This is a genomic window from Paenibacillus ferrarius, from assembly GCF_002027705.1.
Taxonomy (GTDB): Bacteria; Bacillota; Bacilli; order Paenibacillales; family NBRC-103111; genus Paenibacillus_E; species Paenibacillus_E ferrarius.
In genome coordinates, this window is sequence record NZ_MBTG01000023.1 from 1 (window position 1) to 57,671 (window position 57,671).

Below are 57,671 nucleotides of genomic sequence, written 5' to 3' on the forward strand. Positions count from 1 at the left end.
TCGAACAACTATTATTGTGCGAAGCCTATGTTTGGGAAGTAAAAGAAGGGGGAATTGTCGGGCTTGTTCATCGATGATCTCCTTCTGTTATGTCCTTAGAAATTAGCTAAAAGTAATCATCCCACTGTTAATTGTATAGTTCAAAAGCATTCCTATTCAAGCTGTATAGGATCAAAAGAGGTGCTTACCGTAGATAACCTATTGTTTTTGGGGAAAATGCGTCTGTTAGCAGAGAAGGATTTGCCCACATACCAGCATAGCTTAAGGGTTGGAGCACTCTGCAAACGAATGGCCGCTTATTTGCATTTGGATGAGCAGCAAACCAGTCAATTGGTGCAAGGGGGGTGCCTGCATGATATTGGAAAAGTAGGTATTCCCGACGGCATCCTAAATAAAACCTCACCTCTAACCCCCGGGGACTGGGCTTTCATTCGGCAACATCCCGAAGTGGGTACCACCATCATGCTGGAGCACGGAGATGTGGATAAGGAAATTATTGAAATCATTCAATATCATCATGAACGTTGGAATGGTGAGGGCTATCCCCACGGCTTAAAAGGATATGAAATTCCGGTATTCGCGCGAATTTGTGCGATTATCGATACCTACGATTCAATGGTTTCAGATCGTCCGTATCGCAGAGGTTTATCCTTCGAAGAGGCGGAGCAGGAGCTTTTACGCCATAGCGGCACGCAATTTGACTCTTATTATGTAGACTTATTTCTAAACTTGTTCCATACGGTAGGTGTGAATCCTATCTCGCAGGAGCTTCACGAATAAGATGGCGTTATAATGAAATAGCATCGAATTTAGTTTGCAGAATTATTTGTAACATTATGAATTTGTGAGGCTAACTATCATGTCTATGTCAGAAACCTTCGATCACATTGAAACACTTATTGTTATATTAATTCTTACATCGCTGGCTATGTACGTATTTTTTGCTTTTTATGAAATCAAGTATGAACAACACAAAGAACAAAGGAACTTCATTGATAATATTATTGCTTTTTCCATGCTTTGGATTATTGAATGTATCGTGATCGTGCTTTCCTTCCTATACTACAATCAAGCAGAGCGCAGCAATGCTTTGTTGGAAATCATGACGATAGCAGCAACCGTTGCCTTCGTTGTGGTGTGGGGTGCCCTCGATTTATTCCACAAGAAAAGGATTCAGTTTCGTCCGCTTTTTACTGCGAGCACGATTCTGACCTTAGCCGTTATCCTCTGTTATTGGTTTCAATTATCGTTTCATACGTTGCTTAATCTATCCTCGGGATTATTATCGATCATGTCCCTTCTGTTTGGTATCGCAGCTTTTCAAAAGAATAAGTATGTCGCTCGCATAGGACTCCTGTACTTATTCAGTGGGAGCATCATCATTATCGTCATAAATAACGCTCATGTCAGACTGACCTTTCATCTCATGCTCACGTTGGATCTCGCCTTTTCTATGTTGTTAATGGTCGGTTTCTTCATTCATTACTGCGAACTCTATTCCATTAGTATTCTGGATCATATACGAAACATCCAACAAAAAAACGAACGATTATCGGAAGCAGAACAACGCATCAAACAATTAGCATACTCGGATCCCGTCACGAAGCTCAAAAATGTGTATCAACTGCAAGAGGATCTCCCTTTATTTAATTCCAGGCGGCTTGCAAGCCCCTCTCAGCAAATCCAATTTATTTTAATCAATGTACACAACTTTAAAAATTTCAGCAACTGGGTCGGGTATAACAAGGGGAATACGACCTTATTTGAAATTGCCTTTCGACTTCAGAACTTATGCAAAGACCAAGATGAGATTTTCAGATTCAACTATGATCAATTCATCCTTGTGCACTTTGGCGATCGGGAGACGTGCCAGCAATTAATCTCTAACATTCAGGATATGTTTAGAGACAGCCTTTTTTACGGGCGAAACTTCGAGACCTATCTCGGAGCAACAGAAGGCTCCGCCTCTCCAAAAACGTTAGATATGCTCATTAAAGAAATGGAATTGGCTTCCCAAACAGCCTTTATTGAGAAGAAGTTCTTTTGTTATTACAGTGATGAAATGTTCCAAGTGCTTGTGCAGCAGCTGTCGATGGAACAAGATTTGCGCACGGCTTCCGAAGAGAACGCTTGGGAGGTTGTTTATCAGCCAAAACTTTCTTTAGACAACAATGCGATCGTGGGAGCTGAAGCCCTGTTGCGTTGGAACCGCCACGGCACTTATATTTCACCGGATGTCTTCATACCAATAGCGGAACAGATGGGGCTTATCCAAGAGATTGGCTATCATGTCATTAGAACGGCTTGTTCTTTCCTTAAGCAGATTCAGTTAACAGAGAGCAGATCCATGGTCATCTCGATTAACTTGTCCCCTTCTCAGTTGATGGAGCCTGATTTTGTAGATAACGTTCTGAAGATTACTAAGCACTATGATATCCACCCTTCTTCTATCACATTTGAGATTACCGAATCGACATTCATCAGCCATATCGAACGCGTTAATGAAACGATTCAACTCCTGAAAGATCAAGGATTCTCTTTCTCACTGGATGATTTCGGCGTAGGTTATTCATCTATTCACTACTTTTCGCGGTTAAATGTGGATGAAGTGAAGCTCGATAAAACCTTCACGGAGAGTCTTACCTATGACATGAAAAATCGCATTATTCTGCATTCTATCGTCACCATGGCGAAAACATTGGGCATTGCTATCGTCATTGAAGGTGTGGAACAAAAAGAGCAACTCGAAATCATTAAGGAATTAAAATGCGACTTTTATCAGGGCTATTATTTTAGCAAACCTGTCCCTCCAGGCGAAATGCTGCAATTGCTTTCCTTGCAATACCAAACTTCGCTATCTCAGTCTTAAGTCGGAGTCATCCCCCATCAAAGGTCGGTTTAAGAGCAATCTTTGTAGTGTTAAGCTTGATATTACAAAGATTTGCCATTTGAGGGAGGATCGATCATGAAGGACAGAAGCACGGCGCAAAAGTGGTCTTTTGGTATTTTAGCTTTCTTGGCAGTCGCCATCGGGATTTATGCCTTAGCGTTATACGGACTTCCTGAGGGGCTTCGAAAGCAAATGTTCGTAACGAGTAAAGGCACACTTCCCGAACTATGGTACAGCGTATTATGGGCGCATGCCGTATCCGCCGGAATCGCGCTCGCGATCGGATGGATCCAGTTCATCCAGAGGCTTCGCCGAAGCATGCCCAATGTTCACCGCACCATCGGCTATTTATATGCCGTTATGATTGCAATTGCAGGCGTCACAGGCTTGTATCTCGCTTTCTATGCCTCTGGGGGATGGTTCGGCCGAATCGGCTTTGGCACACTCTCGCTAATGTGGCTGTTCACTCTCTATCGCAGTCTCAGGAGCATCATCGTCGACCGTAATCCCACCGAGCATGGGCAATGGATGCTGCGCAACTACGCCCTCACCTGCGCGGCTATTACTCTCCGCATCTATACCCCGCTGGCAGCCGTACTCTTCGGACTGGGTACGAACGATTCCTTCATCGTGATTGCTTGGCTGGCCTGGATCCCCAACCTCCTGTTTGCTCAGCGGCTCATCAATCTTAAGAAATCGCGCAGCCTTTATAAATCAACAGTTCGCAGACAGTTATAGACAGCCGTTTGGCATAAGGGACAAGATCTTGCTTTAGCGGAAACAACTGGCGGGGACGGATGGAAATATGGCGGTTTCCGTCCCCGCTTCCAAGAGAATCTGCTGCTCTGCGGATACATTCATATTCTCATACTTGACATCGTACTAAAAGCCTTATATATTCTACTTACCGAACGGTAAGTAGAATATATGGAAAAGGATGTGAAGTTATGAATACAATTTCCACCTATACGACAATACTGGAAACCAGTTATCGCTTATTTGCTGAGCACGGCTTTGACAAAACAAGCATGACCATGATTGCCAAAGAAGTGGGACTGTCCAAGCCCGCGTTGTACTATCACTTTTTGTCCAAGGAAGCCATTATCCAGATGCTCTTTGAGGAGCTATGCAAAAGCATCGGGTTTAGCAGCTTTTTTCGTATTGAGGAATATACCCAAAATAATTTCGAAGAAAAATTCATTGCTGATGGACTCCAAATCATTCATAAGCAGCAGACAGACATGTATTATTCACGTATTTTAAATCAGTATCAAGCACTAGGTTATCGAAATCCAGCGTATTCCCAAAAGCTAGTTCAAATCTTAGAAGGATTTACAGCAGGCTTTGCTGAGTTGTTGGTTCACGGCGTCTCCATCGGGGCTATTGCGACTCTTGATGTGCTTACAAAGGCACAAATGTTAACCATGATTATTGACAGCATGGATAATTTCATGAGCTACGGCTTAGCGTATGGTTATGAAAACATATGGACTACAGCTGTTAAGTCGCTCATCAAGGGAGAGTCCGCCTAATGAATCCGTCCACTGAGCGAATAACTGCTCTCGATTACGCCAGAGCCTGGGCGATCTTCGGGATGATTATCGTTAACTATAAACTTGCGATGCAGGCAGAGAACGATGGGGCAGCTTGGTTGAGAGCAATCGCAGGCCTGTTTGAAGGTCGGGCTTCTGCCCTATTTGTCATACTGGCAGGTATCGGCGTGTCCCTTATGTGCGCCAAAGCAAGAATTTCGATGGACAAGGAACTTATTCGTCACAAACGCAACAGCCTGCTTCGCCGTTCGGCTTTCCTGCTGGCAACCGGCCTGCTTCTGCTGCTGCTGGGATGGACTGCTGATATTTTACACTATTACGCGGTGTTCATGCTGATTGCCTCGGCGCTGATTACCGTATCCGATAACAAAATACTTGGTCTATTCGCAGGCACTCTGCTCCTATCACAAATATTTCTGCTTGTCTTTGATTACAGCAAAGGCTGGGATTCGAGTTTTCATACGTACCTGGACTTTTGGACGATCAATGGGTTTATTCGAAATCTTACTTTAAATGGATTCCATCCTATCTTTCCTTGGGCATGCTTCTTCCTCTTTGGGATGTGGATGGGTCGGAAGCGTTGGATGGACAGGGAAAACCAACCGAAGCTGCTGCTCTATGCCCTATCAGGAACGGTGATCTTGGAGGTGCTGTCCTACTTATTGATCAATTTAACCTCATCTGTGCTCGACAAAGACTCCGCCAGCTTTCTATTTTCGACGAAGCCCATGCCTCCCACCTTATTCTACGTCCTCTCCAGCACTTGCTCATCGTTAGCCATCATTGCCATCAGTCTATTGGTGGTCAATAGATTCAGGGATTCCCTGCTAACCAAGGCGATTATCCGAACCGGACAGCTGTCTTTATCACATTATATCGGGCATGTTATCATCGGCTTGGGCTTTCTTGAAGCACTGGACTATTTGGAAAACGGCAACCTCGCATTTGCAGTCACCTATGCCTGTGCCTATTTCGCTGCTGCCATCCTCTTTTCTTATGCTTGGAGAACACGGATGCAACGGGGACCGGTCGAGCTGCTCATGAGAAAGATCACTTGATGAGCAACCTTTCATCAAACGCAAACAACCGTCTAAACCCGCTTTATCTGGGCTTAGACGGTTGGCATATAGGCGATATGCAGCTACTGTTTAACCGCTGCAAGCAGCAAGAACATCGGACGGCGCGTTTCTTCTTCCCAGGCAGGATTGCTTGCCAGCATATCCGCTGTCGGTTGAAGTTCGGACATTTTCGTTAGGCTAAAACCGGATTCAATCAATGCATTCACATAGCTCGAAACATTCCGATGGTATTTGGTGACATCATTGTCCAGAAATCTTGCCTGACGCGGACCTTCAAGATGGTAGTTGTCAACAGGCCAATGCAGCTTGGCACCTTGCGAATCGTAATGCCAGTCTTGTGCCTCAATCGCGGTAAAGATCGGATGTTCAACGGAGAGCACGAAGGTGCCGCCAGGCGCAAGATAGCGATAGATTTGACGGCAGATGCTATCGAAATTCTCAACATAGTGGAGTGCAAGAGAGCTTATCACCACGTCGAATTCCCCTTCGGTGAAGTCGATATCTTCAATCGCCAGACGTCGATATTCAATCTGTGGATCGTTGGTCATTGCTCTGGCCCGATCCAGCATATTCTCCGACAAGTCTACCCCCACCACAGAGCGCGCCTGCTCCTCACGCGCATAACGGCAATGCCAGCCAAAACCGCAGCCAAGATCAAGCACCCTTTTATCTTCCAGTTCAGGAAGCAAGGCACGAAAAGCCGTCCATTCCCCCGCCGCATCCAATCCGCCGATCGAACGAGGCATTTGGCTATAATTCGCGAAGAATCCTGATTCATCATATTTGTTCTGTTTCATATCCAAGAAGCCTCCTAGTTAAATCTTGTCGTTCACATTGTGCATAATGCCATTCGTGCCCATCTATACTTTACCTCTAAACCGTGATTAGTATCTAATGATAATTTGATTTTAATCAATTATGCGTTTCATTGATTTGTATCAGATTTCATTGTTTATACAAGTAGGCGGCACTTCCCCTTAACCGTTAAGATGGGAACATATCACCATCAACCAAATAGAAAGGGTGGTCGGTTTGAGAGAACCCCCAGCTATGGTCCGCACGAATCAACCATCGGCTCCCCTCCGCAAATCCATCTTTGCGGCCTGGCTTCGTCAATGGTCCTTGCAGATCATGGTGCTTCCTGCACTTGCACTCATTCTCGTCTTTAGCTATTTTCCTATGTACGGCGTCATTATCGCGTTTCAGAACTATTCTGTTTTCAAAGGATTTTGGGTCAGTCCTTGGGTTGGACTCAAGCATTTCTCGGACTTCTTCCATTCCCCTGAACTTTATGTCGTCATGCGCAACACCTTGGTCATCAGTTTCCTAAAGCTCTTCTTCGGATTTCCAGCACCGATTCTGCTGGCGATTCTGCTGAATGAAGTGAGGCACAAATTCTTCAAACAAATCGTGCAAACGGTAACGTACCTGCCGCACTTCATTTCCTGGGTCATTGTAGCCAACTTTGCCATAACCCTGCTGTCCACGGATAATGGAAGCTTGAATATGCTGCTTCAAGGCTTAGGAATCATCGACCAACCAATTCCGTATCTGTCCGTCCCTCATTATTTCTGGACAATTATCGTGACCACGAATGTATGGAAGGAAATCGGATTCGCTTCGATTGTTTATTTGGCCGCCATTGCCTCCATTGATCCTCATTTATATGAATCTGCTGCTATCGATGGAGCAAGCCGTTTCCGAATGATGATTTTGATAACGCTTCCATGTATACTGCCTGTCGTCGTCATCTTCTTCATCCTGGCCATTGGCAACTTGCTGAATGCAGGCTTCGACGATTTGCTGCTGCTCGGTGTGAACCCCGCGCTGCGTGATGTATCGGACGTTATCGATACGTATGTGTATCGTCTTGGCATTAGGCTGAATCGGTACTCCTTTGCAACTGCCGTCGGCCTCTTTAAGGCCGTAGTTAGTGTCGGACTGCTTACGCTCGCTAACTTCTGGGCGCGGCGATCCGGCAACAGTCTATGGTAACAGGAGGGCTCGAATGAAAACGGCCATTGATGATCGTATTTTTCAGCTTATCGTATATATCTCTCTTGCCTTGCTCGCTTTTGTCACGTTCTACCCATTCTGGAATGCGTTAGTCGTTTCCTTTAATGAAGGCATGGACACGACGCTTGGCGGCATCACCTTCTGGCCGCGAAAGTTTACCTTCGAGAATTATGGCTATGTCCTGAAAGACACGCGTATCTTGACAGGCTTCGGCATTTCTATTGCGCGAACCCTCTCCGGCACGTTTCTTACGATGGCTGGAACAGCCATCTTCGCCTACGGCATGTCCCGCAAAGAGTTGATTGGTCGCCGGTATTATATGATTTTCGCGATCATCACCTTATATTTTGGCGGCGGGCTGATTCCGACTTATCTCTTAATCCGCGGCTTAGGCATGTTCAATACCTTCTGGGTATATATCATCCCTTCCATCATCAGTGTGTGGAGCATGATTATATTTCGCACGTTCTTCCGGGAAATACCTTCCGGACTTGAGGATGCGGCTCGCATCGACGGCTGCGGCTATTGGGGGACGTTCCTGCGCGTCGTGCTTCCCCTATCGGGTCCTGTCTTAGCGACTCTGTCGCTTTTTACGGCTATAGCCCATTGGAATGACTGGTTTGTGGCCTCCATCTATATCAATAATGAGAATTTGATCCCCGTGCAGACGCTGCTGAAGCGGACGATTGATTCGAACATTTCAAGGGAATTAGTATCGGACAGCGCAGCTTCAAGCTTTATTGCCAAAACACAAACCTATACAACCAAATCGCTCATTATGGCGACCATGATGGTGACGACACTTCCGATCGTCATTGTCTATCCTTTTTTACAGCGATTTTTCGTTAAAGGCGTGCTTGTTGGTTCTTTAAAAGAGTAAGGGAGACTGGCTGCAGGGCAATCCGCTTTGAGCATAGAACATTAAAGAATGGGAAGGGGTTCATCGCACATGAAGATTTTGTTTAAAAAGAGTACAGGATCGCTGGCTTTGCTTGTCGCACTTGGAGCCATCATCGCTGGATGCACGAACACTGACAAACCGCAGCCGGGGGCAAGCACAACGCCTGGGCCGGCAGGGACTGCTGCGCCAACCTCCAAGGGAGCGTCCGGAGTCTGGCAGCTAGGTAGCGAACCCTTCAGCTTTTCCATATACGGGCATTATGACTGGTATACCATGCCGCAGTGGGGAAAAGATATGTTCTCCAAAAATGTGGCCGAAGCCAAGAAACTTACGATTACTTCGGTTAACTCCGGCGGGAATGCAGAGGCCAAGCTCAATACACTCATCGTCGGAGGGGACCTTCCTGATGTCATATGGGGAGACCGCGACAAGTTTGAGCGATTAAGAGAGAATGGTGCCTTGACTCCGCTCGACCCGTATCTCGACAAATACCCGAACCTGAAGAAATGGGCCGGAGACGACATTCTTAATATGCTGCGCGCCAAAGACGGGAAGCTGTATATGTTCCCGAACTGGTACACCAATAAGCCTACGGGCAACGCCGGATATGTCGTTAACAAGAAAATCTACAATGAACTGGGCAAGCCGAAGCTGGAAACAACCGATGACTTATACGCTTATTTAAAGCTGGTCAAAGAGAAATACCCGAACATCATTCCATTCGAGCCTGGGCAAGCCCAAGAAGGCAAAGGTGTCGACATTCTGTACTCGGCTTTCGCGGAAAACAATCCGGCCAGTTATGCAGGTACACTGCGCGCCGTGCCGAAGGACGGCAAATTCACCTCCCTTTTCGCTGACCCCGTGTATAAAGAAGCGATGGTCTACGTAAACAAGCTTCACCGCGAAGGGCTCATGACGCAGGATGCTCTCACACAAACCGTGGATCAAGTCCGTGAGAAAATCAATACAGGCCGCGTAGCCGTATACGCTGACGTGACCGCCATTGAATATGCTTCCAAAGGGCATGCACAATTGATCAAAAACGATCCAAACGCCGGATATTTCATGATCTGGCCGATTCATAAAGCCGGATTGGATAAAAATAAAATCATGGTTGCCCACTACGACCGTCTGGGTTGGAACGCTGCGGCGATTACCACGAAGGCCAAAAATCCTGAGAAGATTTTCGCCGCCTTGGATTGGATGACGGGTCCGGAAGGCACACGCGATATCATTTGGGGACCAGAGGGTACGTACTGGAAAGGCACAGATGCCGACGGTCTGCCTAACCTGACGGATAAATTCTTTAGTGAGCCGGAAGAACGCACGAAAAATATGAATGCGACGAACGATCTGCAATTTGTTGGCAATGCCACACTCAACGATAAAATCAAAGTAAAAGCCGAGCTCTCCTTACCGGAAGAAAAGCGTTCATGGGAAACGAAATATCAAGACGCAATCACCTGGAAAACACATATGGATTTAACAGCAATGCGTGGGATTGAACCTCCGCAGGATAGCGAAGAAGGCATTATTCGTGAACGTTGGATTGAATTGTACAAAAAAGTTCGCGGCCAAGCGATTTTAGCGAAAAGCGAGCAAGAAGTCGGGGAAATCATCGCCAAAGGTGAAAAAGATGCGCAAACACTGGGTGTTCAGAAATTACATGACTATTTAACTAAGAAATGGAAGGAAAACGAAGCTAAGATGAAGAAAAAATAAGGAATGGGACAGGGTGTGCCACTTGGCACACCCCCTTTCCATAAGAATGAAAGACTCTATCATTCGGGAGGGGGCACCTTATGTATAAAGTATTAATCGCAGACGATGAAACGCTGGATTTGGAAGGCATGCAAACCTTTATCCCGTGGGAGTCGCTTGGCATGGAAATCGTCGGTGCCGTGACGAACGGATTCTCTGCTTGTGAACTGATCGAGCGGCACAAAGTGGATGTGCTTGTGACCGATATCCATATGCCCAATATGTCCGGCCTGGAGCTGGCTAAACGTGTGCGGGAACGCTTTCCCGAAGTACGGGTCGTTTTTGTAAGCGGCTATCGCGATTTCCATTATGTAAAGGAAGCGCTCGCATTGAAAGCTTATAGTTACGTTCTGAAGCCAATGAACGAAGCTGAGCTTATCGACTCCCTAACGCTTATCCGCGCGGATTTGGATGAAGCAGCACGACGAGCGCAAGCCGAGCTCGACACACAGCGGCGGCCAACATCGGGCTTGCCAGGTGGGGAGACGGCTGTTGGCGGCAAAAACATGAAGCTGATCCAAGAAATGATCCTCTCCATGCGGGAGCGTTTGGATCAGGCATTGACGCTCAAAGAGGAAGCGGACCGATTCGACTTCTCCCCTAATTATTTGGGCCAGTTGTTCAAGGAGGCCACAGGCCAAACGTTTCATGAGTATTTGGCCGCTCTTCGCATGGAGAAGGCTGGGGAACTGCTGCGTAATCCGAAGCTGCGGATTTATGAGGTGGCCTATCAGGTCGGCTACAGATATATGCCCTATTTTAGCAAACAGTTTAAAGAAACCTACCTAATGACGCCCGTGGAATTCCGCAATGGCTTATAAATCGCCGACAGAAGAACACAAATTTATTCCGTTTGGTTATAAACTAATGTTCTCGTATCTTATCATTACGCTCATTCATGTCCTTGTTTTTGGCTATTTTGCCAATTGGATATTCGTTGATTCTGCCCGCAAAAAAACAAGCGATAACGTGCAGGCCGCTTTAAGTCAGATGAAAGACAATATACGTTTCAAAATGATGGATACGGTGCGGTTGTCCGACATGATGTACTACGACGATACCCTCGCAGCTCGCTTAAGACAATATCAAGAAGGTTGGTACAGCTACGAATCCACCACGCAGTATTTGATACCCAAGTTCAATAGCGTCCTGAAGTCAACCAACCGCCGCACTTCGCTTGTTGTCTATTTGCGCAACGAAACACTTCCAGAAATATACAATTATTACAACGACAGCGATCCGCTTACGTATGCAGGCAAAAGCTATGATTTGTACCATCTGCAGCGTATCGAGGATCGCTCTTGGTATCAGAATTTCCCCCCTGAGAAATATGGAGAAACGATGATGTGGCAGCAAGTAGAGCGGGACATTGAGTTCGGCAATATCTCGCTGCTGCGGCGTATGGTGGATACAGCCCGCCTCAAGCCCAACATGGATATTGGATTCATGCGGCTTACGGTTAAATTGTCAGATCTGTTCGAAACCGTATCTCCGGATTTTGGCGAGGGCACTTCGGTTCGAATTGAGAACGGCAGCGGTCAGGTTCTATATGAACGTGGTTCGCCATTGAACAGCTCTGGGAAACAAGCAAGTGATAAGGAATTTCTTACGATTAAAGAGCCTTTTGGCAATATGGATTGGCAGTTGATTACGAACATCCCTAAAGCCTGGGTCGAGAAGGATGCGCGCAAAGTTAAATTATTGACGGCCGGCATTGGATCCATTAGCTTTCTGCTATTCGTCTGCGTGGGCATCTTCCTCTCCGGTTATTTCTCCAGACGGGTTTCCCGTATCGTGATGGTGCTGGATTCCTTCCGCAACGGCGATTTCCGTAAACGTATCCGGTTCAAAGGGCGCGATGAATTCTCTACGATTTCAGAGTCGATCAACGATATGGTTCAGCATATCGATACCTTGATTCAACAAGTATATGTCACTGGTTTGAAAAAGAAAGAGGCTGAACTGGAGTCCCTGCAAGCCCAAATTAATCCGCACTTTCTTTACAATACCTTGTCATCTATCAGTCTGATGGCCAAGTTCGGTCAGGTTGAACAACTGCATCGAATGGTCAGCAATTTAGCTTTATTTTATCGATTATCCTTAAATGAAGGACGTACGATTATCCCTGTTGCCAATGAATTGGAACAAGCAAAAGCTTATTTGGATATTCAAAAGGCGAAATACACAGACCGCTTGGAAGCCTTGTTTGAGGTCGATCCCGCTATTTTGAAATATGAAATGGTCAAGCTGCTCATTCAGCCTTTTCTGGAAAATGTGCTTAAGCATGCGTGGTGCGGAGACCGTGTCCATATTCGGGTAACAGGCCAGAAAATCGGTGATGATCTTGAGTTTCGCATTATCGACGATGGGGTGGGCATGACGGCCGAAACGTTGCGTCGGTTGAATGCCGATGATGGGAATGAGCACGCTGTTGGTTACGGGATCCGCAACGTCAGGCAGCGAGTCCAGCTGCATTATGGCAAAGTATACGGCGTTCGGATACACAGTCGGCTGGGCATCGGTACCTCCGTGTCCATTCGGATTCCTTGCGTAACGAGGAAAACTCCTTACGTGGATAAAGACGAGACTGGGGTTTAACATGGACTAAAAGATTGCTTATCCGCGTTTTGGTGCAGGAACTTGGATTTTTTTCACTTTTATTCCGTTGGATAAATGGTATAATACGATCTAGACGAAGAACGTCCTTCAGCCGCTTCCGGCAATAAGGACGTTCTTTTTTTTCATTTATGGAGGAGGAATACGGCCCGTGGAATTCGAAAAAGTGCACAAGGAATTTCTGGAGCACCATTTGGCTCACAGATATGGAGAGAGAAAAGGACGATTGCTCAGAGGGCATCGGCATGCCGAAAAGCTGCTGCTTCAACATGTATGGCGGCCCTTGTTTGGGTCACTGGAGTATTTGCATCCCGAATATGAAATCTACGACTGGAATCGCAAATCCCAATTTCTCGACTTCGCTTTCCTTCCTCCGTATGGTCGTTTCGGGATTGAGTGCGATGGCTTCCAAAGCCATGTGAAAGATATGGATCGGGAGAAATCCAGCTACGCCTTGAATCGAGATACCTTTCTAACAGGAATGGGGTGGAAAATGATCCATTTCTCGTATGATGATGTGCAGAATCGTCCCGAGGTTTGTCGAATGCTTCTACAGCTGGTTATGAGTCCTTATCTGATTCGGAATCAAGCCATTCGCCCAGCTGTATTAGCGGAGAAAGAAGTGCTTCGTTTAGCTTGGAGCCTCGGAAGATGGATACGACCGAAGGATGTGTCCGATCATCTGGAGGTCGATTTCCGAACAGCCCGCAAATGGCTGCGTACCTTAGTCGAAAAGGGCTGGCTGGAGCCAATCGCAAGAGGCGATGACGTCCGCTATTACAAGTTGAAGGAAGGAACACTGGCGCACATCATGTAAGTGTGGCAGCCTGTGTGTGCCTAATGGATTTTGTACAGTGAAACATGAGGTATGAGTAAGGCGGAGCAGCTGCACTGGAATTTCTACAGTGTAATCTTCCTAAAATGGAATTGTTCCGCCCAAGTGGCTATTTGACTGGATGTTTTCCAATGTTAAGCAGCGATATTGGGTTAATGGGGGAATTCTGCTGCACATTTTCCAATGGAGCATCAACTTGTTGGCAAAGGAACGCAAATAGGGTTGGGGCAGGTCAGCAAACGTACCCTGACCAACCCCAACCCCAGCCCCACATTCTAACAACGTCTACAAAGCCTGCTCACTTATGCCCACAACAGGATCGAAGACCAGCATCTTGGTCCCAATTTTATCAATAAAGAACCGATCATGGCTCACTGTGATGACGGCGCCAGGAAAGTGGATCAACGCCTGCTCCATGACCTGAATGCTCGTTAAATCCAAATGGTTGGTTGGCTCATCCAAAATGATGACCGCTGCACCGGATAGCAGGCATTTTGCTAACGCAACCCGCGCCTTCTGTCCGCCTGATAAGTTGCCAATGAACTTGCTTAAATCCATCTCAGAGAATTGCAGCATGGCTAGAAATTTGTTCACCTTTTTCCTAGGAGCGTCCAGTCCCAATCCGTAGGTATTCACGGCGTGGCTAACGGTATCCTTCGGATTAAGCTCTTCCCACATTCGGTTAAAATAAGCATAACTGACGCCTTTCTCCCAGATCACCTCGCCGGACTCAGGCTTCTCCTGCCCCGTCAGTGCCTTAATGAGCGTAGACTTCCCGCTTCCATTAGGGCCTACGATGACTAATCGATCTTCCTTCTGAATATCGAAGCTTACGTCCTGAAAGATAGGCCGGCCGTCGTAGGTCTGACCGATTTTCTTAACCTCGCACAACTTGTCCGGGAATCGCAGTCTCTCGTAAATATCCGTGATTAGTACATTGACGGGGTGTGGTTCTATCCGCTTTTTGTTATCTGCCAATTGGCGGGATAAACGGTCCTTAGAGGATTTCCTGCTCGCACGGCTGTCAATGGCTTCCGATTCCATAAGAAGGAGCTCTTCCTCCCACTCGAATTGACGGTCCAGCTCCTTCTTGCGCATCTTCTTTTTGCGGATGTAGTCCGTGTAATTTCCATCGTATTCCTGAAAATGATAGTTCTCAATCTCAATCGTACGCGTAACCACTTTGTCGATAAATTGCCGGTCATGGGATACCAGGATCATAGCGCCATTGAACCGATGCAGCCACTGCTCCAACCACGCTATTCCTTCCATATCCAAATAATTGGTCGGTTCATCCAGCAGAACGACATCCGGCAGCTCAATAAGCATCTTGGCAAGTGCAGCACGGTTCCGCCAGCCTCCGGACAACTCATCCACAGGTTGATTGCGCATCACCTCGTTAAAACCCAGCTTCGTAAGAACCGTGTTGATCTCAACAGGTACATTCCAGCCATCCAAATGTTCCATTTGTTCGAATAGCTCCGCTTGCCGGGTCAGCAGGCGATCCATTTCACCATCATCCGCGACCAAACCCAGCTTCTCTCCAACCTCCTGCAGCTCCCGCTCAACAAGAGCAACCTGCTGGAAACACATTTCCAGCTCCTGTTGAACGGACAAGCTTCCGTGCAGCTCTGAGAATTGCGAGAAATATCCTATTTTCACCTGGGGATCAATTTCCACCTTCCCGGACGTTGGCTCTTCTTTTCCCATAATCAACTTAAAAACCGTCGATTTGCCAGCACCGTTCCGTCCGATGAGGCCAATCCGCTCGCCTTGCGTCACACGAAAATAAATATCGCGAAAGATCATGGAGTCTTCATATTTCTTAGTAACGTTCTCCAACCGAATTACACTCATAGTTACCTATCACCCTTCTAACTGCATCAGTCTACCCCTGATTATAACACTTGTACGAAGGAAGTTGCTTGCTCATCAAATGGTGATAGACTCTCCTACTTGCTCAGAGGTTCCAATTCGGTTAAATAAAGTTTTGGAACAGCATCAAGGAATGGATGTTTGCGTATTTTACATTACAAAATGTATTGGGCAATACGTTGATCGTTCCAGAGGACATCTTCAAGTCGTTCGGTTGGTGGAGTTTAGAAATCCGAGGATAAACGAACAACGGCTCCTTCGCAAACGATGCGAATAGAGCCGTTTTATTATCGGGTGGCACCTTCATAAAAGTATGTCTACCGTCTGATTGATGATTTCGTATTGATTATCAAAAATACAGAGCACCGGGGACCTACTCCACAATGCTCTGTACCTGCATTGAATTAGTGCCGTATAACCCTAAGACTTTGTCTCGTCCCCAACAGCAATCGGATTATCCTCATAAGAAATCCAATCGCTCCAGCTTCCACTATACAGCTTCACATTATCAAAGCCCGCTTCGCTAAGTCCCAACACATTCGGACAAGCCGTCACGCCCGACCCGCAGTAGACGATGATGTCTTCGGCATCGCGCAAAGCCGCAAAATGCTGCTCCTGCTCCGCGGCGGATAACCAAGCGCCGTTCTCACCGAGTACGCCTTTCCAGAAATAGTTGCGAGCTCCCGGGATGTGTCCAGCTACCGCATCAATCGGCTCTTCCAAGCCGAGGTAGCGGCGCTCTTCACGCGAGTCAACAAGCACGGTGCCAGGGCGGCCGAGCTTGTCTTTCACCTCATCCATACTGGCGAGCATAGAACGCTGCACCTTCGGTGAAAAGGTTCGCGGGAACACAGTTGGCTCTTCGTCCGTCACTGGATAACCAGCCGTTTTCCAAGCGGTGTACCCTTGATCCAGCACATAGACCTCGGAATGGCCGAGAAATTTCAGCATCCACCAGAGTCGTGAAGCCATGGCGCCGCCTTGATCGTCGTAAGCAACGACCGTCTTCGTGCCGTCGATACCAAGGTTGCCCACGAGGATCGAGAATGCACCCAGGTCCGGGAGCGGATGACGGCCTCCGTGCGCCATTTTGGCACCGGATAGATCCTTTTCCAAATCTACATACACAGCGCCTGCTATATGCTCTTTCTCATAAAGCTGTCTGCCTGAATCTGGTTGTCCTAGCGCAAAGCGGCAATCCGCGATTACGATATTTGCTTCGCCTAGCTGTCCAAGCAGCCAAGCCTGACTTACGATATTTTCCACTGGTACATGCCACCTTTCTTCGTCCCTCGATTAATCGCCTATCCCACTTGTCGGATTAACGGAATACGTGAGCCAGTCGCTCCGATCTCCACCTATTTTATCGTAAAAGCCTTGCGCACGGAAGTTATCCTTGGCTGTTGTCCATGTTAAATTCGCATAGCCATTCCTTGCCGCATACCCTTTGCAAGCTGCAAACAGCTTCGCCGCCGCGCCTTGTCCGCGCTCAGCCTCCACAACATAAAGATCATTCATCACGGCAATTTTGGAAGCACGCAGCGTACTGAATGTGAAATATAGCGTCGCAAAGCCGACCAAGGTGCCATCTTCGGTCTCGGCTACGAATTGAATGCCTTCCTTCTGCTCAAGCAGCGTATGGATTAAACCGTTCAGCTTGTCATCTTCGGGTTGGCGATACTGATAGAAATCTACAATATAAGCAAGCATTAACGCTTTTAACTGCGGAATGTCTTGCATAACTGCTTCACGAATTGTCACTTGGGTCATGACGTTGGCCTCCACTTCCTCATTGTGTATGTATTCATTGTACCCCAGATCAGGCTAACTAAATGTCCTCCATTTCCTTTCGATACAAAAGATAGAGGATCCAGCCCAGCAAAATACAGAAACAGGCTGCAAAATAAAAAATAGTTGTGAATTTTAATTTAATCGTATAGTAGGCCGTCGAGAATAAAATAAATGTAAACAGAACCACGTGGAAAAGCATAGGATTCTGAGGGCGCGTGAACTTCGAGAAATACTCCAAACGAACAGTGAATCCTAATCTTCTCTTTATCAACAGCCCGGCTGTTAGACAGGCTAATGTGGCAGCTGCTAGTTTAAAGTAACAATACGTTGTATCGATGCCTTCAAAATAAATATCAACAGGCACACGTGTGATGCTCCATGCGAATAATACAACAACGGCCAAATAAATCGTATATCCAAGCGATCCCAAAAATACGATTAGAAGCGAATGAAGCTTCCTTAAGCGAAATTGATAGTGAATCAAGCCCGCTTCCGTTAAAATAATAAGCAGCGTATTCCAGTGTTCTGTCTTGAATAGCAGGGTAATCATACTAAATAAACTAGAAACAAACAGTGAGATTAGCAGTACTTGTGCCCATTTCAATTTCATGGCAATTCGAAATAAAGACAATCCTAAGAACATCATGGAAAATAACGTATAGGTTCCAATAAGAACATTATAATGCCACGCCATTTAGACCTCCGACCAACGATAGAAAGGGTGATAGTAAAAATGGGGAATCTTACACCTGCAAGCATTATCAGCTTACCATGGCGCATCGTACCCTTAACAGATACCCACTGCAAAGAGCTATGTACTTGGCACTATCCCGCTCCCTACGAACTCTACAATTGGCCATCCTGGGATACTATGCAGAAGGAACAATCGGAGTTTGCTGATCTGCTGATTCGAGCCGAGCAATACCGAGGCATTGTTGATGATGAGGGGACATTAACAGGCTTTGCCCAGTTCTTCCCTATTGTTGGTGTCACAAGATTAGGTTTAGGCCTTCGCCCTGATCTTTGCGGCAAAGGAAGCGGCCTAGGCACCCAGTTTGTACAACTGCTGATTCAAGAAGCGCAGCGTCGTGCGCCGAAGCAAGAAATCGATCTGGAGGTGCTCGTCTGGAACGAACGCGCCATCCAGACCTATCAACGTGCCGGATTTACACTGACAGATACGTATGACAAGTGGACACCTACAGGGGTATCTGCCTTCCACTGCATGGTGTATAGGTCTGAAAATCGAGCTTATTCATAATCATAAGCAACAGCGCCGACATCGCTCTCTCCCGCATACGTGCGAAGGAGGTCTAGGAACGGCTTCCCGTAGTTTCGGTATTTCACTTCACCGACACCTTTAATGCGCAGCATAGCCGTCTCGGTTGTTGGGCAAATTTCACTCATCTCACGCAGTGTGCTGTCGGAGAAAATAATATAAGGCGGCACTTTCTCGCGTGCGGCCATTTCCCGGCGCAGAAGGCGAAGCTGTTCGAATAGCGTATTGTCGATAGCCGCAGCAGCGCGAACTGGCTGCCTGCGCACCTTTTGATTGACCTGCAGCTTCCCTTGCAGCACTTCGGCTGCTGGCTGCATCAGCTTGACGACCGGATACTGCCCGTCGGACAGCTGCATGAATCCTTCCGAGATGAGCACATTGATCAGATCGGAAATTTCCTTCTCAGCGAGATCGCGCATAATGCCATGGGTCGGCAATTGATCGAAGCGGTAATCGAGGATCTTTTTCGCTTTGGAGCCTTTGAGCACAGAAGCGACCATCGAGATCCCGAAACGCTCTCCCATGCGGCGAATGCAGGAGAAAATTTTCTGCGCTTCCACCGTAATATCCACCGTATCGCGATCATCTTTGCAAGAACTGCAATTGCCGCAGGTATCCTTAATATTCGTCTCATCAAAATAGTGCAGAATTACATTGCGCAAGCAGCGCGGCGAATAGCAATAGTCGATCATCGTCTGCAACTTCTTGTATTCGTTCGCTTTGCGCTCAGGCGAGAGTTGGTTCTGCTCGATCAGGAACTTCTGCGTCATAATATCCTGTGCACTGAACAGCAGAATGCATTCACTCGGTTCCCCGTCGCGACCGGCACGACCAGCTTCTTGGTAATAAGCTTCCATATTTTTCGGCATATTGTAATGAATGACATAGCGGACATTGGACTTGTCGATGCCCATTCCGAACGCGTTCGTCGCAATCATCACACGAATATCATCATAGAGGAACGCCTCCTGCATATAGGAGCGCTCATCATCGGTAAGACCGGCGTGATACTTGCCTGCGGCGTAGCCTTTTTTGCGCAACAGCTCATAAAGTTCTTCTACATCCTTACGGGTAGCGGCATAGATAATACCGGGCTGATGCGTATGTTCCTTCACATAGTTCTGAATGTAATCCCGCTTATTTTCCCCGCGAAGAATCGTCAACTCCAGATTATCCCGTGAAAAACCATTGATAAAAATCCCCGCTTCATTCAGATCAAGCAGCCTCGCAATATCAGCCGTAACCTCGGCTGTTGCCGTTGCCGTGAATGCCGCCACGATCGGACGATTCGGCAGTTCCCGAATAAACGGAGCAATGCTCACATAGCTCGGGCGGAAATCATGCCCCCACTGAGAGACACAGTGTGCCTCATCAATAGCAACAAGCGGCAAATTAAGCGCCGCCATCCGCGCCCGGAAACGCTCCGACTCGAGCCGCTCAGGCGCAATGTACAGCAGCTTGTATTTGCCCTGCATCGCACCCTGCATCCGTTGTTCAACTTCTCTGGCCTCCAGTGTGCTGTTGATGAAAGTCGCAGGAACGCCAAGCACATTCAGCGCATCAACCTGATCCTTCATCAAGGAAATGAGCGGCGAAATGACTAACGTCACGCCTTCCATCAGCATGGCAGGAACCTGGTAACAGATCGATTTACCGCCACCGGTCGGCATGATGCCTAATGTATCTTGGCCGCCCAGCAAGTTGGTGATAATATTTTTCTGACCTTCCCGAAATTCCGGATACCCATAGACCTGCTGTAATACCTTTCGTGCTCCATCCAGCATAGCTTCTTTACACCTTTCTATATCACACTTCTGCGTGTTTTAGACCAAATAAATAACGGAAACCAGCTTCTCACCGTCATGCACCTTGAGTACGTGATTGCTGGCATCATGGCGCACAGAGCCCGCCCCCACCTGTATAACCGGCGTGCTGCCCAAGGCATAGAAAATATCGTCAGCCAGCGTGCGCACACATTCTTCTTGTTCATCCTTATCAAGAGCTTGCCAATCGTCCGCATCCATTTCCAGAAATTCATAAAACCCGTTCACCATCTCAATCCCACGTACGAAATCTGTGACAATGTCCTTATACTCTCTGCCAAACTTAACACCCATGCGCACAGTCTCCCTTCAGCAACTTTCCTTATCCCTTTACTTTATCATATTATAGGTCCAAATGCAGGGTTAACCCCTTTTGCGCTGATTAAAAAATTACCCTTTGGCATAAACTATGGAAATGGGCAATTTCGGAAAAAATCTGTTACTATGGAAGAAGGAATGTACCGCTCGGAGGGTAGGAAAGCACACATGCTGAAACTGCAGATTCCCAAAAATCGAATGAACTACCTAATCAAGCAAATCCCGCTGCATTTCGACGCTGTCGTTCTGGAGCAGGGCTGGGAGTATTATCATAAAGGTCGTGTGACCGAAGTGGACCTGAAGGGCACTAGCATTCAGGCAACTGTAGCTGGCAAAAAGGTCAATACCGCGACATTGAATTTAGAAAACTTCTCTACTAGTGAATGCAGTTGTTCTTATGATGGCTTTTGCAAGCATATAGGAGCGACGTTTTTTAGTCTTTATGCTCCTTATGGCCGTCCGGAATTGGTGCTTCAACAGTTAAAACAACAAATAAACACGCGCAAGAAGCCAATTCGCGGAGCGGCGCTGGCTCAAGAACGGAAAGCTGCCGCACAGGCCAACGTGCCTATGGAAGAAGCTATGCCTATCGACTGGCATCGTTTCTTTGAAGGGAAGTTTCATGGATTCTCCATTTCCCATCAACATTCCATTGAGACGTTCTATGACTCTGCGCTGGAGTCTTTGCCTCCATTCGCTGCGAATTGGAAAAGCACCACCCGCGAGATTTACCTGTGTCATATCGTGCTATTCATGATGCGGAAGATTGAGCAGTTTTATCAAGAAACGAAAAGCTCCTACTTATCCTATTATCACGAAAATGGCTGCAAAATTGCCGCCAAAAATTGTGAGGATAAGCTGGTGGAGTTTGTTGAGCGTATACTGATCAATGCCTCTTTCAAAGCGGAACCCAAACTCTGGCTAGCCACGCTCAAAATGCTCGGAGAATTCGCCCTGCAAGGCAAGGATAGCCCGATTGACTGGCTGTTCGTATACCGTTTCATCTGGTGGAAGCTAGCTGACCAAACGCAAGCACAGAAAGAGGAAATCCAGCGACTCGAGGCCCTTCTTGCGAAGAAGGAGCTTCTTGCTCGGAAGAAGGATACCCTGATTGCCGCAAGGGCGCATTTCGATATTATCCGAGAGGATACCGACAGCGCCTTCGAACGTCTGGAACAGCTGGCTCAGCCAAATGCCAAAGATTATTTTCTTTATCTGAACCATTATTACAACGAAAAGCAGTGGAACCTCATGGTCATCTGGCTGCGTTGGCTGTTCAAATCCATTGCGAATGCTCATCATGATGACTTCCGCACCTTCTGCCAATTCTGGCTCGATACGACCAAGCATTTGGAGTCAGACAGCGAATGGGTTCAGGTGATGGAGTCCCTTCTGCCTCGCTCCTATTATTATTACACGGCTTATTTATTGCAAACGAAGCGGTATCGGCAATGGGTCGACTTGCAGCTGGCAAATCGTATTTCGCCGCTTAGTCTATATGGCATGGAGCTCAAAGCGATTGAAGAGCATGATTCCGCGCTGCTGCTCCCGCTTTATCATCAAGCGGCTGAACGGGCAGTTTTGGAGAAAAATAGAGCTTCCTATAAGACGGCTGTACGCCTTCTGAAGAAGCTTCACGGTATTTACAAACAATTAGGCCAGGATGATCGCTGGGAGCATTATGTGTATCGCTTAGCGGATAAATTCTCGCGCTTGCGTGCTTTCCAAGAAGAGCTCAAGAAAGGAAAATGGATTCGATGATCGAAACCAGCGCGCTAACTGTTCACGTTAGCTCCCTACCTAACGGTTCTTTATTTCTATGGGGTACCCGTGAGAACGGCGGCATTTGGGATGCTCTTGATTTGAAAAATATGCTGTTTGCCTGGCATCGCGCCTCCTTCTTCGGCACGTTCATGGAGCCAAGCGAGTGGCAGAATCGTGAAGGCATTGAGCTGGGTCCGCTGGAGGCGCTCGATTATTTCAGCGATCCGCAGCCTGTGCAGCATCTGCGGCTAAGCTGGCAGCAGGACTGTGCGGATTTGATTCGCTTGGCGCCGGCTGTTCGGGAGGCGCTCGCATCCGGCAGCTTCATGCCGGATTATGAGAAATGGAAAGCCGGTGAGATCGGCTGGAAGCTCCAACTGCCTGAGGAGCTTCAGGCCCTGGAATCGCAGGGGGTCACACGCTGGATTCATGCCCTGATCCCCGAGTGGGTGGACGCCGACGGCATTATGAAAGACAATCTGCGCAAGCTTGAAGCCGCGTATCCGTTGATGCGCCGCGGAGAGGTTGGCGCGGACCTGTGGCTCGACGAGGAGGATTGGCTCGTCGCCATTGGCTGGCGTCAGGATCGGACGCCAATGCGCACTTGCTTGCAGCTCATGGAGCCGGACCTGGTGCATGGTCCGGGCTGGCAGCTGCGCGTGCTGCTGCAGGACCGGCTTGCACCTGAGGTGCTGCGCACCGTGACGCCCGGCGGCGAGCCGGCCCTTGGCGAACAGCCGCTGCCGGAGGCGTGGCTGCCCGAACTCGGCCGCGTTGCACGTGACGCGGCCAAATGGGTTCGCATCCTGCCATGGCTGGATGCGGGCGAAGGCGAGCTCCGTCAAACGTTGACGGAGGAAGAGGCTTGGCGCTTCCTCGCAGAGGGAAGCGTGCGGCTTGTAGAGGCCGGGACGAGTGTATTCCTCCCGGCTTGGTGGGAACGCATCCGCAAGCTGAAGCCGAAGCTGCGCGCGAAGATCAAGTCTTCCGTCGGTTCCGGCCGGGAGACGATGTTCGGGCTCAGCCAGCTGATGCAGTTCGACTGGAAGCTGGCTGTCGGTGATCTGGAACTGACGGAGGAAGAATTCCGTCAGCTTCTCGAAGAGAAGCGCAAGCTGATCCAGATTCGCGGCAATTGGATACAGCTCGACCCGCTGTTTATGGCGCAAGTCGAGCAGATCATGAAGCAGGTGCAGAAGAAGCAGGGCCTTTCCTTCCGCGATGTGCTTGAACTGCACTTCGCCGGGGATGCCGCAGGACTGCTGCCGGCTGAGGACGATCCCGATGAGATGCGCTACATCGACATGGAGGTTGAGCTGAACGAACAGCTGCGCCACATGGTCGACCAGCTGACACAGGCGTCAGCTATTCCGACGATTCAACCGCCGCCGAGCTTTCAAGGCTCGCTGCGCCACTATCAGGTGGATGGCATCTCTTGGCTGTTGTTCCTTCGCCGTTTTGGCCTCGGCGGCTGTTTAGCCGATGACATGGGTCTTGGGAAAACGATCCAATGGATTACCTATTTGCTCACAGTGAAAGAAACGGAACAGCCCGATACGCCATCTTTGTTAATTTGCCCGACCTCGGTTCTCGGCAATTGGCAAATGGAGCTTAAACGCTTTGCTCCCTCGCTGAAGGTTCATTTGCATTATGGTCCCCAGCGGTTGAAGGGACCTGATTTTCAGGGGCAGATCGTGGGCAAAGTCGATTTGGTTCTAACCTCCTACACGCTTTCCCATCTCGATGAAAGTGAACTGGGCTCTGTTGCCTGGAACTCCATCTGTTTGGACGAAGCTCAAAATATCAAAAATGCGTATACGAAACAAGCCACGGCCATTCGCCGACTGGACGGTTTCCACCGAATTGCTTTGACGGGAACACCGATCGAGAACCGGCTTACCGAGCTGTGGTCGATCTTCGATTTCGCCAACCCCGGGTATCTCGGCACAGTGCGTGAATTCACGCATCGCTATGTGAACGCCATCGAGAAGACGCGCGATAGCGAGACGATCGGCAAGGTTCAGAAGCTGATCCGCCCGTTTCTGCTCCGCCGCGAGAAGAAAGATCCTGCCATTCAGCTGGATTTGCCTGAAAAGAACGAGTCCAAAACGTTCATCTCGCTAACCGCCGAGCAGGGCTCGCTGTACGAGAACTACATCCAAGACATGTTCGACCGGCTGGATAAGCTCTCGGCCATGGAGCGGCGTGGCCTTATTCTCGCCGCGCTCACGAAGCTCAAGCAGGTGTGCAACCACCCTGCTTTGCTGCTCAAGGAAGGGCTGGGCGCCCCTTGGAGCGGACGCTCCAACAAGCTCGAGCGCCTGCTCGAGATGGTGCAGGAGCTGCGCCAAGAAGGCGACAAATGCTTGATCTTCACGCAGTTTGTGGAGACAGGCAACCTGCTTCAGCATGTGCTGCAGCAGGAGCTTGGCGAGAACGTGCTGTTCCTCCATGGTGGAACACCCAAGGCGGGGCGCGATGCCATGATCGCACACTTCCAAGATGCCAGCCTGCCGGCTGAAGAGCAGCGCAATGTGTTCATTCTTTCACTGAAGGCCGGCGGCATCGGGCTCAACCTGACGGCGGCGAATCATGTGTTCCACTACGATCGCTGGTGGAACCCCGCCGTCGAGAACCAAGCGACGGACCGTGCCTTCCGGATCGGGCAGACACGGCATGTGCAGGTGCACAAGTTCGTCACGCTTGGCACCCTCGAAGAGCGCATCGACGAAATGATCGAGCGTAAGCTCGGCCTGAGCCAGCAGATCGTCGGCTCCGGCGAGAACTGGATCACCGAGCTGTCGACCGATGAGCTGCGCGATCTGTTCTCCCTGCGCCGCGAGTGGGTTGAAGCATAGCCAACCAAAACAACCTCCATTCCACCTTAACAGTGGGTTGGAGGTTTTTCTGTCGTCTTAGTGATTCTGGTGGTTTCGGTGGTTATGGTGGTCTTGGTGGTCTTGGTGGTCTTGGTGGTCTTGGTGGTCTTGGTGGTCTTGGTAGTCTTGGTAGTTTCGGTAGTTTCGGATGTCTTGGTGCTTTCGATGGTCTTGGTAGTTTCGGTAATTTCGATAGTTCCGATGCTCTCGGTGGTCTTGGTAGTTTCGGTAGTTCCGATGCTCTCGGTGGTCTTGGTAGTTTCGGTAGTTTCGGTGGTCTTGGTGGTCTTGGTTATCTTAGTGCTCTTGGTGCTCTTGGTGGTCTTGGTAGTTTCGGTAGTCTTGGTTATCTTGGTTATCTTGGTGGTCTTGGTTATCTTAGTGCTCTTGGTGCTCTTGGTGCTCTTGGTGCTCTTGGTGCTCTTGGTGCTCTTGGTGGTTTCGGAGACTTCGGTGGCCTATGCCTATTACTTACGACTCATTCATGCATCGAATCCCTCGTGCGACAGCCCCTCTTCATTTAAAATTGGAAATTCCTGCGATTATGCATCCTTTTCTGCCTGAGAATAAGCAAAATCGTAAAAAGCCTGCGATTATGCATCCTTTTGAAGCCTTTTTCAGATTATAGGGTGTAAAAGCCCAAAAAGCCTGCATAATCGCAGGCTTTCTCTATTTTCACTCGATTTGATCGACAAAGCCTGCACTTTCGCAGGCTTTTCGAAATTTGTAAGTCGTGGACCTGCGAAATCATACTATTACTATACCCCCACCTACTTCTCCGGCATCTTTATTCATTTATCGGCAAAATTTTTCAAAGTACTACGCGCATCTCAACTTAGCCTGTAACAAATCCCTTCCCTGCAGATGAACTTATATGGTAGATTAAGGATGCCCAATGGTCATCCAACGCTTAGAGAGTACACAAGTACTTCCGTGCCTTAATAAATAGGGCATTCTCTAGAAAACAACTTCTCTTTTTCGCCAAAAAGTTTAAGCACTTAAACTTTAGAGGGAAGAGTAAGCTGGCGACGAAATAATCATTGATTAGAAAAACAACAATTCTCTATTCACAAAGTAAAGAGCCTTCATAGGAATTGCTATACGATCTTACGAGTATGCTGCTATGATTTCTGTTTGAAGTCTACATCAACTATAACGTGCAGCAAGTGCAGCAAGCCCATCAACGTGGTTTCACTTCTGCATTGACGGTCGGCGCTTTCGTCGACATAACGTTGAATCAAGGTTCAACCAGTGACTTCATTAAGCTGGAGGGTCTTCTCTCCATATCTGCTGACAGCAATGATGAAGAATCTTTCTAGGCGAATTTCTTAGCGATTTTCTATGACGAGCGCACTGTGGTTGCAGATACGAACGATTATAACCAAACATCCAACGGTGCGAATCGTGTGCAGCAATGGAGGACGCTTTTGAATCAGGGAGAACCCGAGTTGAAAAACGTGGATGCCAAAATTATTCAAGTGGCGCACTGGACCATGCAGTAAGCCTTATTTATCACGCAAACGCCTGGCAAATAGACATTTGTCAGGCGTTCGGTTCCTTTCTTTTCCAAAGGTAAAAATAAACACTTCCCACGGGGAAACACTTATGGTAAATTAAGGGTGTACATAAGATTCTTCCAATGGTCAGAGGTTAAAAGTGATTACAGTGTCGCTTGCGGCACGGGTCATTTTTCACATAGATCATATTTCTTTTAACCTAAAAGTTAAAGCGTTTAAACATAATGCGGAAAGGAGTAACGCAGTTGATTGGATAACTTGGTTTTTCTTACGCAAGGAGGCATTTTATTTACTCAAAAAGAAAGCGCTTAAACTTTAACTATTTTATAATCTTAGGAGGATGTTACATGACAACAACTACAAAATCCAAAATTAAAAGAAAATCACTTTTTTCCATTCTGCTTAGCTCCGCAATTGCAGTGACTCTGCTCGTTGCCGCTCCCGCACAACAATCGCATGCTGCTGGCAATCCGGACGCTAATTTCTCACCAGCAACGCTGCAGTTTCTGAAGACCAATACGGGCCTCGATGGTGAGCAATGGGATAATATTATGAAGCTCGTCAACAAACCTGAGCAAGATTCGCTGGATTGGACCAAGTTTTATGGCTATTGTGAAAAGCTTCCCGATAAACGCGGATACACGATGGGCATTTTCGGCGCTACGACAGGCGGGGCCAATGACCCCAATCCTGATGGTCCCACTTTGTTCAAGAAATACGACGAGGTCAGCGGAGCCAGCAACCCTTCGATTCAAGGCGGTCTGGCACGAATTGGCGTCCATGGGACTATGAAAGGCTCCATTCTGGAAATTACGGATAGCGGGAGTGTTTTCTGCGGCAAAATCAACGCCTTGCAGAACAACAGCAAATGGAGAGATGCCATCTGGAGCACCTTCTACGATGTTTATATCAAATATAGTGTACAGCAAGCACGTCAGCGCGGTTTCAGCTCGGCTTTAACAATCGGCTCTTTTGTAGATACGGCACTGAATCAAGGCTCCACTGGCGACTCAGGCAGTCTTGAGGGGGTTCTCTCACGGTCTGGCACAAGCAACGATGAGAAGACATTCATGACTAATTTCTACGCAAAACGCACCTTAATCGTCGATACCAACGACTATAACCAGCCGCCCAATGGCAAGAACCGTGTGAAGCAGTGGAGCACGCTGCTGAAAAATGGAGAAACCGATCTGAAGAACGCCGATGCCGCCATTATTCAAGTGACGAACTGGGAAATGAAGTAAGCCTCATCATTGGTTAGCCGCAAGCCTGATCTGGGGAATCTCCTCTATCAGGCTTGCGTATCTTGGTTTGGTCCTTTTGAAATTTACTTTGATAATTCTTTATATTTCTCGTAGGCATTTGTTGAAAATCAACGTTTGCCAATCTTTCTCCTGTCTGGACAGCAATTTTTTCTCGAATAAGCCCTCGCTATGCCATTGATTCATTGTGTTCAAATACTCTTTGGTACGCGGATCAATTGGCGCGTGGAACATTTCACCATTTTCCTGCATCCAGCGACTGTCTGCCTTCAAATCAATGCCCACGCGTCAACATTGCGGCGCTCAATAACTTGGCGATTACTGAGAACGAAATGAAGCTCATTGATGAGATCTTCAAAGCTCATTAAAGGTATACCACAATGAGACTGCCCTGCGGCAGTGTCCGTGACTCCCCGATTTGAGCGAAAAAGCCTGCGAATGTGCAGGCTTTTTCGCTCAAATCGTGTGAAACAACAGAAAGCCTGCGATTATGCAGGCTTTCTTAGCTTTTCCCTCCTGAAATCGGAAAAAGGTCGCTAAAGGATGCATAATTGCAGGTTTTTCACCTTTTTGCACCTTTCTCTATGGAAAAAGATGCATAATCGCAGGAAATCGGCGAAGTAAATGAAATTCATCCAATTTCAGGATGAAGAGCTACCTTCCACAAGTGATTCCAAGTGTGATCGTGGCATTTTGGAATAGTAAAATTACGTCGGATATACAAATGAAGCAAGTTAACATAAAGCAGCTCCCATTGCCGCGCAAAACAAGCCATAGAAAGACTCAATGTACCCCATGTCAAATGATTAAATCCAAAAATAGATAATACCCATCCCCAAGCGCGCAGGAATAAGTCTGGATCTGATGGGACGTGTCCAAGTCTGTATAAGCCTGGGAGAGAATACCTTGGTCCTGCAGATTCATCATGAGAATATTCGAGATAAAATAGGGCCTCCATGTCCAGTTCGCTCCACGGTAGCTGTCATCTTTGCTCCAGGCTTCGTCTTTACGCGAGTAGTTGGATGAGATTTGATAGCCATCTCCAAGACAGATGTATATCCGCATGCAATTATCGGAAACGCTGTTTAGCATGTTCTCGATCATGGAATCCGCATCTTCGGGTGTAGATATTCGGACTGAACCGCGAAGCAGGGCGTCGAGGCTTTGATGTATCGTGAGGATTCGGCTGTAGCGCTGAAATTCGCTTTGACCGAAGATGTTCATCTCTTCTTTCAGCATCGCTTTGAAAGCGTCCTTCTTCTGGAGCTCAGGCTCCGCTTTTGAGAAGAGATAACCCTGAACATACCGGGCTCCAACTTGCAGCGCGCTGTGGAGTTCTTGCTTCGTTTCCACGCCTTCGACCAGCAGGGAAGCACCCATTTGAGCAGCTAAAATGGAGAACGACTGCATAAGCGCCTTGTAGCCCGCGTGGATGACGCTTTTTTTCAAAATATTCAGGTCGATTTTCAAAATCTTCGGTTGGAGACTGGCGATCCGGTCGAAATTGCTGAAGCCGCTGCCCACATCATCAATCGCAATGGTACAGCCGAACTCTCGATAGATTTCTACAATACGCGTCAGTTCCTGAAGCTTTCCCGCAAATTCCTCTTCGGTCACTTCAATGACGATGCGCGCCGGATTGATCCGGTATTTCCTCAACAACTCAATGGTAGGCAGCATGCCCGTCCGCTTATACGTTTGATATATCCAGGATGGCTTTAAGTTAATGAACAATGCACTCTCGTCTTCTACAGTTGTAATCCGTTCAATGGCCAGTTCTCTTAAATAACGATCAATCGACAAATGATCCTCTTCAGAAATGTCAGGATCCTTGAAAAAGGGTCCCAGACTCTCAACATGGCCTTGCCGCACCCTTCTGCCCAAGGTTTCGTAACCGATGATCTCTTGGCTTTGCAGAGACAGAATGGGTTGGAAAAATGGACGTACTTCCTGCTTCGGCGGAATCCTGCTGTCATTAACCTGCACGGTGTGCGCCCTCCTCAAGCTGTAATCAATGTTCTTAAACCTAACATTAGTTATCTAATGAATAGTATTGTAAACGACATCGACCTTTCTTGCAATGGATTGATGGAAGAAAACATGACATTATCATTTTTTAAAGGAATTTGTTGCTCTGTGTCGAATTTTTAGCTTATCATTCACATTCTAATTAGAAGTTAGGTGACAGTTCGCTATGAAGGCTTTTACGAGGTCTCGGATCTCAATGCTATATGTTATTTTAATCGTCGTCTTACTGGCTTTTGTAAGTGTATCCAACTACATCGCTTCAAGGAATATGGAAAGTGAAAGCAATGCGATTGTGAAGGATTCAATCCCCATTGCGACAACGACGAACAGCCTGCTAACGGATTTAATTAATCAAGAAACAGCCATTCGGGGCTTCGAGCTAACTACCATCGAGCAATATCTGGAGCCCTATACAGCTGGCCGAAAGCAGCTAGAAGAAGATTTGGACAAGATTCGCAAGTATGACAAAAAATATCCGACATTACAGCTCATTATGGATACACAAGCCATACCGGCAATTACCAATTTACAGAAATTCTATGATTCGCAATTAGAGCTGGTGAGGGCAGGAAAAACGGACGAAGCCAAAGCCCGCTTGGCGTCGGGCAAAACGATGATGGACCGTTACCGGATCATTCATACCAGTATTGAAAAAGCTATCGAACAAATTACAGCAGATGCTTATACCGCTTCTCTCAAAGCAGGTCAAACCTCCCGTATGATTACGATGGTTGGAGGCATTATCGCTTTAATCGCCGGCGGTCTATCTATTTTCATTTCTTTCCGGGCCAACCAAGCCGAGGAAGAGCTTCGCAAAAGCGAGGAAACCTATCGCTATATGGCTGAAAGCTTAGAGACACAGAACGAGGAAATTATTGCCCAGCAGGAAGAACAGCAGGTGACTTTGGCCAAGCTGTCCGAACGGGAACGGGACTTGGAACTCATTTCTTCCTATCAGGAGAAGCTGACAGGGTATGTGGAATTAAAGGATTTCCTAAAGCATACACTGCCTGCCTTATTGAACTCATTAGCCCAGGATGCTGCTTTAGTTGTCATAGAGCGACCTTCTTCCACAGAAGGCAGCAGCTTATCTTATGAAGTTATACATTCCATCGGATATCCCAAAAATCATATTAGTCAACATCAGCAGGAGCTGTTTGGCCCTGCCAAACGTGTTTTCGATGAGGGGACGCCTATCTACCATATGCGTGATGTGCTCGGACATGAACAAGGCATTCATGGCGGCATGCTTCAGGCTTGCGATCAGTATATCCCTCTATTCGATGATAAACAGAAGGTCATTGGTTTCTTGCTGCTAACCAGCTATCAAAGTTCTCTCCTTCATGAGAATAATCAGCGGTTAACCAAAGGATTAGTTCGTCAGTTCGGTTTAGCGTTCTACTCTCAGGTCATGAATGACGAGAGGCTCCGCCAAGCGGCTAATCTCGCTAAGCTTAATGATCAGCTCATCGCTGAAAAGCAGCTTATTGAAGGGCAGCGTGATTTGATCCAAAATATTTTGGAATCGGCGCACGAAGGAATGATGATGTGTGATTCGCACGGTACGATTCTCTTCTCCAATCATCGGATGAACCGCTACTTCAATCTGCATGAACGGATAGGGGAGAACTTAATCGCATGCTGTCAGGACATTTCTACGGAAACCGCCAGCTTTATCGGTGTCGCTACCTCCATTGAAGCGTTAATCGAAGGTTCGAATTCTCATCTCACGCAGCGCTTTAGCTTCGTATTCGAGGATCAGCCGCAATATGCAGAATTATATGCAACTGTCGTCAGTGCAGATACGGAACAGAAAGGCTATTTATTCGTATTCCGTGACCGAACTGAGGAAGAACGCGTTGACGAAATGAAAAATGAATTCATCAGCATCGTCTCCCATGAATTACGGACACCGCTTGCCAGCGTGCTGGGATTCATCGAGATCTTGCTGCATCGCGAGCTTTCGAAGGACAAGCAGAAGAAATACATGGAAACCATCTATAAAGAAGCGCATCGCTTATCGAATCTAATCAACGATTTCTTGGATTTACAGCGTATGGAGTCAGGACGCCAACTGTATCATTTCTCACCGATAAATGTAATAAGCACAGCGCAAGAGATTGCTGAACAGTGGCAGGATAAGCAAAATCATCGCATTATCATCCATCAGCAGGACGAAGAGCTGTGGGTACGCGCGGATGCAGATCGGATGCGTCAAGTGTTCCATAATCTCATCAGCAATGCGATCAAATATTCACCTGGTTCGGACCGCATTGATATCCATTTGAGTGCTGATCAAGGAAAAATCAACGTAACTATTCAAGATTATGGGCTGGGCATCCCTGAAGAGGCGCATGCTCAGATGTTCTCTAAATTCTTCCGCGTCGACAATTCAGACCGTCGCCAAATTGGCGGTACAGGCTTAGGTCTCGCCATTGTCAAAGAAATTGTAGAAGGACATCATGGACAGATCTCCTACACCTCAGAGATGGGGAAAGGCACCACATTCCGCGTTGTTTTGGATCAATATCAACTGTCTACGTTGGATAATAAAATTGTTATTTTCGAAGATGACGACGACTTAGCCAAGCTGATTCAAGTCGCTCTGAACAAGTTCAACCTCCCTTCCATCCAGATTCGTTCTGCGGAAGAGGGCATTATTGCGCTTAGCCGCTGCACCGGAGAGCCCGTCTTATTCATCGTTGACATTCATCTCGAAGGAGCCAAGACAGGCTGGGACTTCATCGCCGATCTCTCTCATCATCCTGTGTATTACCAAACCCCTGTCATCGTATCAACGGCGCTGGATCAGCCGCACGATTACCATGAGAAGGATATTCAGAAATATCTCAAAAAACCGTTTTCGATGGAGCGCCTGGTGCAGGTAGCCAAGCATTTGCTCGAAACCAAGCAAAGCAATGCTTATGTGTTCCATACGCAGGACAAGGATTCCCTCTCCACCACCCTGCAGCGCAAAGGGATTGATATCATCGAAATGAAATCGAATATGGATATGATCGAGGTCGAAATCAAAAAACCGCAATCAGACGCCTAGTCAGGCAATTGGGCTAGCCGCGTAGCGTTAGGCTCCCTCTTGCTGCTCGTCATTATTGGCTTGTTCGTTCACATGCGCGTTCCGCAGAAATTGCATTTTTCCTCTTGATTCAGGTACAATAGCTGTTAATCATAAGCGGAAGGAGTGAGGAGTATGAAGACTGCTGTCGAGCATAGATTTCTTCCTATTTCTCATTCCATGAAACACTAAAGCATTCGTTGCTTTAGTGTTTTTTTTCGCAGATTTAAGCCCCTCCGGGCGGAGCTGATTTCAGGCAGGAAACCATAGGATACACACTTTTTCACACTGGGAGGAGAGATGGATATGCGCTATAAACGAGTCCTTATCAAGCTTAGCGGCGGAGCTGTCGCGGGAGACAGCGAATTCGGCTTTGATCCGATGCAGCTGGACCACATTGCCAATGAGATTATGACGGTTGTGCAGTTAGGCGTAGAGGTATGTCTCGTGATCGGCGGGGGTAATATTTTCCGCGGCAATATGGGCGAGAGCTGGGGCATCGAGAAAGCCGAAGCCGACAATATCGGCACCTTGGCTACCGTCATCAACAGTCTCATGCTGCGCGGCGTTCTGAAAGCGAAGACCCAAGCGGAAGTCCGCGTTATGACGGCCATTCCAATTGCTTCCGTAGCGGAGCCCTTCATCCGGCTTAGAGCTATTCATCATCTGGAAAAAGGGTACATCGTTATTTTTGCAGGCGGCAATGGGCAGCCCTTCGTCACCACCGATTATCCATCGGTCCAACGAGCCATCGAAGTCAACTGCGAAGCGATTCTTGTCGCGAAGCAGGGTGTCGACGGCGTGTTCGATAAAGATCCCAAACACCATAAGGAAGCTGTTCAATACAAATCACTTCACTACAATGATGTCATCCAGAACAATCTGAAGGTCATGGATCAGTCAGCCTTCATCTTGGCCCGTGATTATCATGTTCCTATCCATGTTTTTAACTTCGATAAACCTGGCTCTATGAAAGAAATTTGTATGGGGCAAAATACAGGTACTATTATTAGCGGATCTTCCGAACTTATTTATCATTAAAGGGCAGATTCAATCCATTGAAAAAGGAGCTAAGCAGCTGTATCTGCTTGGCTCCTTTGTTTTGGCTTATGTCCGTCGCATATAGGCAATAACCGTGATAGGCGCAAAAATCGCGACGATTACAGCTGCTCCGATAAGAGAAATCACGAGATCCCAACCTGCAGTCCCTGTATTGGCAAGCTCTCGGACAGCAGATACAAGGTGGGATATCGGGTTGATTTTAACGAACCATTGAAGCCAATTAGGCATAGTATCGACTGGCACGAACGCGTTGGAAAGAAACGTTAGCGGAAAGAGGACAAGCATCGAGATGCCCTGAACACTTGAAGCCGTTCGAGCAATGACGCCAAAGAAAGCGAAAATCCAGCTAATGGCCCAGGAGCAGAAAATCACAAGTACGGCGGCGATAGCAACGTGTCCCAAACCTCCTTCGGGCCGATAGCCCATGATGAAGCCCATGGAAAATGTCAGTACCGTTGCTATCGTATATCGGATGGTATCTGCTAATAATGCACCTGCCAATGGCGCAATTCGTGCGATAGGCAAAGACTTGAATCGATCAAATACGCCTTTATCCATATCTTCACGCAATTGTACGCCAGTAACAATCGAGGTCGTAATGACCGTTTGCACAAGGATGCCTGGAATAATGACAGGCAAATAGCTCATCACGTCACCAGAGATCGCACCGCCAAAGATATAGGTAAACATCAAGGTGAAGATGATGGGCTGGAGCGTGACATCGAACAATTGTTCAGGTGTGCGACGAATCTTTAGAATTCCCCGATACGCCATGGTTAGTGAGTTGCGAACCGTTTGGCGAAAACTTGTGTGATTTCTCAGTTGCCTCTCGGCTCCTGGTTTAATGAAAGTACCACTCATCTTCGTGCCTCCTCTAATGTCATTGATGCATCGTGCGCCGCTGTTTCATCCTTAACGCCTTGACCTGTTATGGTTAGAAAGACCTCATCGAGGGTCGGTTTCTGCACACTCATCTCAGCCAGGTGAATACCTGCTTCACGCAGAGAAATTAAGAGGTCGGTTACACGATCAGCATCGGACATTGGAGCCGTAATCTTCCCACCCGTTATGACCGCTTTGGCTTGGAGCACACGTTCAACGGTTTGACTGGCTTTGTCGATGTCATCAGGATTCTGTACACTTAATTGCAGCGATGAAGTACCTACTGAAGCTTTCAGTTCATCTACCGTGCCTTCAGCGACTACACGTCCTCGATCAATAACAGCAACCCGGTCGGCCAATTGATCTGCTTCCTCCAGATATTGTGTTGTTAGTAAGATGGTTGACCCCGTCTTCACCAAACGGCGGATCGTTTCCCACATCTGTGAACGTGTACGCGGATCAAGTCCAGTCGTCGGTTCATCCAGAAAAATGAGGGGAGGCTGCGCAATAAGGCTCGCCGCGAGATCCAATCTGCGGCGCATGCCGCCGGAGAAATTTTTCAATGGCCGCTTTGCAGCCTCCGATAAACCAAATTCCTCAAGCAAATCCGCTGTCTTTTGTCGCGCTTCTACGCGTCCAAGCCCAAGCAGCCTTGAGAAAATCATCAAATTCTCAGTTGCACTGAGTGACTCGTCGACCGATGCATACTGACCTGTTACCCCGATCAATTGGCGAACAATCTGTGACTCCTTCACAACATCATGCCCAAAGATGCGTGCAGAACCTGCATCGGGTCGAAGTAAAGTCGCCAGCATATTAATTGTAGTTGTTTTGCCAGCCCCATTCGGGCCAAGCACGCCATAAATCGAACCCGTAGGTACGTTCAAATCCACGCCATCGACAGCACGATTTTCGCCAAACGTTTTGACAAGTCCGCTTGCTTCGACGGCCCATTTGGATTTGCTTTCAGTTCTGTTTGGAAGGTCCACTACAATGCCTCCTTCAATATAATTATTATGGAAGGAGTGTAACTTACATTTATTAACTCAATATAAACAATGACAAGAATGCTGTGTATGTAGAGGAGCTCCCATAAGGAGACTCCTTTGTTCCTGTTAATGAATTAAATGGCGACGAATCTAATGATTCGAATACGGAGCAATCTTCTAAGGACGACGATTCCCCTAGCATTCATAAATCTAATAACAATGAAAGTGAGGCCTGTGGAAACAACTCGTCCATTAAAAACAGTTGTGGTTCCGTTGACATTTCGATAGACAATTCCATAGAAGTGATTGAGCAACAAGGTCATTTTTATCATTCCTTTCCTACTGGGATACTTTAAGATATGTTGGAAATAGCTATTCTGCGCGGGCTGATTTAATAGATTCATATGTAAAAGAAACAAAAAAGAGGCCGCTCTCCAGGTTTTTAACCTTTTGAGTCAGCCTCTTTCTATTGGAACACTTTTCGCCTAATGAAGTATCAGCTCGTAGTAGTCATTGGCATTCTTGGTTGTAAATCCACATGATTCATATAGGCCCAGCGCCTTTTCATTCTCTACGGATACCTCCAGCTTGATGTACGTCGCCTTATCCATCTGTTGAAGCTCTGTAATCGTTTGACGAAGGATATGGCGCCCGTAGCCCTTGCCCCGAAACTCCGGCACTACACAAAAGCCATAAATGAATCCAGTCCCCTCTGCCTCAACCATCGCGCCTATCTTCCCAATAGGTTCTTTCTGCTCGCCAAGCTCCGCAATCCATGTCCGTTCTTTCTGACCTTCGATCGTCTGACTGACGTAATCTCTAGTGTCCTGCTCTGTCATATTGAACCCCGACATATTGAGCTTCACCAGCAGCTCTACATCCTGCTTGTCTGCTAAGCGAATCGTAATTTGCTCATCCGAAGCTGGAAGAGCAGCAGCGGCATGGCCCCGAAGCTCCATCACGTATTCCGAGAAGCTATACTGGGAACCCAGTTTCGCAAGGAAACTTTTCCCGCTCTCCGAGCCCCGTTCGTTGATGAAAATCAGCTTCGGTACCTGTCGATGCCGACACGTGTCTATCGCCGTTTGAACCAACTGACTGAAAATACCCTGCCGCCGCGCGTCTGGATGCACCATCCCGCTAAGCTCTACTTCGGTCGATAGAAAGCTATATATAGCCAAGAAACCAACAATGCGGTCGTCCTGGTAAAATAAAAAGTCATTCGTCACGCCAACTGGACGATCCGTTAAAGTGCCCCAATTCAGCTTAATCTCGATGCCTTCTTGACGATTGCAAATCTCCCAAAGCTCCCGAACTTCCTCCAACTCCTGCGGCGAAAGACCGGCTCTTGGTACAATACCTTGTTTCAATAGATTGCCCTCCACTTGTTCAATGTTCTTCCTGCTGTCATTATACATGCCTTCCCTCCAAAGTGGTAAGCTAATAAATAATTAAACCTAAATTTTCGTCCGTTGTGAACGATTAGCCCGACCTATTCGTATTATCTAGGAATTCAGACAGAGAGGATGATTCGACCCTTGGAAGAGCACGTACTCATTCGTCAGGCCATGCTGGGAGATCATGCTGCTCTGTCCCAGCTGCTGCAGCAGCATTATGACTTTGTATACAAATATTTGCTGAAGATTACACTCAATCCCGTGATGGCTGAGGACATCACCCAGGAAACCATGATGAAATGCATAGAGAAAATAAAACTTTATCAGGAGAAATCCTCCAAGTTTTCCTCTTGGCTCATGACCATCGCCACCCGCCTGTACATTGATCAAGCCAGGCGCCGCAAACGGGAGAAACTCTGGCAGGAGCAGCAGCAAAACTTGCGCCAGATGCAGTGGCAGGCAGGAAATCAAAACGAGGATTGGCCGGATGTCCTCAATGCTTTGACCGAACTACCTGAGGATAGCCGCATCCCGCTTATTCTTAAGCATTATTACGGCTACACCTATGAGGAAATCGGCCAAATCCTCTCCATAGCGGAGGGTACCGCCAAATCAAGGGTGCATCATGCATTGAAACACTTACGAAAGGAGCTGGCGTAGATGGATGAGGATCGCAAGACGCCGCGGCGAAGTGAGCCGGAGCGTGGACGGAATGAGGAGCAGCTTGCAAAGCTGCAAAGTGAGCAAGAGGATGAACAAACGATTCACTCCCTGCAAGAGGGTCTTCGCACCATGGATCGTTTATTCTCTCCATCTACGCCTAGTTCCGCTTGGTACGAGCAGCGAATTGCTGAAACACACAAGAAACAGCGTCTAAGGCTGCTTCGTGATTTACTTACATTATGGTTAGGAGCTTTGACCATTCTATACCTTTTATATGCTATTGCAACTTCTCAGCCGTTGGCTTTTCTTTCCCTGCAAGCTGCAGCAGTTATTGTTCCTATAGCTTGGCTACTTTTACGAAAGCGGGTGGATTTACATGAAGAATCCTAATTGGGATGCATTGCCCCTATGGGCTTGGATTGGCATAGCAATCCTGCTGCTTGTGCAAAGCACATGGCTGTTCGTTGATGCGCGCAAGCGCAGCGCCCGCTATCCCTGGTTCTGGGGGATTTGGGGCATCATCCAAGCACCTACGCCTCTGATTATCTACCTGTTTGCTGTACGCAAGATTCATCGTCGTTGGTTCCGCAAGGCTTAATCCGTTTGGTGTATCTTTAAGTGAGATTTTGCTCACGCTGGCAGATTTCCTCAGACACGTCCGTAAACATCGCCGAATTCCTGCAAATATGCATCCTTTTCGACTTGAGAATAAGCTAAATAGTGAAATTCCTGCAAATATGCATCCTTTCGAAACCTTTTTTCGATTGCAGGATGAAAAATCTTAAAAAGCCTGCACAATCGCAGGCTTTCTGATGTTTTCACACGATTTGGTCGAAAAAGCCTGCACTTATGCAGGTATTTCAAAATCGGTGAGCCACGGAGAAAACCGAGAGTAGATACAAAATTGAGCATCGCCATTATCGGGGCATGAATTGTGAAGGATACCAAAAACAAAGGAGCTAAGCGCAAAAAGTCGCTTAGCTCCTTTCAACCGTTTAAAATAAACTCCTACAGCGGATAAAGCGCCAAGGCTGTTCGCTGCCCCAGTCCCGCGACCATGTCATGCCAAGCCTGCGGCTTATTGGCTAGAATGGCATAGTAGCCTTTCAGAAACTTCTCAACGATAGCCGCGTCGAGCGCTGGCATATCCTCATCCGTTGGCAGGAAGCAAAGATCCAGCTCTTCCACGGCTTCGCCATTGTTCTCCCAAGACGGATGAACATAAGGGAAATCAATCCGCTTATATCCCAGATGCGACAATACCTCACGTCGCACATAGGGGTCCATCGGCTTCACACCGCCAAAGGCATGTCCCTCAATCCGATAAGGATCGTAGATTTCGGCGAACATTCCGAGCATCGGCTTACCCGAATTGACGGCCAAAGCCTCCAAATCCGCCCATCTTTTCCGTGCCAGAAACCGGCCGATCCCAAGCCCCGCTTGACCGATAATCGTGAAATCCGTCATCGCTACCTGAAGATCATCATAGTAACGGTACTCCGTCGCACCTACTACTTTTCCTTCATGCACAGCTACGAACACACGAATTCCCGGGTCCTCCAAGGGCTCTTTCCATAAAGCGTATTCCAGTACCTCTTCCGGAGGAAACACCTCCTTCATCAAATCATGCATCGCTCGAAATAAAGGATTATCAATACTTGTTATGCGTATGTATTCCATTTTATCTTGTCACTCCTTCCATTTGGTCAACACTTCTCCGAAACGGGTTCCGCCATTCCATCAAAAGCGCATAGTTCAGCGACTCCTCATCTTCTAAATAGTTCGGCACCACCTGTACAGGAGTCCTCCCGCAGCGCAGCAAAAAAGTAATAACAGGGTCCTTCAACGCACCCTCCATCACAGCGCTCACATACTCTTCCGCAAGCATCGTATCGGAATGCCGATGATAGCCCGGCATCCGCCCGCCACCAAGCAGCCTTTCTAGGCCAAGATGCACAACTACTTCATACATGGACTGCATCATCCACTTGCCAAGCCCAAACTTACGGAAATTAGGGCGAATACAGATGTCCACAATGTAGAGAGTGTCGCCATCAGGACGATGCGTACGGATATACCCATTGTCCGTTATGGCAGACCAGCTATGATCAGCCGCATGGCCATTTTCATAATTAACGCGAAGACCTGTGATGGACCCGACGATCTCGCCTGCTACTTCTACACAAAGCGCTCCTTCAGGAAATCGGTTGATATGCTCAGCCAACTGTTCTTCGTTCCACCAAAGCTCAGAGGGAAACGGAGGAGGAAAGCTTTCCTGCTGCACATGAATAAGCGCTTGAAAGTCTTCTCTGCCATACGTGCGAATTACAGCCTCAATTGGCTTGTCTCCGTCGAACACGTACATCTTTTTCATATAAAATCGCGGTGATGCTTCATTCATTACGCTAAGCTCCCCCCTAGGCTTGCCGCTTTAAGACCAATCCGTATACAGGTCTGTTCGGCGATCACGCCACGTGGTAACGGAACCTTTTTCCCGAACAATGGTTAGGAGGTCCAAATCCAGATCAGCTGTGACCACCATGTCACCGTTAATTTCGCCTTCAACGAGAATGCCTTTGGGTGGAAAAGGCACATCATTAGGTGTAATCACCGCAGCTTGCCCGAAATTGCCTCTCATAAAATCAACCGTAGGCAACGATCCCACCGTCCCCGTCGTTACCACGTAGATTTGGTTCTCAATCGTCCTCGCATGACAGGTATACCGTACACGATGGAATCCATGCCGATCATCTGTACACGAAGGGGCAAATAAAACATCTGCTCCGCGGGCTCTTGCCATCCGCACGATTTCGGGAAATTCTACATCATAGCAGACCAGAATGGCAATCCGCCCTTTATCCGTATCAAAAACCTGCAAGGAATCCCCTGCGCCCATATTCCATTCTTTGATCTCCGGCGGCGTGATGTGCAGTTTCTTCTGCTCCCCAACCCTTCCGTCCGGGTAGAACAAATGCGCGGTATTATACAGCTTGCCCTCTTCTGAGGTAATGTGAGTGCCACCGATCAAGTGCATACCCGTTTGCTTGGCCAATCCTTGAAAAAGCGAACGGTAAGCCTCTGTATAAGAAGGCAGCACCTCAATCGACAAAGCCTTTCCATTCTCATCACCGATGGACATTAGTTGTGTTGTAAACAACTCCGGAAACAGGACAAAATCCGCCTCAAACTCCTGAGCTATCTTCACATAATGCTCCACCTGCGCAGCAAACTCATCGAAACTATGTATCGTGTGCAAATGATACTGCACCGCTGAAACTCGCATTTTCAACAACCATCTCTCCCCATCTCATGAAATTCATTTACAAACGGACGAGCACTCTTCCTCTGACTTTTCCGTTCAAAACCTCATCTGCAGCATCACCAATGCCCGTCAGGTTTACCTCTTTATATACTGTCCGCTCTAGCAGCGGCGGTTTCAGATCCCTCGCGATGCGCTCCCAGAGTAGTCTGCGAATTGGCATCGGACAGTATACCGAGTCAATTCCCATTATGTTCACGCCTCGCAGTATAAAAGGATACACGGACGCCGCGAACTCGCCACCGCCCGTTAAGCCGCTAAGCGCCACCGAACCGCCGTATTGCATTCGACTTAGCACATAGGAGAGCGAATCACCTCCAACAGGATCGACAGCGCCGGCCCAATACTCCTTGTTCAGCGGCTTCTGAACAGCCGGAGAAAGCTCCTCACGAGACAGCACGCGCCTCGCGCCTAGCTCAAGCAAATACGCATGATCAGCCGATTTCCCCGTGCTCGCTTCGACTTCATAACCAAGCCCAGCCAGCATGGCTACGCTGTTGCTGCCCACACCGCCGGTTGCGCCGCGAACCAGCACAGGTCCTTGGGCACGGCTTAGCCCATTCTCCTCCATCCGCAGGATGGAAAGGGCCGCCGTAAAGCCGGCCGTTCCGAGAATCATTGCCTCGCGATGAGTAAGCCCTTTCGGCAGCGGCACAACCCAATCGGCCGGCACCCGTGCATACGAGCTGAACCCTCCGAAGCGCCCCGTTCCCAGCTCATAGCTCGTCACAAGCACCTCGTCACCTTCCTTGTACCGACCATCAGCCGAAGCGACCACCGTCCCCGCCAAATCAATGCCAGGTACCATCGGATAAGCTCGCACAACACGCCCCGTCGGAGAGCAAGCCAGCGCATCTTTATAATTAATTCCGGAGTAGGCAACGCGAATTGTAACTTCTCCTGCCGGTAAGTCCTCAATATGCATTTCCTTCATACCGCTAGAAAATTGCTCCGCCGAACGGTCTACCACCCATGCCTGAAAACTATCCATATCGCGCCTCCAAGTCCATAACATTCACTTCACAATAGCTGCTTTTATCTTACTAGATTTTGTTGTCCGTTTCCATTCATTCAGGCCTGCTGCCAGGGCGGAGAATGCGCGCATAGCTCATAGCTCTAGCGAATGTAGTGACTGTAGCAGCTTGTTAAGACGATGTATGAGTATTAGAGGACAGAGGACAGTTTAAGTGGCATTCGAGTAAATGAGGGCGACTTGTACAAGGCTGTTTCTCAGCCTTTCAGCTTCGATCTGCCGCTCTGCGAGACGTCAGCACCGCTCTAGAGCCCTCCTTCGCCGCCTACGCGACGAACGAGCGCAAACTTGGACTCGCCCCCGCTCGTCCAAGCCCGCGACAAAAAATCCCCAGTCGCCAATGACTGGGGAGTACTATTACTGCTGCGCAAAGCCCGCCGCAGCCAAAAACCGTCCAAAAGCCGCTTGCCCGGCTTCATCTCGCTTGAAGACGCCTGCGTCCAGCAGGACGTCCATGAACTTGCTGCCGACCTCGGCCTGCAGCAGCGCATTTGCTTCGGCCTGCGTCAGCGAAGCTCCTTGCTTCGCGAGCAGCAGCGCTTCGATCCATCCCGCATGCTTATGCAGCGGGTGGCCGGCTTCGCTCTGGATCTCGCGGCCGAACTCGGCTTCGCCGGTGAGAATCTGCGCGATATCCGCGAGCTCCTCTTGCAGGCGGCCTGGCAGCACGGCCAGCCCCATAACCTCAATCAAGCCGATGTTCTCCTTCTTGATGTGGTGCAAGTGCTCGTGCGGATGGAAAATCCCATCCGGATGCTCTTGGCTGGTGCGGTTGTTCCGCAGCACCAGGTCAAGCTCGTACTCGCCCCGCGCATTATTGCGGGCGATCGGAGTGATCGTGTTATGCGGGGTCCGCTGTCCGTCCTTCTCACTGAAAGCGAGGACGTCCGCTTCCGCATCACTGTAGGCGAGCCAGTCTTCGAGCAGCTTGCTGGCCAGCTTGTACAGCTGCTGCTTGCTGTGGCTGCTGAGGCGAAGGACTGACATCGGCCACTTGACGATGGCGGCTTTCACGCCTTCAAAATCCGCATGTGAGAAGGCTTTCTCACTTATCGCTTTTTCCATCGGGAACTGGTGACGCCCGCCTTGAAAATGATCGTGGTTCAGAATAGAACCACCAACAATCGGCAGGTCGGCATTGGACCCGATGAAGTAGTGAGGGAACTGTTCGATGAAATCCAGCAAACGGTAGAACGTATTCGCTGTTGTTTTCATCGGAATGTGCTTTTCATGGAAAATAATGCTGTGCTCGTTATAGTATACATAAGGGGAGTACTGAAGATACCATTTCTCCCCATCAAGCTCCAGCGGAATCACGCGTAAGTTCTGACGCGCCGGATGGTTCACACGACCTGCATAACCTAAGTTGTCTACGCACAGAAGACATAGCGGGTAGCTGCTTTGCGGCAGCGTTTTGAGAAGAGCAATTTCTTTCGGATCTTTTTCCGGTCTGGAGAGGTTGATCGTAATCTCCAGATTGCCGTAAGGCGTTTCGGCTAGCCAATATTCATTCTTTTGAATACGATCCATCCGAATGTAATTGGAATCAATGGACTGCTTGTAGAAATAGTTCGTTGCCGCTTCAATGCTGGCAGATTTAGCAGTGTACCTGAAGTGATGAACGACCTCTGATGGACGGGGCATCACCAGCCCCATAATGCGAGCATCCAATAAATCACGGTACGTTGTCGTATTCTCTTCCAAAAGCCCGATTGCAAAGGCGTCATCCAGCAGCTCTTCCAGCAGCGCAACGGGACTGCTCAATGTCTCTGTTGGCACTCCTCCTTGATAAGGCTCAGCAAGCCCGAATAAATCCAATAAAGCATTGCGTGATGTATAGACATCAAGCTGCTCAATAAGTCCATTTTGCTGGGCGAACTGCAAAAGTCTTTCTATGGTTAATGCGGTATGTTGTACAGCTTCAACTGTTCGTTCCATGTGCCATGCTCCTCTCCGCAAAACAAGGCTTAGCTAGCCACTTATCTGTTCTTGTCGCTCTAGCCTATATCCGTTCTGCTCTACTTTATGCTTCGTAACCGCTAGGGTTATTCTGGTGCCAGTTCCATGCGCTCTCAATGATTGCTTCCAAGGAATCACGCGTTGGTTTCCAGCCAAGCTCAGCTCTCGCTCGGTCTGAAGAAGCGATAAGCGTTGCCGGATCACCGGATCTGCGAGGCTCGATGACCGCAGGAATCGCATGACCCGTTACTTTGCGGGCAATGTCGATCACTTCTTTAACTGAGAAGCCTGTGCCATTCCCTAGGTTATAGATGTTGCTTTCCGCACCGCCACGCAGCTTCTCAACAGCAAGCACATGCGCGCTAGCCAAGTCGCTAACATGGATGTAATCACGCACGCACGTGCCGTCAGCCGTAGCATAATCTTCTCCGAAGATGGAGATATGCGCTCTTTGGCCAAGAGCTACTTGCAGAATGATCGGAATCAGATGTGTCTCCGGGCTATGATCTTCTCCAATTTTGCCGCCAGCATGTGCACCGGCTGCATTGAAGTAGCGAAGCGATACATATTTGATGCCATGGGCCACGTCGAACCATTTCATCATTTTTTCCATAGCCAGCTTCGTTTCGCCGTACGTATTCGTTGGCAATGTGCGATCGCTTTCTAGGATCGGAATATTTTCAGGCTCGCCATACGTAGCTGCTGTAGAGGAGAAGACGATTCGCTTCACACCGTATTGCGTCATTTTTTCAAGCAAACACAATGTTCCATATACGTTATTATGATAATATTTGGCAGGATTCGTCATGCTTTCGCCAACTAAAGAATTCGCTGCAAAATGGATAATGGCATCAATCTTATTTTCTGTAAATACAGTATCCAGAAATTCACTGTCACGCAGATCACCCACGTACAGTTTGCCACCCAACACGGCATTTCTATGCCCTTGCTGCAAATTATCGACGATAACTACTTCTTCCCCTTTGACCAAAAGTTCAGCCACCGCATGAGATCCAATATAACCGGCTCCACCTGTTACTAGAATAGCCATCTACAACGCCTCCCCGACTTGCTCAACACCATTGCCGATATCGCACACGTAGAAGCTAGGTGTCAGGCCTGTTATTTCTGTATATTCATTACCCACTTGATCGATAAAGGTTTGAACACTGTCTTCATGAACTAAGGAAACTGTGCATCCGCCGAAGCCTGCGCCTGTCATCCGCGCGCCAAGCACACCGGGAACTTTGAGCGCCGCGGCAACCATGGTATCCAGCTCCAGACCTGTTACTTCATAGAGATCACGCAAGGAATCATGAGAACCAATCATCAGCTTGCCAAAAGATTCAAGGTCGTTCGCTTCCAGCACCTCGATCGATTTAAGAACACGGTCAATTTCTTCTACAACATGCTGCGCTCTGCGACGAACTGTTTCGTCCGGAATCAAGTGCTTGAACTCATTGAATTGAGCTAGATTCAATTGTCCCAGCAGCGTGATGGAAGGGAATTGCTTCTGCAGATAAGTTACGGCCTGCTCGCATTGGCTGCGTCTCTCATTATAAGCGGAGTCTACGAGACCCCTGCGTTTGTTCGTATTCCCGATAACCAGCTTATAGCTGCCGCTTTGGAAAGGAACATGGCGATATTCGAGTGTGTCACACATCAACAGAATCGCATGATCCTTCTTGCCATTGGCTACAGCGAATTGATCCATGATGCCGCAGTTGACGCCAACGAACTGATTCTCTGTTTTCTGTGCGAGCAGGGCAATTTTCACCGTGTCGATAGGATATTTCTCAAGCGTAAGCAAGCTGAATGCTGTGACAACTTCAATTGAAGCCGATGAGGAAAGCCCTGCGCCATTCGGAATTTCACCGTGGAACAGAAGATCGTACCCTTGAGTAACTGGGAAGCCCTCTTTGGCCAAATGAACGAAGATGCCTTTTGGATAGTTGATCCAATCATCCTCTTCTTGGTAAGACAAGTCATCTATGGAAATTTGTTTGCGAAGTGCCAAGTTGGTCGATGCAAACCCAATAACACGATCTTGTCTTGGACGAATAATCAGCGTTGTTCCGAAGGTTAAAGCTGCCGGAAAAACATAGCCGCCATTATAATCCGTATGCTCACCGATCAAATTCACCCGTCCTGGTGCATGAAAAGCTGAAATTGCCGCTGCCGAATTCCCGTAAATTTCAATAAACGTGTCTTTTAAAGCTTGCAGATCTGCCATGATTGGCACCGCCTTTAAATTTATTGGAATGAAGAAGAAAAGTAACTTTGTAACCTCAGTATACGAGAAGAACCTCATATTGACTATGGAGGCATGTTATTTTCACATGGAAAAATGTGATTTCTAAATTTCTTATTTGACCTCTTTTATGGTAAAGTCAAATCAGACGAAAACCATTGAACGGAGATGTGCAGACGCCATGACCAAGCCGGAAAGCTATTACGTCATTTCAAACCCTCTGCCTGCTGAAGCCCATTCCTTAACCGTGCTGTTCGCAGGGGAAAGTCAAACGAAGCCCGAGCACCGGTTAGGACCCAAGGTGTATGACTATTATCTGATCCACTATGTGATCTCAGGGAAAGGCGTGTTCTCCTCGCAAGGCGAAGAGTATGCGCTCAGCGCTGGGGACAGCTTCGTCATCGAGCCTGAGCAGTTGATCAGCTATGTATCAGACGAATCCGATCCATGGCATTATTGCTGGATTGCTTTTACAGGCGAGCAAGCTGCTGCATTCCTTTCCTCCACAGGCTTAAATCCCTTAGTACCTATTATACACACTATACGGAATCGCCATATTCCTGTCCTATTTCGCCACATCCAACAAGCGCTGAGGTCCAAAAAATCAAACGCGCAGCTCAAATCGATTGGCTATCTGCACCTTTTGCTCGGTGAATATTGTGAATCCCTATCCGCTTCTACAGCTGTCGGGTTTATCTCTGAAGCGGAAAGCGACCGCATCGTGCAGCAAGCGATTCATTACTTATCTACCCAATACGCGGAGCCGATCACCATTGAGCTGATGGCCGAAAGCTTGGGGTACAATCGCGCCTATTTATCTCGCATGTTCAAGCGCCATACCAAAGTAACGCCTGTCACCTTTCTGCTCCAGCTTCGTGTCGATAAGGCACGACTGCTTCTTCGGGAACGGCTCGAACTCACCATCGAACAAATTGCCTCCTCGGTTGGCTTCTATGATCCCCTCTATTTCTCCAAGCAATTCCGACGTTGGTATGGTGTTTCGCCAAGCGAGTACCGCAATCAGATGAAGTCATTATGAAAAGCTCCCTCATCGCAGACTTCTGGGCACATTACAGCATTGTTGCTGATCTTGAGCGCAGCATTCACGCGGAACCAAAATAAGGTCAACCAGTCATCACTGGTTGACCTTATTTTCCTAGCCTCGCCTAGCGAGTTCTGAATCTCGCCAGCGATTCTTGCAGTTCTTGTGCCATATTGCTTAAATCTTCCGCCGAAGCGGATATTTCCTCCATGGCAGAAAGCTGCTTCTTCGATCCTTCCGAGATGCCCTGTCCGTGATCATGAGAGGCTTTGGTCATATGAACAATCTCGTTCATGGATGCCGTGACCTCCTCGGTTCCAGCTGACATTTCCTCTGAAGCCGCCGACACTTCCTGAATTTGATTGGAAATCTCCTGAAACGCCACGGTAACGCGATTAAAAACTTGACCCGCAGTATCAATCAGCTCTGACCCTTTCCCTACGTCTATAACACCCTTGTTCATCGCTTGTACGGCTCTCATCGTCGATGTCTGTACCTCACGAATCAGCGTAGAGATATGGGCAGCTGAGGAAGAGGACTGTTCTGCCAGTTTCTTGACCTCATTCGCCACCACCGCGAACCCTCGTCCTTGTTCGCCCGCTCGTGCTGCTTCAATCGAAGCATTCAGTGAAAGGAGCTGCGTTTGGCTGGTGATTTCGCTGATCACCGATACAATTTCTCCGATTTTGTGCGAATACTGCTCCAGATCCCTCAGATCTGCTGCTGATTTCCCTACCGATTCATGAATAAATTTCATCTGCTGGACTGCCTGCTGGATGGCCTCACGTCCTTGTTGCACTTCTTGCAGAGAAGTCTGCGAGGCTTCCGTCACCACAGAGGAAGATTCTGCAATACGCTGTACGCCCATTGCCATTTCCCCCATCGCCGTGGACGTTTGCTCCGCTCCTTGCAGTTGCCCTTTAGTTGCGTTGAACACTTCGTGGATAGACTCCGCAATGCGATTAGAGATCCCTACTGATTCAGCAGCAGCAGCTGTCAGCTCTTCCGATGAAGCCCCTAACTGCTCCGCAGTATAGCTGGCTTTGCCCACAATATCTCCGAAAGAATCCAGCATCTGATTCATGTTACCGGCAAGCTGGCCTAGTTCATCACTTCGATGGATGGCAAGTCTTGGCGTTAAGTCTCCTTGTGCCATCTTCTTAACAGCTTCCGTTATCGCAAGAATCGGTTTAGTGATGGAGTTGGAGACTACTAAGGCGATAGCCGCTACGAGAATAGTAGTAAGGACTGCCAGCCAGATGGATACTTGATTCGCCGTTTTCACAGAGCCGTAGACTTCGGAATTGACCATATTTGCAACCAACTTCCAACCAGTCGAAGGAATCGTTTCAAAGGTGAGCTCTTTGGCGACCCCATCCTCGCCTGTAAAGTTAAATCTGCCGCGCTCTTCTTTCAAGACGGTCTCTTTGAATTGGGCAGCTTCCTTTGACGTAAACACGCTATCCATGTTCTTCCCTATCTTATCTGTATCTGGGTGCGTTAAGAGCGCTCCAGAAGGAGACATCAAATAGCCGTAACCAGACTTACCGATCTGAATGGTCTTGGTGTAGACCGCGAGATTATCCGTTGTAATTGGGCTGAATACCCCGCCGATATAATTTTGCTTATCATCCAGCAGCGGGACAAATATTACGACAATATGATTTCCGGTGGATTTGCTAACGAGCAAATCCGAGCTGACCGTTTTTTTGGTTTGCCTCGCTTGCTTGATGTAGTCGCGGTCGGCTACAGGAATTTTTTGTCCTGCTGTTGTTAATGCAATATCGTCTTTGTTTACATATATATACTGCTCAACGTCCTTATTGGCTAGTTCAAATTTTTTAAGCGTCTTTATGATTTCTTGCTCATTCCCGCTTTTGATCTCATCAAATTTAAGTATTTCATTCAGAATCGAGATTTGGCGTTGGATCGAATAGTCAATGGCCGTTGCATCTGCTTTGAGAACGCTTTCTTCTTTGGAGTGGACTTCATCTGTAACGACATTTTTCAAATAGTAGGAAGAAAAGATTGTACTAAATAGCATCGGAACTAACGCGATAATAAGAAAGATGACTGTCATTCTAGCTTTGAAAGACTTCAACGAAACGGATCTTGCCCATCCTCTTACAAAAGCCGTTTTCTGTAAACTCATTAACTTTTCCACCCCTTCACATTGATATCTTTTCCCTTAGAAATTCTTATTAATTTCGACAAATTCCTGCAAAATACGATATTAACAAATAAGATCACAGCTAGGTTCGCTACGGACGATGCTGAAACACAAAAACACCTCCAAGGTTACATCCCTTGAAGGTGTTCTTAGCTAAATTATCTTTTACCTGGATCGTACGGCTCACCAAGCGCCGATGGCGCTTTGGCCCGTCCTACCGCGCCCGCCAAGACCAGAATCGTCAAGACGTAAGGCAGCATGTAGAGAAATTCCTGAGGAATGTCTTTGGAGAAGTCGAACAACCGCATGAAGTTGTTGAGCGCTTGCGCCATTCCGAAGAAGACAGCCGCGCCCAGCGCACCAACCGGATGCCACTTGCCGAAGATCATGGCCGCCATCGCGATGAAGCCTTGGCCTGAGATCGTGTTATGCGAGAAGGCACTGGTCGTAGTCAACGTAATTGTTGCCCCGCCGAGACCGCCCAGCATCCCGCTAATCAGTACCGCGATATAACGGATTCGTTTCACTTTGATCCCAACGGTATCCGCGGCGCTTGGGTGCTCGCCAACAGAGCGAAGGCGCAGTCCGAATGGGGTTTTGAACAAGACGTAGTAGGTAACGGCAACGAGAATCAAAGCAATATACGTCGTCGGGTAAGCGTTGAAAAACGCAGGCCCGATGTAAGGTATTTTAGATAGCAGCGGGATCTCCCATTTGGAAAAAACATCATTTAATGTTTCTGTTTGACCAGCGCCATTGAACAATACTTTCACCAGATACAAAGTTACACCTGCTGCCAAAAAGTTAATGACGACACCGCTGATGACTTGGTTTGCTTTGAAGGTAATTGTCGCTACCGCATGAATAAGCGCGAAAATCAGCGCAAACACCATAGCAGTGAGCAAGCCAATCCACGGGGACCAAATCCCCATATTGGCCTCTTCCGCATAATAGGCGCCTACGGCCGAAGCGAAAGCACCGGAAACCATGAGACCTTCAATCCCAATATTGACAACCCCGGAACGCTCTGAGAAAATACCGCCCAAAGCTCCGAAGATAAGTGCCGTCGAGTAGACCAGTGTCGTATTAATAAGTTCACTAGATTTCGAGAAAAACGCGTTAAGCATCGTGAGCAGGTCCATATTACGAAGCCCTCTCTTTCTTGCGTTTGCTATAGAATGGAATCAGTACCCACTTAACGATGCCTTGCGTGGCTACGAAGAATATCACTGAACCGATGACGATACGGATAATTTCCGGCGGCACATCGGCACCGAAGCTCATCCCTGCTGAACCGTAGGATAATCCTCCAAACAAAGCAGCCCCCAGGACAATCCCGATCGGATTATTCGCCCCTAATAGAGACACCGCTATACCGTCGAACCCATAGCCCGGCGATCCCGCGGCAACGACCTGATAGTGGAAGACACCTAGAACTTCAAACACACCGCCAAGTCCTGCGAAAATCCCGGAAATGAACATAGCTTTGATAATGTTGCGATTCACATTCATTCCTGCGTATTTGGCGGCATCCAAATTATGGCCGACAGCGCGCAGTTCATAGCCCTGCTTCGTTTTCCAGAGGATGATGTAGAACACAACTGCGGCAAGCAGCGCAATCACGGTCCCCCAGTGAATTCGCGCATGATTCATCAGATCAGATAACCATGTGATGCTCAGGGAAGCTGAGTCCTGAATCATATAGGAACGCTGCTGCTTAGGCTCAAGCAGAAATTGATTGACGATGTAGTTCGAGAAGAACAACGCAATCCAGTTCAACATGATCGTTGTAATAACTTCGTTCACTCCGCGTTTGGCTTTCAAATAGCCAGCAAGCGCGCCCCAGAGTCCGCCGACAAGCGCGCCGACAATAACTGCTAATGGAGCGTGGACGATCCACGGCAGTCCATGTATTTTAACCCCGATAAAGGTAGCGCCCGTCATCCCCATAATAAATTGCCCTTCGGCACCAATATTAAACAGGCCTGTCCGGAAAGCAAAGGCAACGGATAATCCCGTTAAAATCAAAGGCGTGATCGCACGAATGGATTCACCGATATCATACGAATTTCCAAAAATACGGGAAAATAGCGCGGCATACGCAGCAATCGGATTGTAGCCGCCAACCAGCATAACGAGTGCTCCGAATAACAGCCCCAGTATAATCGCCACGATTGGATTCACCGCTGATTCACTTGTCAAAATGCGAGCAACCTTATTCATGAGCAGCTCCTTTCTCTGTGCGTTTGCTGCCGGCCATGAGCAGACCAATCTCTTGATCGTTCGTTTCTTGCGGCAGCACTTCTCCCACAATCTGTCCTTCGTAAATAACAGCAATCCGATCTGAGACATTCATAATTTCATCCAGCTCAAAAGAAATCAGCAAAACGGCCTTGCCTTTGTTCCGCTGCTCGATCAATTGGCGGTGCACGAATTCAATGGCGCCTACGTCCAAGCCTCTTGTAGGTTGAGCGGCGATCAACAGATTCGGATTTTTGTATATTTCCCGAGCAATAATCGCTTTCTGCTGATTGCCTCCGGATAAGGAACGCGCCTTGTTGTAAATGCTTGGCGTTCTGACGTCGAACTGCTTGATCAGTGCTTCAGCATGTTTATCAATCGCCTCATAATTCAGGAATCCCGCTTTATTATAAGCAGGGTGGAAATACGTTTCCAAGACCATGTTTTCGCTCATTGTGAAATCGAGGACGAGCCCGTGCTTGTGCCGATCTTCCGGAATATGGGATAGTCCTGCTTCCGAAATCTCGCGCGGCGTATGGTTCGTGATATCGCTTCCCATCAAAAGCACACGTCCGCTATCTACGGCGCGCAGCCCTGTTAAAGCCTCGATCAGTTCGCTTTGTCCATTGCCATCTACACCAGCGATGCCCAGAATTTCTCCGGCCTTCACCTCGAAATTAAGCCCCTTCAAAGCGGGAAGTCCTTGGTGACTGCGGGCAACCAAATCCTGTACCTGCAGAACAGGCTGTCCAAGTTTCACTTCTGCCTTGTTCACTTTGAACGTCACATCGCGCCCGACCATCTTCTCCGCCAGAATTTGCGGATTCGCCTGTGCGCAGACCAAGGTATCAATGACCTTCCCACGGCGAATAATCGTGACGGTATCGGCAATTTCCATAATTTCTTTCAGCTTATGTGTAATGAGAATGATGGATTTGCCCTCATTGACCAAATTGCGCATAATGACCATCAATTCACTAATTTCTTGCGGCGTTAGTACAGCAGTAGGCTCATCAAAAATTAGAATATCGGCACCGCGATACAGCGTTTTCAATATTTCGACGCGCTGCTGCATGCCAACGGAAATATCCTCGATTCTTGCTTTTGGATCAACACGCAAACCATATTGCTCCGATAGCTTGCGAACTTTATCTTGCGCAGTTTTGTAGTCAATCGCGGACCCTTTTTTCGGCTCCATACCCAAAATAATGTTTTCCGTCACAGTAAAAGGCTGAACCAGCTTGAAATGCTGATGCACCATACCAATGCCCAGCTCAATCGCCCGATTCGGGCTATCAATAAACACTTCTTTGCCTTGCACTTTAATAAAACCTTCGTCCGGCTGATATAATCCGAACAAAATATTCATCAGCGTGGATTTCCCCGCGCCATTTTCCCCAAGGAGAGCATGAATCTCACCCTTTTGGAGTTTCAAACTTATGGCGTCATTCGCCACGATACCTGGAAACCGCTTCGTAATGTTGCTTAATTCAACAACAGGCACTACTTCACTCATCAGATCACCCTAAGGATCAATTTTGTATTTCCTTAAAACTAAAGAACAAGGCTAGTTAAGATAACTAGCCTTGTTTGAACAGAAAGTAAATCTATCGCTCGAAACCGCTATGCCATGACTATTTCTTTACCTATTAAGGTTTTTCAGGAACTTTGATTTCGCCGCTGATGATTTTTGCTTTGTACTCGTCTACTTTTTTCAAGATTTCGGCAGACACGTTTTTCTTGGATGTTTCTGGAAGGCCTACACCATCGTCTTTCAGACCCAATACGACAACTTTGCCGCCTTGGAATTTGTTGTCGATTACGTCTTTGGAAACACGGGATACCGCGTTATCAACACGTTTCAACATGGAAGTCAATGTCACTTCATCGCCGAACTCAAGGGATTGGTCTTTATCTACGCCGATAACCCATACTTTTTTACCATTTTTCGTGCGGTCTTTCGCTTCGTTGAACACACCGTTACCAGTGGATCCAGCTGCGTGGAAAATGATGTCAGCGCCGTCGTTGTAGATCGTTGCTGCTGCTGCTTTACCAAGGTCAGGCTTATCAAATGCGCCTGTATAGTTGATTTTGATTGTCGCGTTCGGGTTTACTGCTTTAACGCCAGCTACGAAACCGGCTTCAAAACGTTTGATAACAGGGATGTCAACGCCGCCAACGAAACCGATTTTGTTCGATTTAGTTGTAAGACCTGCAACCACACCAACGAGGTAAGAACCTTCTTGTTCAGAGAAAGTAACCGATTCTACGTTTGGAGCTTCAACCACGTTATCAATGATCGCTAATTTAGCATTCGGATTTTGGGTAGCTACGGTTTTAAGTGCATCGCCCATCAAGAAGCCAATACCCCAAGTCAAGTTGTAGCCGTCTTTCACGAATTGGTTTAAGTTAGGCGTGTAATCTGCATCGCTTTTACTTTCCAGGTTTTTCACTTTAGCGCCGGTTTGCTTCTCAAGAGCTTTCAAACCTTCCCATGCGCTTTGGTTAAATGATTTATCGTTGACGCCGCCAATATCTGTAACCATTCCGATTTTGAAATCTTTACCGCTGTTGTTGCTTGGTGCTGCGGACGCTGTTGCTGCTGCACTAGCTGCCGGAGTGCCTGATGCGGCTGGTTTGGTTTCTTCTTTTTTTGCACCACAACCAGATAGAGCCAGTGCGGAAACTGTTACAGCCATTAGGGCTGTAGATAGTACTTTTTTCATCAATGTTACCCCCAGAAAATTATTTTTCATTTCTACCTTGGAATCCCATTCCATTAGGTTGACCAGAACCAGTTGAATTATGTAAGACTGGCTATTCTCGAGTGTATCATGTTGTTCACAAACTGAAAAGCAATACACGAGTAAATTAACATAATTCGTGATGTCAAACAAGTTGACACAGCCTTTTTGTACCCATGGACAATCTAGGCGCCAAGCTCCAATTATTTATTATACTACCGCCGGTCAATAAAATCCATATTACCTATTTATATTTTTATCGTTCAAAAGGCTTAGAAATTGCTCGGAATTCAGCGGGCTGCTGAACAGCTTTCCTTGAACTTCCGTACACTGCAGAAACCTCAAGTATTCCAGCTGTTCCTTCGTATCGACACCCTTTGCAATGAGATTTAAGCCAAGCCTGTGAGCCATGCGAATAATGGCAGCGGCCAGTATCTGGTTCTCGTCATCATCCACCAAATCTCGCACCAGCGTGCTGTCCAGCTTCACGCTATCCAGCGGCATGCCCTCGAGCCCGCTCCGTGTAAACAAACCTGTACACAAGTCATCCAAGGCAATACGCACACCCATTTTCTTGAGAAGAATGAGCTTCTCGCTTGCCTCTTGCACATTCGAAGAGGTGATGCTTTCCGTCAAATCAAGCTCAATCTGCCCCGGATCAATCGCTGATTCTCGCAGCGCAAGGGCGATCTCTTCAATAAACCTCTCATCTCTAAACTGCGAGGCGGTAATGGTTATAGTCATTCTTAATGCCGGAAACCCTTCTTCCCGCCAATTATTCACCTGTCTGCACGCTGTTTGGACTGCCCACTTGCCGATAGGGACCATGAAGCCCATCTCTTCGACAGCTTTCCGCCAGTCCCCGTCCCTCTGAAGGAACGTTTCTCCCTTGCTCCAATGCAGAATAGCTTCCACGCCAATTAATTTCTGACTTGCAATTTCGTATTGCGGTTGGTACAAAAGCTCGAATTGCTTATTCTCTAAGGCATAGCGAAGCTCAGATTCCATAAGCGCCTTGTTCTTCACCATCGCATCAATATCCGGTGCATAGAAGCGGAACTGGTTGCTACCTCTCTTTTTAGCTGCATACATCGCTTCATCCGCGTGGTCCAGCAGCTGCGCTGCCGTTGATCCATCCAACGGATATAAGGCAATACCGATACTTGCCGTTATCGTTACCGGCTTCCCCTCCAAGATAAAAGGCTCTTCAAGTGCCATCTGAATACGCTCCGCGACAACTCTCACATCCTCCGGCTTCGCAAAGGACTCCAGTAGAATGGCAAACTCATCGCCACCTTGCCTATACACCGTGTCCGCCCCCCGCAAGCAGCCCAGCAGGCGCTGAGCCGCAAGCCGGATCAGTCGATCTCCATACGCGTGACCCAGCGAATCGTTGATTTCCTTGAATCTGTCCATATCCAAGAACATAACAGCCGTCAGCTGCTCACTGCGCTGTGCATGCAGAAGCGCCCGCTCCAAGCGATCATCGAATAATCGGCGATTGGGCAATCCAGTTAAAGTATCGTGATAGGCCAGAAATTCTAATTCTTCACGCTTGGCCTCCTGCGTTCGTTTCGTCAGCCGCAGCTGCCGGATACTCAGGGCAATTAAGAAAACGATAACCGCTTGGATGACTAAACCAAGGACGACGCTAGGTTCCAAAGAAAAGGAAGCCGCCGCTAGCAAATTAGCCGTCAACAACAGAAAACCAAGCACACCCAAATAAACAAATGCGCGCGCTTTCATATGCCGTTTCCACTTGTCCAAGTAGCTTCTCACTCAACAATCCTCCGTTCTAATATGAGAAAACCTCTATCACAGCCATTCAAAGAGGAACGACCGCGCTTAGAGGTTGGTTGTATCGCCAAATAGAAAGACGCTTTCGGAAACACTTTCTATTGTGGTCAAAAAAGGCTATTCCAAATTGGAATAGCCGTAGGTATACCTGTTAGGTAAGCTTCAACCTGTCGGCAGCACAGCCATCATCATTGCATAAGCAACATTAGATCTGTAACTTTGCGTCCTTACCTTTCGATAAGTTTGCCTTTTACACGATATAAGTAATTACTGGGACTAAATAACTATACCATATCCACTCTGAATTTGGCTAATGTAACTTAGATCAACAAATTAAACAATTTGGGATCCTTATTGATCTCGACATAGCCATAATCCTTTTGGGACAGGCGCTCTATTAATCCTTCGTAATCATCTTTATTCTTGAGCTCAATGCCAACAAGCGCAGGTGCATCGTCGCGGTTATTCTTTTTGGTGTATTCAAATCGCGTGATATCATCTGTCGGTCCTAGGACCTCCTCGAGAAATTCTCGCAATGCGCCCGCCCGCTGCGGGAAATTGAGAATGAAGTAGTGCTTCAAGCCCTCATAGATCAGAGATCTCTCTTTGATCTGCTGCATGCGGTCAATATCATTGTTGCCGCCGCTGATGATGCAGACGACATTCTTGCCGCGAATCTGCTCCCGATACGCATCCAGCGCAGCGACTGGAAGTGCTCCAGCAGGCTCAATTACGATCGCGTTATTGTTATATAACTCCAATATGGTTGTACACTCTTTGCCGGAAGGAATAATGACGATATCCTCCAGCTTATCTTTGCAAATTTCGAACGTCAATTCACCTACCTGCTTCACAGCTGCGC

General features: G+C 47.9%; 49 protein-coding genes and 1 riboswitch (1 of these 50 running past the window's edge). Of the genes, 23 read left to right on the top strand and 26 right to left on the bottom strand.

From position 1 onward, the window contains the following. Positions 1–180 precede the first annotated feature (180 nt). The 5 genes from BC351_RS22650 to BC351_RS22670 all read left to right on the top strand — a co-directional run bounded on the left by BC351_RS22650 (position 181) and on the right by BC351_RS22670 (position 5,501). The gene (locus BC351_RS22650) at positions 181–780 is read left to right on the top strand and encodes an HD-GYP domain-containing protein (protein WP_244209142.1); all 600 of its coding nucleotides are present in this window, start codon (positions 181–183) and stop codon (positions 778–780) included. Positions 781–859: 79 nt separating this feature from the next. Further along, a complete protein-coding gene (locus tag BC351_RS22655) occupies positions 860–2,869 on the top strand; it encodes a putative bifunctional diguanylate cyclase/phosphodiesterase (RefSeq protein WP_079415185.1) in 2,010 nt (669 codons plus the stop codon). A 96-nt stretch (positions 2,870–2,965) separates the two neighbouring features. Further along, on the top strand, positions 2,966–3,628 hold the full coding sequence (locus BC351_RS22660) for a DUF2306 domain-containing protein (protein ID WP_079415193.1): 663 nt from the start codon (positions 2,966–2,968) through the stop codon (positions 3,626–3,628). 209 nt (positions 3,629–3,837) lie between these two features. Next, positions 3,838–4,422, top strand: a complete 585-nt coding sequence (locus BC351_RS22665; RefSeq protein ID WP_079415195.1) for a TetR/AcrR family transcriptional regulator — start codon at positions 3,838–3,840, stop codon at positions 4,420–4,422. Further along, entirely contained in the window at positions 4,422–5,501 is a 1,080-nt protein-coding gene (locus tag BC351_RS22670) for a DUF418 domain-containing protein (RefSeq protein ID WP_079415197.1), read from the top strand. The genes BC351_RS22665 and BC351_RS22670 overlap by 1 nt, the downstream gene beginning before the upstream one ends. Positions 5,502–5,584: 83 nt before the next feature. Here BC351_RS22670 and BC351_RS22675 read toward each other — a convergent pair whose 3' ends face one another. After that, positions 5,585–6,319 carry a class I SAM-dependent methyltransferase gene (locus BC351_RS22675; protein ID WP_079415199.1) on the bottom strand — a complete coding sequence of 245 codons (735 nt, stop codon included), beginning with the start codon at positions 6,317–6,319 and terminating at the stop codon, positions 5,585–5,587. A 334-nt stretch (positions 6,320–6,653) separates the two neighbouring features. Between BC351_RS22675 and BC351_RS22680 the strand changes: the two genes are divergently transcribed. The 6 genes from BC351_RS22680 to BC351_RS22705 all read left to right on the top strand — a co-directional run bounded on the left by BC351_RS22680 (position 6,654) and on the right by BC351_RS22705 (position 13,633). Next, on the top strand, positions 6,654–7,517 hold the full coding sequence (locus BC351_RS22680) for an ABC transporter permease (RefSeq protein WP_425270941.1): 864 nt from the start codon (positions 6,654–6,656) through the stop codon (positions 7,515–7,517). Positions 7,518–7,530: 13 nt separating this feature from the next. Beyond that, positions 7,531–8,418, top strand: a complete 888-nt coding sequence (locus BC351_RS22685) for a carbohydrate ABC transporter permease (RefSeq protein ID WP_079415203.1) — start codon at positions 7,531–7,533, stop codon at positions 8,416–8,418. A gap of 69 nt (positions 8,419–8,487) precedes the next feature. After that, positions 8,488–10,161: an extracellular solute-binding protein gene (locus BC351_RS22690; protein ID WP_079415205.1), complete on the top strand. Its 1,674-nt coding sequence runs from the start codon at positions 8,488–8,490 to the stop codon at positions 10,159–10,161. Positions 10,162–10,241: 80 nt separating this feature from the next. Next, on the top strand, positions 10,242–11,021 hold the full coding sequence (locus BC351_RS22695; RefSeq protein ID WP_079415207.1) for a response regulator transcription factor: 780 nt from the start codon (positions 10,242–10,244) through the stop codon (positions 11,019–11,021). Next, positions 11,011–12,798, top strand: a complete 1,788-nt coding sequence (locus BC351_RS22700; RefSeq protein WP_079415209.1) for a sensor histidine kinase — start codon at positions 11,011–11,013, stop codon at positions 12,796–12,798. Before BC351_RS22695 ends, BC351_RS22700 begins: the two co-directional genes overlap by 11 nt. Positions 12,799–12,967: 169 nt before the next feature. Then, positions 12,968–13,633, top strand: a complete 666-nt coding sequence (locus BC351_RS22705; protein ID WP_079415211.1) for a PDDEXK family nuclease — start codon at positions 12,968–12,970, stop codon at positions 13,631–13,633. 303 nt (positions 13,634–13,936) lie between these two features. Here the strand turns inward: BC351_RS22705 and BC351_RS22710 are convergent, their stop codons facing one another. The 4 genes from BC351_RS22710 to BC351_RS22725 all read right to left on the bottom strand — a co-directional run bounded on the left by BC351_RS22710 (position 13,937) and on the right by BC351_RS22725 (position 18,011). Then, on the bottom strand, positions 13,937–15,508 hold the full coding sequence (locus BC351_RS22710; RefSeq protein ID WP_079415213.1) for an ABC-F family ATP-binding cassette domain-containing protein: 1,572 nt from the start codon (positions 15,506–15,508) through the stop codon (positions 13,937–13,939). A gap of 438 nt (positions 15,509–15,946) precedes the next feature. Then, positions 15,947–16,792: a sulfurtransferase gene (locus BC351_RS22715; protein ID WP_079415215.1), complete on the bottom strand. Its 846-nt coding sequence runs from the start codon at positions 16,790–16,792 to the stop codon at positions 15,947–15,949. Positions 16,793–16,822: 30 nt separating this feature from the next. Further along, positions 16,823–17,296, bottom strand: coding sequence for a GNAT family N-acetyltransferase (locus BC351_RS22720; RefSeq protein ID WP_079415217.1), 474 nt, complete (start codon positions 17,294–17,296; stop codon positions 16,823–16,825). Between the two features lie 58 nt (positions 17,297–17,354). Next, on the bottom strand, positions 17,355–18,011 hold the full coding sequence (locus tag BC351_RS22725; protein ID WP_079415219.1) for a hypothetical protein: 657 nt from the start codon (positions 18,009–18,011) through the stop codon (positions 17,355–17,357). 39 nt (positions 18,012–18,050) lie between these two features. On the opposite strand from BC351_RS22725, the gene BC351_RS22730 reads away from it, so the two are divergent. Next, entirely contained in the window at positions 18,051–18,578 is a 528-nt protein-coding gene (locus tag BC351_RS22730) for a GNAT family N-acetyltransferase (RefSeq protein ID WP_079415221.1), read from the top strand. Here the strand turns inward: BC351_RS22730 and recQ are convergent. Further along, entirely contained in the window at positions 18,569–20,380 is a 1,812-nt protein-coding gene (gene recQ / locus BC351_RS22735) for a DNA helicase RecQ (RefSeq protein WP_079415223.1), read from the bottom strand. The genes BC351_RS22730 and recQ overlap by 10 nt on opposite strands. 39 nt (positions 20,381–20,419) lie before the next feature. Continuing rightward, positions 20,420–20,713 carry a hypothetical protein gene (locus BC351_RS22740; RefSeq protein ID WP_079415225.1) on the bottom strand — a complete coding sequence of 98 codons (294 nt, stop codon included), beginning with the start codon at positions 20,711–20,713 and terminating at the stop codon, positions 20,420–20,422. A gap of 192 nt (positions 20,714–20,905) precedes the next feature. Here BC351_RS22740 and BC351_RS22745 point away from each other — a divergent pair, with 192 nt between their 5' ends. The 5 genes from BC351_RS22745 to BC351_RS22765 all read left to right on the top strand — a co-directional run bounded on the left by BC351_RS22745 (position 20,906) and on the right by BC351_RS22765 (position 28,141). After that, positions 20,906–22,498, top strand: coding sequence for an SWIM zinc finger family protein (locus BC351_RS22745; RefSeq protein WP_079415227.1), 1,593 nt, complete (start codon positions 20,906–20,908; stop codon positions 22,496–22,498). Beyond that, complete coding sequence (locus BC351_RS22750) at positions 22,486–25,359, top strand: DEAD/DEAH box helicase (protein WP_208629839.1); 2,874 nt, start codon at positions 22,486–22,488, stop codon at positions 25,357–25,359. Before BC351_RS22745 ends, BC351_RS22750 begins: the two co-directional genes overlap by 13 nt. Before the next feature lie 32 nt (positions 25,360–25,391). After that, the gene (locus BC351_RS42385) at positions 25,392–25,904 is read left to right on the top strand and encodes a PE family protein (protein WP_158082196.1); all 513 of its coding nucleotides are present in this window, start codon (positions 25,392–25,394) and stop codon (positions 25,902–25,904) included. An 831-nt stretch (positions 25,905–26,735) separates the two neighbouring features. Further along, entirely contained in the window at positions 26,736–26,882 is a 147-nt protein-coding gene (locus BC351_RS42390; RefSeq protein ID WP_158082197.1) for a hypothetical protein, read from the top strand. Between the two features lie 362 nt (positions 26,883–27,244). Beyond that, a complete protein-coding gene (locus BC351_RS22765; RefSeq protein ID WP_079415235.1) occupies positions 27,245–28,141 on the top strand; it encodes a chitosanase in 897 nt (298 codons plus the stop codon). Positions 28,142–28,240: 99 nt separating this feature from the next. Here the strand turns inward: BC351_RS22765 and BC351_RS41720 are convergent, their stop codons facing one another. Both BC351_RS41720 and BC351_RS22770 read right to left on the bottom strand, forming a co-directional pair. Continuing rightward, positions 28,241–28,432: a hypothetical protein gene (locus BC351_RS41720; protein WP_144028497.1), complete on the bottom strand. Its 192-nt coding sequence runs from the start codon at positions 28,430–28,432 to the stop codon at positions 28,241–28,243. 525 nt (positions 28,433–28,957) lie between these two features. Next, positions 28,958–30,145: an EAL domain-containing protein gene (locus tag BC351_RS22770; RefSeq protein ID WP_144028498.1), complete on the bottom strand. Its 1,188-nt coding sequence runs from the start codon at positions 30,143–30,145 to the stop codon at positions 28,958–28,960. 238 nt (positions 30,146–30,383) lie between these two features. On the opposite strand from BC351_RS22770, the gene BC351_RS22775 reads away from it, so the two are divergent. Further along, entirely contained in the window at positions 30,384–33,242 is a 2,859-nt protein-coding gene (locus BC351_RS22775; RefSeq protein ID WP_244209143.1) for an ATP-binding protein, read from the top strand. A 324-nt stretch (positions 33,243–33,566) separates the two neighbouring features. After that, positions 33,567–34,301, top strand: coding sequence for a UMP kinase (pyrH, locus tag BC351_RS22780; protein ID WP_079415241.1), 735 nt, complete (start codon positions 33,567–33,569; stop codon positions 34,299–34,301). A gap of 66 nt (positions 34,302–34,367) precedes the next feature. Here pyrH and BC351_RS22785 read toward each other — a convergent pair whose 3' ends face one another. From BC351_RS22785 to BC351_RS22795, 3 genes are all read right to left on the bottom strand, one after another. Further along, positions 34,368–35,183: an ABC transporter permease gene (locus BC351_RS22785; RefSeq protein ID WP_079415243.1), complete on the bottom strand. Its 816-nt coding sequence runs from the start codon at positions 35,181–35,183 to the stop codon at positions 34,368–34,370. Continuing rightward, positions 35,180–36,193, bottom strand: coding sequence for an ATP-binding cassette domain-containing protein (locus BC351_RS22790; RefSeq protein ID WP_079415245.1), 1,014 nt, complete (start codon positions 36,191–36,193; stop codon positions 35,180–35,182). Before BC351_RS22790 ends, BC351_RS22785 begins: the two co-directional genes overlap by 4 nt. Positions 36,194–36,678: 485 nt before the next feature. Then, positions 36,679–37,611: a GNAT family N-acetyltransferase gene (locus tag BC351_RS22795; RefSeq protein ID WP_079415247.1), complete on the bottom strand. Its 933-nt coding sequence runs from the start codon at positions 37,609–37,611 to the stop codon at positions 36,679–36,681. Positions 37,612–37,731: 120 nt separating this feature from the next. Here BC351_RS22795 and sigY point away from each other — a divergent pair, with 120 nt between their 5' ends. The 3 genes from sigY to BC351_RS22810 are packed head-to-tail and all read left to right on the top strand — an operon-like array spanning position 37,732 to position 38,851. Next, positions 37,732–38,250: an RNA polymerase sigma factor SigY gene (gene sigY, locus BC351_RS22800; protein WP_244209144.1), complete on the top strand. Its 519-nt coding sequence runs from the start codon at positions 37,732–37,734 to the stop codon at positions 38,248–38,250. Beyond that, positions 38,251–38,643, top strand: coding sequence for a DUF5345 family protein (locus tag BC351_RS22805; protein ID WP_079415251.1), 393 nt, complete (start codon positions 38,251–38,253; stop codon positions 38,641–38,643). It begins immediately after the preceding gene. Then, on the top strand, positions 38,630–38,851 hold the full coding sequence (locus BC351_RS22810) for a hypothetical protein (protein ID WP_079415253.1): 222 nt from the start codon (positions 38,630–38,632) through the stop codon (positions 38,849–38,851). The genes BC351_RS22805 and BC351_RS22810 overlap by 14 nt, the downstream gene beginning before the upstream one ends. Before the next feature lie 410 nt (positions 38,852–39,261). Here BC351_RS22810 and BC351_RS22820 read toward each other — a convergent pair whose 3' ends face one another. The 7 genes from BC351_RS22820 to BC351_RS22850 all read right to left on the bottom strand — a co-directional run bounded on the left by BC351_RS22820 (position 39,262) and on the right by BC351_RS22850 (position 46,797). Further along, positions 39,262–39,933 carry a GNAT family acetyltransferase gene (locus tag BC351_RS22820; protein ID WP_079415257.1) on the bottom strand — a complete coding sequence of 224 codons (672 nt, stop codon included), beginning with the start codon at positions 39,931–39,933 and terminating at the stop codon, positions 39,262–39,264. A gap of 1 nt (position 39,934) precedes the next feature. Beyond that, on the bottom strand, positions 39,935–40,654 hold the full coding sequence (locus tag BC351_RS22825; RefSeq protein WP_079415259.1) for a GNAT family N-acetyltransferase: 720 nt from the start codon (positions 40,652–40,654) through the stop codon (positions 39,935–39,937). 30 nt (positions 40,655–40,684) lie between these two features. Next, entirely contained in the window at positions 40,685–41,542 is an 858-nt protein-coding gene (locus BC351_RS22830; protein ID WP_079415261.1) for a carbon-nitrogen hydrolase family protein, read from the bottom strand. Between the two features lie 31 nt (positions 41,543–41,573). After that, positions 41,574–42,563, bottom strand: a complete 990-nt coding sequence (locus tag BC351_RS22835; RefSeq protein ID WP_079415263.1) for an acrylyl-CoA reductase family protein — start codon at positions 42,561–42,563, stop codon at positions 41,574–41,576. 399 nt (positions 42,564–42,962) lie between these two features. Beyond that, on the bottom strand, positions 42,963–44,543 hold the full coding sequence (locus BC351_RS22840; RefSeq protein WP_079415265.1) for a UDP-glucose--hexose-1-phosphate uridylyltransferase: 1,581 nt from the start codon (positions 44,541–44,543) through the stop codon (positions 42,963–42,965). 85 nt (positions 44,544–44,628) lie between these two features. After that, complete coding sequence (gene galE, locus BC351_RS22845) at positions 44,629–45,615, bottom strand: UDP-glucose 4-epimerase GalE (RefSeq protein ID WP_079415267.1); 987 nt, start codon at positions 45,613–45,615, stop codon at positions 44,629–44,631. Continuing rightward, positions 45,616–46,797 carry a galactokinase gene (locus BC351_RS22850; RefSeq protein ID WP_079415269.1) on the bottom strand — a complete coding sequence of 394 codons (1,182 nt, stop codon included), beginning with the start codon at positions 46,795–46,797 and terminating at the stop codon, positions 45,616–45,618. Positions 46,798–46,996: 199 nt separating this feature from the next. Here BC351_RS22850 and BC351_RS22855 point away from each other — a divergent pair, with 199 nt between their 5' ends. Then, positions 46,997–47,854 carry an AraC family transcriptional regulator gene (locus tag BC351_RS22855; RefSeq protein ID WP_079415271.1) on the top strand — a complete coding sequence of 286 codons (858 nt, stop codon included), beginning with the start codon at positions 46,997–46,999 and terminating at the stop codon, positions 47,852–47,854. Positions 47,855–47,981: 127 nt separating this feature from the next. On the opposite strand, the gene BC351_RS22860 is transcribed toward BC351_RS22855, so the two are convergent. From BC351_RS22860 to ilvA, 7 genes are all read right to left on the bottom strand, one after another. Next, on the bottom strand, positions 47,982–50,009 hold the full coding sequence (locus tag BC351_RS22860; RefSeq protein ID WP_079415273.1) for a methyl-accepting chemotaxis protein: 2,028 nt from the start codon (positions 50,007–50,009) through the stop codon (positions 47,982–47,984). Between the two features lie 176 nt (positions 50,010–50,185). After that, positions 50,186–51,169, bottom strand: coding sequence for an ABC transporter permease (locus BC351_RS22865; RefSeq protein ID WP_079415275.1), 984 nt, complete (start codon positions 51,167–51,169; stop codon positions 50,186–50,188). 1 nt (position 51,170) lies between these two features. Next, positions 51,171–52,250, bottom strand: coding sequence for an ABC transporter permease (locus BC351_RS22870; protein WP_079415277.1), 1,080 nt, complete (start codon positions 52,248–52,250; stop codon positions 51,171–51,173). Next, a complete protein-coding gene (locus tag BC351_RS22875) occupies positions 52,243–53,784 on the bottom strand; it encodes an ABC transporter ATP-binding protein (protein WP_079415279.1) in 1,542 nt (513 codons plus the stop codon). Before BC351_RS22875 ends, BC351_RS22870 begins: the two co-directional genes overlap by 8 nt. A 133-nt stretch (positions 53,785–53,917) precedes the next feature. Next, on the bottom strand, positions 53,918–54,994 hold the full coding sequence (locus tag BC351_RS22880) for a BMP family lipoprotein (RefSeq protein ID WP_079415281.1): 1,077 nt from the start codon (positions 54,992–54,994) through the stop codon (positions 53,918–53,920). A gap of 258 nt (positions 54,995–55,252) precedes the next feature. Beyond that, positions 55,253–56,791, bottom strand: a complete 1,539-nt coding sequence (locus tag BC351_RS22885; RefSeq protein WP_079415283.1) for a putative bifunctional diguanylate cyclase/phosphodiesterase — start codon at positions 56,789–56,791, stop codon at positions 55,253–55,255. A 187-nt stretch (positions 56,792–56,978) separates the two neighbouring features. Then, positions 56,979–57,067: riboswitch (cyclic di-GMP riboswitch) on the bottom strand. A 62-nt stretch (positions 57,068–57,129) separates the two neighbouring features. Further along, positions 57,130–57,671: the final stretch of a threonine ammonia-lyase IlvA gene (ilvA, locus tag BC351_RS22890; RefSeq protein ID WP_079415285.1), read on the bottom strand. The gene runs 715 nt beyond the window's last position; only the last 542 of its 1,257 coding nucleotides appear in the window; its start codon lies off the right edge, out of view; it ends in the stop codon at positions 57,130–57,132.

Coding starts and splice junctions, on each gene's coding strand:
- BC351_RS22795 (WP_079415247.1), bottom strand. CDS start 37,611: ATGTATAATGACAGCAGGAAGAACATTGAACAAGTGGAGGGCAATCTA.
- BC351_RS22740 (WP_079415225.1), bottom strand. CDS start 20,713: ATGGGTGTTAAGTTTGGCAGAGAGTATAAGGACATTGTCACAGATTTC.
- BC351_RS22725 (WP_079415219.1), bottom strand. CDS start 18,011: ATGGCGTGGCATTATAATGTTCTTATTGGAACCTATACGTTATTTTCC.
- BC351_RS22765 (WP_079415235.1), top strand. CDS start 27,245: ATGACAACAACTACAAAATCCAAAATTAAAAGAAAATCACTTTTTTCC.
- BC351_RS22875 (WP_079415279.1), bottom strand. CDS start 53,784: ATGAGTGAAGTAGTGCCTGTTGTTGAATTAAGCAACATTACGAAGCGG.
- BC351_RS22745 (WP_079415227.1), top strand. CDS start 20,906: ATGCTGAAACTGCAGATTCCCAAAAATCGAATGAACTACCTAATCAAG.
- galE (WP_079415267.1), bottom strand. CDS start 45,615: ATGGCTATTCTAGTAACAGGTGGAGCCGGTTATATTGGATCTCATGCG.
- BC351_RS22690 (WP_079415205.1), top strand. CDS start 8,488: ATGAAGATTTTGTTTAAAAAGAGTACAGGATCGCTGGCTTTGCTTGTC.
- BC351_RS22775 (WP_244209143.1), top strand. CDS start 30,384: ATGCTATATGTTATTTTAATCGTCGTCTTACTGGCTTTTGTAAGTGTA.
- BC351_RS22865 (WP_079415275.1), bottom strand. CDS start 51,169: ATGGACCTGCTCACGATGCTTAACGCGTTTTTCTCGAAATCTAGTGAA.
- BC351_RS22855 (WP_079415271.1), top strand. CDS start 46,997: ATGACCAAGCCGGAAAGCTATTACGTCATTTCAAACCCTCTGCCTGCT.
- BC351_RS22665 (WP_079415195.1), top strand. CDS start 3,838: ATGAATACAATTTCCACCTATACGACAATACTGGAAACCAGTTATCGC.
- BC351_RS22820 (WP_079415257.1), bottom strand. CDS start 39,933: ATGGAATACATACGCATAACAAGTATTGATAATCCTTTATTTCGAGCG.
- BC351_RS22710 (WP_079415213.1), bottom strand. CDS start 15,508: ATGAGTGTAATTCGGTTGGAGAACGTTACTAAGAAATATGAAGACTCC.
- BC351_RS22825 (WP_079415259.1), bottom strand. CDS start 40,654: ATGAATGAAGCATCACCGCGATTTTATATGAAAAAGATGTACGTGTTC.
- BC351_RS22695 (WP_079415207.1), top strand. CDS start 10,242: ATGTATAAAGTATTAATCGCAGACGATGAAACGCTGGATTTGGAAGGC.
- BC351_RS22805 (WP_079415251.1), top strand. CDS start 38,251: ATGGATGAGGATCGCAAGACGCCGCGGCGAAGTGAGCCGGAGCGTGGA.
- BC351_RS22785 (WP_079415243.1), bottom strand. CDS start 35,183: ATGAGTGGTACTTTCATTAAACCAGGAGCCGAGAGGCAACTGAGAAAT.
- BC351_RS22655 (WP_079415185.1), top strand. CDS start 860: ATGTCTATGTCAGAAACCTTCGATCACATTGAAACACTTATTGTTATA.
- BC351_RS22680 (WP_425270941.1), top strand. CDS start 6,654: ATGGTGCTTCCTGCACTTGCACTCATTCTCGTCTTTAGCTATTTTCCT.
- BC351_RS22835 (WP_079415263.1), bottom strand. CDS start 42,563: ATGGATAGTTTTCAGGCATGGGTGGTAGACCGTTCGGCGGAGCAATTT.
- BC351_RS22670 (WP_079415197.1), top strand. CDS start 4,422: ATGAATCCGTCCACTGAGCGAATAACTGCTCTCGATTACGCCAGAGCC.
- BC351_RS22810 (WP_079415253.1), top strand. CDS start 38,630: ATGAAGAATCCTAATTGGGATGCATTGCCCCTATGGGCTTGGATTGGC.
- BC351_RS22870 (WP_079415277.1), bottom strand. CDS start 52,250: ATGAATAAGGTTGCTCGCATTTTGACAAGTGAATCAGCGGTGAATCCA.
- BC351_RS22700 (WP_079415209.1), top strand. CDS start 11,011: ATGGCTTATAAATCGCCGACAGAAGAACACAAATTTATTCCGTTTGGT.
- BC351_RS22675 (WP_079415199.1), bottom strand. CDS start 6,319: ATGAAACAGAACAAATATGATGAATCAGGATTCTTCGCGAATTATAGC.
- pyrH (WP_079415241.1), top strand. CDS start 33,567: ATGCGCTATAAACGAGTCCTTATCAAGCTTAGCGGCGGAGCTGTCGCG.
- BC351_RS22685 (WP_079415203.1), top strand. CDS start 7,531: ATGAAAACGGCCATTGATGATCGTATTTTTCAGCTTATCGTATATATC.
- BC351_RS22730 (WP_079415221.1), top strand. CDS start 18,051: ATGGGGAATCTTACACCTGCAAGCATTATCAGCTTACCATGGCGCATC.
- BC351_RS22660 (WP_079415193.1), top strand. CDS start 2,966: ATGAAGGACAGAAGCACGGCGCAAAAGTGGTCTTTTGGTATTTTAGCT.
- BC351_RS22720 (WP_079415217.1), bottom strand. CDS start 17,296: ATGACCCAAGTGACAATTCGTGAAGCAGTTATGCAAGACATTCCGCAG.
- BC351_RS22840 (WP_079415265.1), bottom strand. CDS start 44,543: ATGGAACGAACAGTTGAAGCTGTACAACATACCGCATTAACCATAGAA.
- recQ (WP_079415223.1), bottom strand. CDS start 20,380: ATGCTGGATGGAGCACGAAAGGTATTACAGCAGGTCTATGGGTATCCG.
- BC351_RS22850 (WP_079415269.1), bottom strand. CDS start 46,797: ATGGCAGATCTGCAAGCTTTAAAAGACACGTTTATTGAAATTTACGGG.
- BC351_RS22860 (WP_079415273.1), bottom strand. CDS start 50,009: ATGAGTTTACAGAAAACGGCTTTTGTAAGAGGATGGGCAAGATCCGTT.
- BC351_RS22750 (WP_208629839.1), top strand. CDS start 22,486: ATGGATTCGATGATCGAAACCAGCGCGCTAACTGTTCACGTTAGCTCC.
- BC351_RS22880 (WP_079415281.1), bottom strand. CDS start 54,994: ATGAAAAAAGTACTATCTACAGCCCTAATGGCTGTAACAGTTTCCGCA.